The organism is Aeromonas popoffii (assembly GCF_037818705.1).
Taxonomy (GTDB): Bacteria; Pseudomonadota; Gammaproteobacteria; order Enterobacterales; family Aeromonadaceae; genus Aeromonas; species Aeromonas popoffii.
On record NZ_CP149129.1, the window covers coordinates 3,456,219 to 3,513,889 of the forward strand.

Sequence of the window (57,671 nt, forward strand, 5' to 3'; positions counted from 1 at the left end):
GTGATCAACGAAGACAAGGATCATGTGGAGGGCATCTTGCTCGCCAAGGATCTGCTGCCGTTCGGGTTTGGCGGCCATCACGCCAGCGAGCCGCTGCAGCTCGAGAAAATCTTGCGCCCTACCGTGATCGTGCCCGAGAGCAAGCGGGTCGACCGTCTGCTCAAGGAGTTTCGTGAAGAGCGCTACCACATGGCCATCGTCGTGGACGAGTTTGGTGGCGTCTCGGGTCTGGTGACCATTGAAGACATACTGGAGCTCATCGTCGGCGAGATCGACGACGAGTTTGATGACATCGAAGATGAGCCGGACGAGATCCGCCGCATCAGCAAGCGGGTCTTCTCGGTCAGCGCCCTCACCGAGATCGAGGATTTCAACGACTTCTTCGGCACCCAGTTCAGCGATGAAGAGGTGGATACGGTGGGCGGTCTGGTGATGCACGCCTTCAGCCACCTGCCGAAAAAGGGCGAGGAGATAGAGCTGGACGGCTACCTGTTCAAGGTGATGCACGCCGACAGGCGCCGCCTGCAGCAGCTGCAGGTGAAGATCCCCGACAACCATGTCGCGGCCCAGTCTGAAGCCCAGTAAATTCAGCGCGGCCCCAGCCAGCCGTGAAGCATCAGCGCCCCGATCGTCGGGGCGCTTGCCATTTGGCCACAGGACAAGGCCACCCTACCCTCTGACCCCGCACGTCATCCCTTGCCCGGCACGCCGCCCTTTATTTCCCGTTTCCCGCCCGCTGGCGCCCACCACAGCCGGGAGGCTCGCCGTTGACCGTATTTACAGGTTAAGATACCGGCCAATCAACCTGTTGCAGTCCAATCCGAGCCTCTATTGCCCGTGAAATCGAAACTCCTGACAAGCCTCTGTGCCATGGCATCCGGCGCGCTCGCCGTGCTGGCCTTCTCCCCTTTTAACTACTGGCCGCTGGTGATCCTGTCCCTGCTCGGCCTCTATGCCCTGCTGGACAAGGCCAACCCCAGGCAGGCGGCCTGGCGTGGCTTTGGCTATGCCATGGGTCTGTTTCTGCCCGGGCTCTGGTGGATCCACGTCAGCATGACCATGTTTGGTGGCATACCACTGCCGGTCGCCTTCGTGCTGCTGGTAGGGCTGTCGGCCTATCTGGCGCTCTACCCGACCCTGGCCTGCTGGGCCTTCGCCCGTTTCTTCAGTGGTCGTCACTGGAGCCGCTGGCTGCTCGCCTTCCCGGCGCTCTGGCTGGTGGCCGACTGGTTGCGCGGCTGGGTGATGACAGGCTTCCCCTGGCTCTGGTTTGGTTACAGCCAGATCGACGGGCCGCTCAAGGGCCTAGCCCCCATCCTGGGGGTGCAGGGCATCACGCTGGCTCTGCTACTGTCGGCCTCCGCTCTCTGGCTGGTGTGGCAGAGCCGCAAGCCGGTCTGGCTACTGCTGCCCGTCGCGCTGATCGGTGCCGCTCAGGGGCTGATGCAGATCAACTGGGTGACCCGGGGCGAGCCGGTCAAGGTCGCCCTGGTGCAGGGCAACATAGCGCAGTCTCTCAAATGGGATCCCGAGGCGCTGGTACCGACGGTGCGCAAGTATCAGGATCTCAGCCGCGAGCACCAGGATGCCGACATCATCATCTGGCCGGAATCGGCGATCCCGGCCATCGAGAAGGAGATGGGCAACTACCTGGATAGCCTGGACAAGGCGATGAAGGTGAACGACACCGGCCTGCTGGTGGGCATCATTCATTATGATTTCGAGCAGCAGCGTTTCTTCAATACCGTGCTGGGCATGGGGGTGCAGGATGCGGATGGCAAGGAGTCGTATCACTATGGGCACCAGAACCGCTACTACAAGCACCACCTGCTGCCCATCGGCGAGTTCGTGCCGTTTGAAGATCTGCTGCGTCCCATCGCGCCCCTCTTCAACCTGCCCATGTCCTCCTTCAGTCGCGGGAATGCGCAGCAACCGAACCTGATCGCCAAGGGGTTCAAGTTCGCCGTCGCCATCTGCTACGAGATCATCTTCCCGGACGAAGTGCGCCGCAACGTGCAGCCGGATACCGACTTCCTGCTGACCATCTCCAACGATGCCTGGTTCGGCACCAGTATCGGTCCCTGGCAGCACATGGAAATAGCCCGCATGCGCGCGCTGGAGCTGGCTCGCCCGCTGCTGCGCAACACCAACACCGGCATCACCATAGTCACCGAAATCGACGGCAGCATCATAGCCCAGCTCCCGCAGTTCGAGGCCGGGGTGCTGAGAGCCGAGGTACGTCCCGCCCACGGTTCGACCCCCTACCTGCGCTTTGGCAGCTGGCCGCTGTACGGGCTGACGGCCCTGCTGCTCGGTCTGGCACTGGCATTGCGCCCTCGTGCTCATCCCTGGGCCCGTGAGCTCTGAACCGGCAGTCCGGCTCATCGCTGAACACAAGAGGCGCCCCCTGGGCGCCTCTTTCCATCTGGTTATCTGACGGGATCAGGGCGAGAGCGGCTCGCGGTGATACTCGTAACCGCCGCACTCGGGGCAGGTATCCAGCGGCTGTGGATGCAGCACAGTATGGCGCCAGCCACACTGCTCGCACACCATGACGCCGAGGCCCACCCAGTCACCCGCCTCGTACACCCCCTTGTGCTCCAGCTCGTCGGCCAGCTCGCGCCACTCCACCTGGGCGCGGTCGGTCACGTCCGCCAGCCAGGACCAGGCGGTGTCTTTGAGAGCCAGCATAAAGGCAGACTCCTCCACCTCGGCGCGCCCCTCGTCATAGTTGCCCAGATCCCGTTTCACGTACTCGGCAATCAGCGCCAGCTCATCCTGAGTCAGGTCACCGGCCGCCTCCAGATAGGCCTGCACCTTGGCGATCATCCGGTTGAGGCGCTCCCCCTGAAACTCTTCAGTCTCTTGCCACTGTTTTTGCAGTTCGGCAATGAAGGCTTCGTACCCTTTTTGACGCTTGTCCATGGTCGTTACTCCTCTACTGAACCCTGATCATGCCCGGCATAAGGGCTGACGGATGCTGGCGGTTGTTGCCGCCGCTGGATATGGGTATTCTATTGCGATTTCCCAGCTGATTTATCTATTCATTTCACAGATCCGGATGTCACCAATGCAAGAGCAATACGTTCCCCAATCCATAGAACCAGCAGTGCAAAAGCACTGGGATGCCAAGAAAACCTTCAAGGCGGTGGAGAAAGTAGACAAGGAAAAGTTCTACTGTCTCTCCATGTTCCCCTATCCGTCTGGTCGTCTACACATGGGGCACGTTCGCAACTACACCATAGGTGATGTGATCTCCCGTTATCAACGCCTCAATGGCAAGAACGTGCTGCAACCCATAGGTTGGGACGCATTCGGTCTGCCGGCGGAGAACGCCGCAGTCAAAAACAACACGGCACCGGCCCCCTGGACCTACGAAAACATCGAATACATGAAGAACCAGCTGAAGATGCTGGGGCTGGGCTATGACTGGGATCGCGAGCTGGCGACCTGCAAGCCGGATTACTACCGCTGGGAGCAGTGGTTCTTCACCAAGCTCTACGAAAAGGGGCTGGTCTACAAGAAGACCTCCTCCGTCAACTGGTGCCCGAACGACATGACGGTACTGGCCAACGAGCAGGTGATCGACAACTGCTGCTGGCGCTGCGACACCCCGGTGGAGCAGAAAGAGATCCCCCAGTGGTTCATCAAGATCACCGACTACGCCGAAGAGCTGCTCAGCGATATCGACAATCTGGACGGCTGGCCGGAGATGGTCAAGACCATGCAGCGCAACTGGATTGGCCGCTCCGAAGGGGTCAACATCAGCTTCGCCATCGACGGTCAGGCTGAGCAGCTGGAAGTCTACACCACGCGTCCGGACACCTTCATGGGCGTCACCTATGTCGGTATCGCCGCCGGTCACCCGCTGGCGCTGCAGGCAGCTGCGACCAATCCGGAACTGGCCGCCTTTATCGACGAGTGCAAGAACACCAAGGTAGCCGAAGCGGAGCTGGCCACCATGGAGAAGAAGGGCATGGCCACCGGCCTCTATGCCATTCACCCGCTGGATGGCCGCAAGGTGCCGGTCTGGGTCGCCAACTTCGTGCTGATGAACTACGGCACCGGTGCCGTGATGGCGGTTCCGGGTCACGACCAGCGCGACTTCGAGTTCGCCACCAAATATGGCCTCGACATCAAGGCAGTGATCAAGCCAGCCGATGGCGAGGTGGACGTGAGCGAAGCCGCTTACACCGAGAAGGGCGTGCTGTTCGCCTCCGGCGAGTTCGACGGTCTCGAGTTCCAGGCGGCTTTTGATGCCATCGCCAGCAAGCTGGAAGCGCTCGGCAAGGGCAAGCGCACCGTCAACTTCCGTCTGCGTGACTGGGGCGTCTCCCGTCAGCGTTACTGGGGTGCCCCCATCCCCATGCTGACCCTGGCGGACGGCACCGTGGTCCCGACGCCGGAAGATCAACTGCCGGTACTGTTGCCGGAAGATGTGGTGATGGATGGCATCCAGAGCCCGATCAAAGCCGACGCCGAGTGGGCCAAGACCACCTACAACGGTCAGGAAGCGTTCCGCGAGACCGATACCTTCGACACCTTCATGGAGTCCTCCTGGTACTACGCCCGCTACTGCTCCCCCGACTACGACAAGGGCATGCTGGACCCGGCTGCTGCCAACCACTGGCTGCCGGTGGATCAGTACATCGGCGGCATCGAGCACGCCTGTATGCACCTGCTCTACGCCCGCTTCTTCCACAAGCTGCTGCGTGACGCAGGGCTGGTGAACAGCGACGAGCCGTTCAAGCGTCTGCTCTGCCAGGGCATGGTGCTGGCCGACGCCTTCTACTACAAAGACGAAAAAGGCGGCAACGTCTGGGTCAGCCCGACCGACGTCAAGGTCGAGCGTGACGAGAAAGGTCGCATCACCAAGGCCATCGACCTTGAGGGCCGTGAAGTGATCCACTCCGGCATGACCAAGATGTCCAAGTCCAAGAACAACGGCATAGACCCGCAGCTGATGGTGGAGCGTTACGGCGCCGATACCGTCCGTCTGTTCATGATGTTCGCCTCCCCGGCCGAGATGACCCTGGAGTGGTCCGATTCCGGCGTCGAGGGTGCCCAGCGCTTCCTGCGTCGCCTGTGGCGCACCACCTTCGAACACGTCTCTGGTGGCGCTGTTGCCGCACTGGATGTGGCGGCTCTCACCAACGAGCAGAAAGCGGTACGCCGTGAACTGCACAAGACCATCGCCAAGGTGAGCGACGACGTGGGTCGCCGTCAGACCTTCAACACCGCCATCGCCGCCATCATGGAGCTGATGAACAACCTCTCCAAGCTGGGCTGTGACGAGCAGGACCGCGCCCTGATGCAGGAAGCGCTGGAAGCCGTGGTAGTCATGCTCTCCCCCATCACCCCGCACATCGGCTTCGAGCTGTGGAAGATGCTGGGCAAGGGTGACGACGTGGATCACGCTGCATGGCCGGTGGCCGATGACGCGGCCATGGTCGAGACCGAGAAGCTGGTGGTGGTGCAGATCAACGGCAAGATGCGCGGCAAGCTGACCGTACCGGCCGAGATCAGCCAGGCTGACGTCGAGAAGCTGGCCATGGCCGATGCCTCGGTGCAGAAATTCACCGACGGTCTGACGGTTCGCAAGGTCGTCTATGTGCCGGGCAAGCTGCTCAATATTGTCGCTAACTGATGGTAGCGAGGACCTCGTCCACCCCTTGCCAGGGAGGGCGCATGTTGCGTCTCCCCGTGCAAAGGGGAGGCAGGGAAGAGGTCCGCTGATCGTTGCCAACGAGGATGACGGCGGGCCCTGCGCCCGCCGTGCTTCACTTTATGCAAAGAGGATTTCATATGGGCACCCCCCTCATTCGCTGGATGGCTATCGTGCTGATGGGCCTGCTGTTGCAGGCTTGCGGTTTTCAAATGCGAGGCACGGCAATCCCGCCCGAGTTGATGACCATGAAGGTGGTCGGTGACAACAAGAGCGACTTATACCGACTGGTCACCACCCGCCTCAAGGCGGCGGGCGTCAAACTCGCCGACAAGGAGGGCATACCTGTGCTAACCCTGTCCGGCGTCAGCAGCACCAGCCAGGTTGCCTCGGTCGACGCCATCGGCCAGGCCCGTGAATACTTGCTGGGCTACAACACCCAGTTCACCGTCTCCATGCCGGGCAAGCCGACCCAGGTCTTCCCCATCACCTTCAACCGCAGCTTCCTGAACAAGCCGGATGCGGCGCTGGCCTCTTCCCGCGAGCAGGAGCAGCTTGGCAAGGAGATGCAGGAGCAAGCCGCAAACTTGGTTATCCGCCAGCTGAGCCAGCTCAAGTTCTGATGCGAGTATCTTGATGAGAGTCTACCCCGAGCAGTTTGCGGATCACCTCAAGGCAGGGCTCAAGCCCTGCTACCTCATCTTTGGTGACGAGCTCCTGCTCAAGCTGCAAGAGCAGGCCATCGACCTTGCGACCCACCTACTCAACCAGGCCAAGTTCTGATGCGGATCTACCCCGAGCAGTTTGCGGATCATCTCAAGGCAGGGCTCAAACCCTGCTACCTCATCTTTGGTGACGAGCCCCTGCTCAAGCTGGAGGCCATCGACGCCATCCGTCAGGCCGCCCGCAAGCAAGGGTTCGATGAGCGCCATACCTTCGTGGTGGAGCAGGGGCTGGACTGGAATCAGGTTTATGATGCCTGTCAGGCCATGAGCCTCTTCTCCGCCCGCCAAATCATCGAGCTGGAGCTGCCGGCCAAGGTCGACAAAGATCTGGCCGCCCGCATCAGCGAGATTGGCAAGCAACTGCATCCGGATCTGCTGCTGGTGCTCAGCGGTGGTCGCCTCAACCAAACCCAGATGAAGGCGGCCTGGTTCGACAAGCTCAGCCAGAGCGGCACCTATGTGCCGGTCAATCACCCCGAGCCACGCTTCTTTCCGCGCTGGATGAGCACCCGCTTCCAACGTTTCGGCCTCAAGGCGCTGCCCGATGCCATCAACTTCATGTGCCACTCCTACGAGGGCAACCTGCTGGCCGCCAGCCAGGAGATAGAAAAGCTGACCCTGCTGGCGCCGCCCCAGCCCATCAGCGTCGCCTATCTGCAAGAGACCATAGTACGCCACGCCCATTTCACGCCATTCCAGCTCATCGATACCCTGCTGGAGGGCAAGGTGAACCGGGCCCAACGCATCCTGCTGGCCCTGCGTGCCGAGGGCACAGAGCCAGGCATGCTGGCCTGGGCCCTGTGCCGCGAGCTGGAGCAGCTCACCGAGCTGGCCCTGGCCGCCAGAGCCGGTCAACCGCTGGTGGAACACTTCTCCCGCCTGCGTATCTGGCAGAGCCGCCAGCAGTTGATCCAGCAGGCCCTGACCCGGCTGCCCTTCACCAAATTGCAGCAGCTGTGGCAGCTGATGGCCCAGCTTGACGACGCCCAGCGTCGCTTCGACACCGAGCAAGCCTGGCTGATGTTGCAGACCATAGCCCTGGGTTTTCGCGATGGCACCCCGTTGCCGCTGGTCATGGAGAGCAGCCCGTGCTGAAGGCTGCGATCAGCCTGCTGAGGGCTCCTATCGGCCTGCTTGGCGGCACCTTCGACCCTATCCATATCGGCCACCTGCGACCGGCTATCGAGGCGCGGGACGCTATCGGGCTGGCCGAAATCCGGCTGATCCCGAACCATATTCCCCCCCATCGCGCCAACCCCTTCTGTTCGAGCGAGCAGCGCCTCGCCATGGTCAAACTGGCGGCCGCAGAGAATGCGGGATTCGTGGTGGATGAGCGGGAGCTCAAGCGGGACAAGCCCTCCTGGACCATAGACACCCTGATTGAGCTGCGTCATGAACTGCCCGACACCCCGCTCTGCTTTCTGATGGGGATGGACTCCTTGCTCGGCCTGCCTGGCTGGCACCGCTGGCAAGAGCTGCTCGATCATGCCCACCTGGTGGTGAGTGTGCGACCGGGCTGGCAACCTGATTACCCAGGGGAAGTTGCCGAGCTGCTGGCTCGCCATCACACCACGGATGCCACCGCGCTGCACCAGCGCCTGGCCGGCCATATCTGGCTGGCGGACAACCAACCCATCGAGCTGTCGGCCACCCGGCTCAGAGCCCTGCTGGCGGCCGGGGAGGATCCCCGCTACCTGCTGCCGCCGTCGGTGGCCGATTACATTCGGCAGCAAGGCCTCTACCCGGCAAGCTGACCACAACCGGCGCCGACTATTGTCTCTGCCGGTTGCGCACTATATTGATCAACAGGGGCCTGGTTTGCCAAGCGGGCACGGCCCCCGTTCCACTCCCCTTCGCCAGACTGGGAAACGGGAGTGACCATGATATAATCCGCCGCCCTCAGGCGTCGGAACACAGGAGAAGATCATTGCAAGGCCAAGAACTGCATGCCTTTATCGTCGACAAGATCGATGACATGAAAGGCCGCGACATCATCACCCTTGATGTGCGCGGTAAATCCAGCATCACAGACACCATGATCGTCTGTTCCGGCAACTCCAGTCGCCACGTCAGCGCCATCGCCCATCATCTGGCCAGCGAAGCTCGCCATGCCGGGCTCGATCTGCTGAGCGTGGAGGGGCAGCTCACGGGGGAATGGGTACTGGTGGACCTGGGACAAGCCATAGTGCACGTGATGCAGGACGAATATCGCGACTTCTACCAACTGGAAAAACTCTGGGGCGCTACCGCTCAAGTGAATGCGCAATAACAGAGCACAAGTGTAACAAACGATGAAGATCCAGTTGATTGCAGTGGGCACCAAGATGCCTGCCTGGGTAGAGCGTGGCTTCGAAGAGTACCGTCGCCGTTTCCCCAAAGACATGCCGTTCGAGCTGGTCGAGATCGGCGCCGGAAAGCGCGGCAAAAATGCCGATATTCCCCGTATCCTGCAAAAGGAAGGGGAAGCCATGCTGGCCGCCGCTGGCCGCTCGCGTATCGTGACCCTGGATATTCCCGGCAAACCCTGGACCACGGAGCAGCTCGCCGTGCAACTGGAAGCCTGGAAGCTGGATGGTCGCGACGTGGCACTGCTGGTCGGGGGCCCGGAGGGCTTGTCGCCCGAGTGCAAGGCCGCCGCCGAGCAGAGCTGGTCGCTGTCGCCGCTGACCCTGCCCCACCCGCTGGTGCGGGTGCTGGTGGCCGAGAGCCTCTATCGCGCCTGGAGCATCACTACCAATCATCCGTACCACAGGGAATAACCCATGGGGTTTTTGTCTTCTCCCTTCGTCTGTCATAAGGTAGCGGCATGCTGAAGAATCGCATCGAAATGCGCGACCACAGCGCCGAGGGTCGCCTCTTCTTCCGACGCACCCTGGTCGCCTACATTGGCATGATAGTGCTGATGCTGGTGCTGCTGGGCAATCTCTATTACCTGCAGGTCGAATCCTTCGAGACCTATCAGACCCGCTCCAATGACAACCGGATCCGGGTCGTGCCCGTGGCGCCGCCACGGGGCCTCATCTATGACGCCAACGGTGTGCTGCTGGCGGAGAACCGCCCCGTCTACAGCCTGGAAATCGTGCCGGAAGAGACCAAAGACCTGGAAAAGACCGCCGACGAACTGATCACCCTGCTGGCGCTGCCGGAAGGCACCAAGGAGAAATTTCTGGCCGAGGTCAAACGCCAGCGCCGTTTCAAGCCGGTGGCTCTGTTCGAGAAGCTGACCGAGTATCAGGTCGCGCTCTTCTCGGTCAACCAGCACAACTATCCGGGCGCCAGCATAGAGGCCTACCTCAAGCGCTACTATCCGTTTGGTGACACTCTCACCCATGCGCTGGGCTACGTGGCCAAGATCAACACCCGCGACGTGGAGCGCCTCGACAAGGAGGACAAGCTCGCCAACTATGCCGCCACCAAGGATATCGGCAAGCAGGGGGTGGAGAAGTTCTACGAGGATCAGCTGCACGGGGTGGCCGGGTATCAGGAGGTCGAGGTCAACAACCGCGGCCGCGTGGTGCGCACCCTCAAGTTCCAGCCGCCCGAGCCCGGCAAGGACATCTACCTCAACATCGACATTCGCCTGCAGCTTAAAGCACAAGAGTTGCTGGCCGGTCGCCGGGGCGCCATCGTCATGATGGATCCCAATACCGGCGCTATCCTGGCCATGGAGTCGAGCCCGAGCTACGACCCCAACCTGTTCGTGACCGGCATCTCTAACACCAACTATTCGGCGCTGCTCAACGATCCGGCCCGCCCGCTGGTGAATCGCACCACTCAGGGCATCTATGCCCCCGCCTCCACCGTCAAGCCCATGCTGGCAGTGATGGGGCTGAACGAGGGGGCCATCACCCCCAACTACCGCTACTTCGGCGGCCCCAGCTTCTCCATCCCGGGCACCACCAAGAAGTTTCGCGACTGGCGCCGCTGGGGCCATGGCTGGCTTGATGTCTACCGCGCCATCGAGGTGTCAGCAGATACCTATTTCTACGATCTCGCCTATCGGGTCGGCATCGACAAAATGCATAACTACATGACCAAATTTGGCTTTGGTCAGTACAGTGGGGTCGATATCTATGAGGAGACCAAGGGGGTCATGCCATCAAGAAACTGGAAGATGGCTCGCTGGCGCCAGCCCTGGTATCAGGGTGACACCATCTCTGTCGGTATCGGTCAGGGCTACTGGAGCGCCACCCCGATCCAGCTGGCCAAGGCCACCAGCATACTGACCCAGAACGGCCACGATGTGACGCCACACCTGCTCAAGAGCACGGCCTCGCAGGATGGGGTTGTCAACGCCCCCGTCAACCCGAACATGGCGCTCAAGGCCAAGAATGATGCCTATTGGCAGGTGGCCAAGGACGGCATGTGGCGCGTCATCAACGGCACTGAAGGCACCGGGCGCCGCGCCTTTGCCAACACCCCCTACAAAGCGGCAGGCAAGTCAGGCACCGCCCAGGTGGTGGGCATGAAAGAGAACCAGGTCTACGACGCCAGCACCATGAAGGTGGAACACCGTGACAACGCCCTGTTCGTCGCCTTTGCTCCGTTTGACGCCCCAAAGGCCGTAGTCGCCTTGGTGCTGGAAAACGCCGGCGGCGGCAGTAGCATGGCCGCGCCAGTGGCACGCCAGATGCTGGATGCCTATCTGGTGCCACCAGAGCCCCAGTTGCCACCGGCTCCCAAGCAGCTGCCCCCATCACCCGAGGCCGTTTCCCATGAGTAATTCCGCGCAGCGACAGAGCATCTGGTACCGGCTGCATATCGACCTGCCGCTGTTTCTCGGCCTGCTGGCCCTGATGTCCCTCTCCATGGTGGTGCTCTACTCTGCCTCCGGTCAGAGCGTGGACTCCATCGTGCGCCAGCTGGTGCGCGGCGGACTGGCCTTCGGCCTGATGATCGGCATGGCCCAGCTGCCTCCTTCCCTCTACGCCCGCTGGTCTGTGCCGCTGTTCGTGGTGGTGGTGCTGCTGCTCATTGCGGTGGACGTATTCGGCCACATCGGCAAGGGGGCCCAGCGCTGGCTGGATCTCGGCTTCATGAAGTTCCAGCCCTCCGAGGTGATGAAGGTCTCCATGCCCATCATGGTGGCAGCCTGGCTCAGCCGCCATTCGCTGCCCCCCAAATTCAGCCATGTGGTCATCGCCCTGGTGATGGTGCTGCTGCCCACCCTGCTGATCGCCGCCCAGCCCGATCTCGGCACCTCCATCCTGGTGGCTGCCTCCGGCTTCTTCGTCATCTTCCTGGCGGGGATCAGCTGGTGGCTGATCGGCCTGGCGGTGCTGCTCATCTGCGCCTTCATGCCGGTGCTCTGGTTCTTCTTGATGCACGACTACCAGCGCCAGCGGGTACTGATGCTGCTCGACCCGGAAAAAGACCCGCTTGGGCGCGGCTATCACATCATACAGTCCAAGATAGCGATCGGCTCCGGCGGCGTCTTTGGCAAGGGCTGGCTGCAAGGCACCCAGTCCCAGCTTGAATTTCTGCCCGAGCGCCACACCGACTTTATCTTTGCGGTCTTCAGCGAGGAGTTCGGACTGGTGGGGGTCGCCCTGCTGCTGGTCATCTACCTCTACATCATCAGCCGCTGCCTGTTCATCTCCATGCAGGCCCAGAACAGCTTCGAGCGTCTGCTCGGGGGGGCCCTGACCCTCACTTTCTTCGTCTATGTGTTCGTCAACATGGGCATGGTGAGTGGCATACTGCCGGTGGTAGGGGTGCCCCTGCCACTGGTGAGCTACGGCGGTACCTCCATGGTGACCCTGATGGCGGGTTTCGGCATCCTGATGTCGATCCAGACCCACAGAAGGCTGCTGGCCTGATGAGAGGGGGCTGGTTGGCGCTCGCCCTGTGCTCGCTGACGGCGAGTGCCGCCCCGGAGCCCGCGCGGCTGGCCCTGCTCGCCGAACAGCAGCAGGTGCCGCTGGCCGAATTGCAGGCGGCCACGGCACAGGCCCGGTTGCGCCAGGAGGTACTCGACACCATCAGCCGACCGTGGGAGGCCAAGCCCTGGCATCGCTACCGCCCGCTGTTCGTCACTCCGGATCGCATCCGTGACGGGCAGCAGTTCTGGCAGCAGCATGCGGCGACGCTGGCCCGCGCAGAGCAGACCTATCGGGTGCCCGCCTCCCTCATCGTCGCCATCATCGGCATAGAGACCTTCTACGGCCGCCAGATGGGCCGCCACTCGGTGCTCGACAGCCTCTACACCCTGGGATTTCACTACCCCGCGCGCGAGGAGTACTTCGCCAAGGAATTTGCCCAGCTGGTGCTGCTGGCCAAAGAGGAGAAGTGGCCACTCACCCGCCTCAAGGGCTCCTATGCGGGCGCCATGGGCATGGGGCAGTTCATGCCTTCCAGTTACCGCCACTACGCTGTCGATTTTGACGGGGATGGCAAGCGGGATCTGTTTGCCAACCCGGTGGATGCCATCGGCAGCGTCGCCAACTATTTCGCCGAGCATCAATGGCGCTGGGGCGAGTCTGCCGTCGAGCCCGCCTTGATCGGCCTGGCCCCCGTCAGTGCTCTGCTCAGACCCGAGCCCGAGCTCAAGCAACAGTGGGCAGAGCTGGCCGCCGCCGGCATTGAACTCGCCACACAGTTGGCACCACAGACGCCGGTAAAATTGCTGGTATTGGAACAGGCCGATGGACCGGAATACTGGGTCGCGCGCCACAATTTTTATGTGATCACCCGCTATAACCGCAGCCCTCTCTATGCGATGGCGGCACATCAACTCAGTCAAGCAATCCAGGAAGCGTATGCATTACAGCCACAAATTTCTCCCGCTCAGCCTGAGCTTGTTGCTGGCCGCCTGTAGCAGCCAGCCGGAGCAGGCCCCCCTGCCGCAGGAACCCGTCCAGCAGGAAAAACCCCAGGTCATCGAGATCCCGCAAGCCACAGGCGCCATACCACGTCCCGAGCCCCTGAGTGCCAGCGGCAACCGTGACTACTGGATCGGCAAGCAGAAGAACGAGGTGTGGCGCGACATCAAACACTACAGCGAAGAGGGCACCGCCAGCTGGCTGTCGCCGGACTTGGATGGCCAGAAAACCGCCAACGGCGATGTGCTGGACAGCACGCTGTTCAGCGCAGCCCACCGCAACCTGCCGCTGCCAAGCTATGTGCGGGTCACCAACCTGGCCAACGGGCTGGAGACTATCGTACGAGTCAACGATCGCGGCCCGTCCGACAGCACTCGCCTCATCGATCTCTCCTACGCTGCCGCCAAGCAGCTGGAGATGATCGATAGCGGTGAAGCGCGGGTACGGCTGGAGCTGATCAACGACAAACCGGATCAGATGATCGAAATGGTGCCCATGATGCCGATGCAACCCATGCAACCGGCGCAGAGCCCAGCGATCCCGGCCGCGCCGAAGGCTGCGGCGCAGGAGGGTTTTATGGGTGAACCGACCTCGCTCGCCATGGCCACACCAGCCGCCGCCAAACCAGCGCCGGCCAAGGCGGCCGCCCCCGCCAGCAGCAGCGACGGCAAGATGATCCAGGTGCTGGCCAGCGGCTCCCAGCCCAGAGCGGAAGCCATGGGCAAGGTGATGACTCAGCGCTACGGCGTGCCGTATCAGGTGGTGGTCCACGGCGCCCTTTTCCGGGTCCTGCTGGGACCGGTCGCCGCCGATCAGCAGGCAAGCCTGCTCGAGCAGATCCGTCAAGGAGGGGTGGAGCAAGCCTTTATCGTCCCCTGAAACCATGCGGCTCATCCCGGGTGAGCCAGCGTCTGGTGCCCGTCGTCACGTCGTTTCCCGGCGTGACGACGGCTCCCGATGGAGAAAAAACCAGACCAGATAGTACGCCGGACTATGACCGACGGGCGCTTCTGGTATAGTTAAGCCCGCATTTTAACTTGGGTTACCCCCCTTCCAGGCTCCAGGAATTTCAAGATGTCCAAATTTGCCCGTTCAGTTATTCTGGCCTCCCTGATCAGCGCCACCGCCCAGGCCAATACGCCAGTCCCCACTCCGAACGCCGCCCCCATGGTCGTTCCCGCCGCGCCGGAGATCTCCGCCAAGGCCCATATTCTGATCGACTACTACTCGGGTCAGGTACTGGCAGAAGCCAATGCCGATGAACGCCTGCCGCCTGCCAGCCTGACCAAGATGATGACCTCCTACATCATTGGCCACGAGTTGCTGGAAGGAAACATCAAGAACACCGACATGGTGACCATCAGCAAAAACGCCTGGTCCAAAAACTACAGCGACTCCTCCAAGATGTTTATCGAGGTGGGCAAACAGGTCTCAGTCGATGATCTGAACAAGGGCATCATCATCCAGTCCGGCAATGACGCCTGTGTCGCCATGGCCGAATTCCTGGCGGGCAGCACGGACTCCTTTGCCAGCCTGATGAATGCCTGGTCCGCCAAGCTGGGGATGAAAGATACCCAATTCAAAAACCCCCACGGACTGGATGAAGAAGGTCACTACAGTACGGCTCGCGACATGGCTCGCCTGGGTCAGGCCCTGATCCACGATCAGCCGGAGGAGTACAAGATCTACGCCCAGAAATCCTTCGTGTTCAACGGCATCACCCAGCACAACCGTAACCGCCTGCTGTGGGATCAGTCCCTGCAAGTGGATGGCATCAAGACTGGCCACGTCAGCCAGGTCGGCTACAACCTGGTCTCCTCCGCCACCAACAACGAAGGTATGCGCCTGATCGCCGTGGTGCTGGGCGCCAACAGCGAAGGTTCCCGCGCCGCCGAGAGCAAGAAGCTGCTCACCTACGGTTTTCGCTTCTTCCAGAGCCTGACCCCGTACAAGGCCGGCACCGAGCTGGTCACCCAGAAGATCTGGATGGGCGACAAGTCTGAAGTGAAACTGGGCGTCGACAAGGATGTGTCCGTGCTGGTCACCCGTGGTCAGGGCAACAACCTGAAAGCGGACTTCCAGCTCGAGAGCGAACTGAAAGCCCCGCTGGCCAAGGGCCAACGGGTCGGTACCGTGTTCCTGAAGCAAGGCGACAAAGAGATCAAGCAGGTTCCGCTGGTCGCGCTGGAAGAAGTGCAGGAGGGCGGGCTGATGAGCCGTCTGTGGGATTACCTGGTGATGCTGGTCTCCAGCTGGTTCAAGTAAGAAAGACGCACAATCCTGACCAAACAGCGGCGCTAACAGGCGCCGCTGCTGTCTTTACCCGGTCATACCAGCGAATAACCCTGCATTCTGCAGGTTCCGCCGACTGTCGATTTGTGGTAAAAAGCAGCATCTCCATGTCTTGTCGAGCTGTCCGGGCCTTGATCTCTGCCCGGGCAATGCCCATATAGGCTTGTACATGACGGCCTGATGAGCCATAGGCCATCAGCCACGCAAGATTAAAGATGAAGTCATCCCGTGATGACGCCAAAAGGTGAGTAGATGAATACCAAGTTTGATGAACTGCTGGAGTTTCCCTGCAAGTTCCCGTTCAAGGTGCTCGGCGTTGCCGACCCGGCCCTGCCGGATCAGGTGGTGGAAGTGCTGCAACAACACGCCCCTGGTACTTACAGCCCGACCGTTCAACCCAGCACCAAGGGTAACTACCACTCGGTGCGGGTCACAGTAACGGCCCAGAGCAAGGAACATATCGAAGCAATGTATACCGCCCTCGGTAACATAGAGCTGGTTCGTTACGTCCTGTAAGCTGCCTCTCTCGCCCCGCCAGGGGCGATTGATTTTGTGCCACCCCGAGTGCTGACCCATGGTGCCGACTCAAGCGCCAGCCTGTGAGGAAAAGATGTCACCCCAGATCCCCGCCCAGCCACAGCTGCTCGTCAGACACCTGGGTCGCCGCCCCTACCAGCCGGTATGGGACGCCATGAAGGCCTTCACCGATAGCCGCACCAGCGACACCCCGGACGAGTTCTGGGTGGTGGAGCACGATGCCGTCTATACCCAGGGCCAGGCCGGCAAGGCCGAGCACCTGCTAGCACCGGGCGATATCCCCGTGGTGCAGAGCGATCGCGGCGGTCAGGTGACCTATCACGGCCCTGGCCAGCTGGTGCTCTATGTCCTGGTGGATGTGCGCCGCAGCAAGCTGTCGGTGCGCGAGCTGGTGACCTGTCTGGAAACCGCCATCATCAAGACCCTGGCAAAGAGTGGGATTGAGGCTTATGCCAAACCCGATGCCCCCGGCGTCTATGTGAAGAACGAGCTGGGCACCTCGATGCAGACAGAAGCCAAGCTGGCCTCGCTGGGCCTGCGCATCCGCAAGGGCTGCTCGTTCCACGGGCTGGCGCTCAATATCAATATGGACATGACCCCCTTCCTGCGCATCAATCCGTGCGGTTATGCGGGCATGGCCATGACCCAGACCAGCGACCTGGGCGGCCCGCAGAGCGTGGCCGAAGCACAGGCCCTGCTGGTGGCCGAACTGGCCAGCCTGATTGGCTATCACACGATCACGAATATCGACGATGCGGCCTGAGCAAGCCCTGCCGTACGGCCGCGAGGGCACAGAGATGACCCTGACGGCTATCAACCAAACAATAACAAACACCGAGAGTGAATCATGAGCAAACCCGTTCGTATGGAGCCGGGCGTCAAGCTGCGCGATGGCGATAAGATGGCCCTGATCCCGGTGAAATTCATGCCGGATCCCAACGAGGAAGTGCTGCGCAAACCGGACTGGATGCGGATCAAGCTGCCGCCGTCCAGCCAGAAGATCGAGCACATCAAGAGCACGCTGCGCAAGAACAAGCTGCACTCAGTGTGTGAAGAGGCCTCCTGCCCCAACCTGGCAGAGTGCTTCAACCATGGCACCGCCACCTTCATGATAATGGGCGCCATCTGCACCCGTCGCTGCCCCTTCTGCGACGTGGCCCACGGCCGCCCGCTGGCGCTGGATCCCGACGAGCCGAAGAAGCTGGCACTCACCATCAAGGAGATGGGGCTGAAATACGTGGTCATCACCTCGGTGGACCGCGACGATCTGCGTGACGGCGGTGCCCAGCACTTCGCCGACTGCATCAAGCAGATCCGCGAGCACAGCCCGCAGACCCGCATCGAGATCCTCACCCCGGACTTCCGTGGCCGGATGGAGCAGGCGCTGGAGGTGTTCCGCGAGACGCCGCCGGATGTGTTCAACCACAACCTGGAAACCGCCCCGCGCATGTACCGTGTCGCCCGCCCCGGGGCCGACTACAAGTGGTCCCTTGAGCTGCTGCGCCGCATCAAGGAGATGCACCCCCATGTGCCGACCAAGTCCGGTGTCATGATGGGCCTTGGCGAGACCAACGAAGAGATAGTGCAGGTGCTCACCGATCTGCGCGAGCACGGTGTCAACATGCTGACCCTGGGCCAGTATCTGCAACCGAGCCGCCACCACCTGCCGGTAAAGCGCTACGTGCCGCCCGCAGAGTTTGACGAACTGAAGGATATCGCCATGGCGCTGGGCTTCTCCCACGCGGCCTGCGGCCCCTTCGTCCGCTCCTCCTACCATGCAGACCTGCAAGCCAAGGGTGAAGAGGTGAAATAACCGCCTCCACCCCTGGTCAAAAAAGAGCGCCCAAGGGCGCTCTTTTTTATGGGCCAGCCGCGCGCCATCTGTACCGGGCAACCGCAAGCGATGCGTCAGCGCCGTTTGCGCTCACTTCACCGCCGGGTTAACGTGGGCACCCATTCGTCCGTTGAGTGATGTGCAGTATGCCAACCCCCCTCGTTCGCCTGATCCCCATGAGCCAGGCCCACTACCCCGCCTACTGCGCCTGCTTCATCGAGGACTATGCGCAGGATCTCGCCAGCAATCATGGCCATGATCTCGCCACCGCCCGTCGCAAGGCCGAGGCCTCCCTGCTGCACTCTCTGCCGCAAGGGGTCGACACCGCTGGCCACTGTTTGCTCTGCATCCTGCCCGCCGGTGAAACGGAGGGGGCTGGCCCAGCGACAGCCGCAGAAATGCTGCCACTGGGCTATCTCTGGCACGCCATCGACCCCGATGCCAGCGCCACCTTTATCTATGACTTCTATGTCGCGCCGGCTCACCGCAGCCAGGGCATTGGCAAGGCCGCCATGGCGGTGCTGGAAACCGCGCTCAGGGCCAATGGCATCAGCCAGATCAAGCTGCGGGTCGCGTACGACAACCCGCGCGCCCTGGCGCTCTACCAGGAGGCGGGCTTCGCCATCACCGGCTACAACATGGCCAAACGGCTGGGCTGAGCGGTTTGACCCGCCCCTGTACCACCCAGACAGGGGCGTGTCCCCACCCGGCAAGCGCTGCTATGATGTAGCCGCCCGGCCAGTTGCCGCAGCGGCACGGTTTTTCATTCCCTGTTGTCCCGTTTCAGGATCATGCTCATGTCACACACCCGCGTTTTCATCGTGCACGGCTACACTGCCTCCCCCCAGTCCCACTGGTTCCCCTGGCTCAAGCAGCAGCTCGAAAACCGCGATATTCATGTCGAGGTGCTGGCCATGCCAGACCCGCACCAGCCGACACCGGCTGCCTGGGATGCCGCCATGGACAACCTGGTCCGGGATCACGATGAGCGCACCTTCCTGCTGGGCCACAGCCTCGGCTGCATCGCCATACTGCGTCAGCTCAGCCGCCTGCCCGTCTCCCGCCGGGTGGGCGGGATCCTGCTGGTGTCCGGTTTCGACCAGCCGCTGCACACCCTGCCGGAGCTGGATCCTTTCATGCTGCCGGGCTACGACCCGGCGCACATCATGACCCTGGCCCCCCAGCGCGTCGTGGTCGCCTCCCGCGACGATGCCATAGTGCCCTATCGCTACTGCCAGCATCTGAGCGAGCAGCTGGCTGCGCCGCTCTACAGCCTGGAGCATGGTGGCCACTTCCTCGATCGGGACGGCTTCCTGACACTGCCGCTGGTCCATGACCGGCTGCTGGGGATGATAGCCCCCGCCTAATAGCAAAACGGCCACGCAAGTGGCCGTTTTCACAGGTGGCGCACCTAGAGTGACATGCCGGAGAAGGACATGAAACCAAAGGGCATCAGCCCCACCACAGCAAAGGCAGCGAGCCACAGGATGCAGGTAATGACCAAGGTCATCGCACCGTGCTGTATGAGGTTTGGGGGGAAGCGACCAGAAACAGGCAAAGATCGGGCTCCTTCAGATATGACAGGAATGTGCGGATAAAAACATCACAAACCGTAAACTTATTGGATTTTTATATTTTAAAAAAATAAGTGCAAAACACTCGTTTATCACTGATCTCGGCATTCAAAAACCCAAACAACAAGCGGGGAAGCCTCTGCTCCCCCGTCTGGTGACTGGCTTCCTCCCAAAGGGCGGCAACCACCCTCTTCACACCGCCTGCAAACAGCAGATCACATAGCCGTAACTACCCAGATATTGGCGGTGGATGGCCACTTCCCGGGTCAAGTCCTGCCAGGCGGGGCTCTCCCCCAGCTCGTCACGATAGCGCACCAGATTGACCTCGATGGGATCCAGATAGTTGTTCCAGGCGCTCATCGGCAATGGGGTGTGTGACAGGCAGCGGTAGCCTGCCGCTTGTACCGTATCAAGCAGGCCCGCCAGCGTCTGCATGGCGGGGTAATCCTGCTGCCAGAATGCCAATGCCTCCTCGGGCGGGTTATCGGTCAGCCAGACCGCATCACTCAGCACGATGCAAGCCTGCGGGCTCGCGAGCAGCGGACGCCACGCCTTCAGCGCATTGGCAACCCCCATCACGTAGGCGCTCCCCTCCGCCCAGATTAGATCGGGCGGAGCAAGATCGTCCGGCAGTGCCGCCATGTTGGCGCAGAGGGTGGATACATGCTCAAAGCCCGCCGCACGGGCGGAGTGCTCCACGGCGGCCAGTGCCTCCTCTTCCAGATCGATGGCCACAATGGCGGCATCGGTCACCTGAGCCAGCGCCATGGTCGAGGCCCCGCGCCCGCAGCCCATGTCGAGGATCCGGCGCGGCCGGATGGGCAAGGCGGCAAACTGCTGCTGGGTGAAGGCGCGATCCCCCGGCCCCCAGTAACTCATGCCCTCCAGCAGCTGGATAAAGTCCTTGATGTAACGCTCGTGTTCATTCATGTCTTTGCTCAACCATTGCAAGTGGTAGCGATCTTTCTCGCTAAAACCCTGTTTCATCACCCACGCGAAGTAGGCCTCCGGCGCCTCGCGCTGCAGTTGCAGCTGCCAGACCTTGAATTCGTCACCGGAGCGCGGGCGCAGCCCCGCCAGATCTGCCAGCAGATCCCGGGCACGCTGCATCCGCACCAGCTCCTCATCCAGCTCCTTGACCCGGGCCTGCAGCGCCACCTGCTCTATCTCGCCAGCCAGGCAGGCGAGGCACAGCCGGAGGCTGAGACCACCCGCCTGCAGGGCCTGCACCATCTGCAGTCGCTGCAGATCCCCCTCGTCATAGTGGCGATAGCCGTTGGCGGCCCGGGTACCGGAAATCACCCCCAGCTTCTCGTAATAGAGCAGGGTGGAGCGGGCGAGGCCGCAGCGGCGGGCCAGTTCGGATATTTTCATGGCAATCACTCACGGTGCGGGCCCTCAGGTGACCCGATAGAGACGAGCTTAAACTGTGAAGCTGTAGACGGGTCAACACTATTTTCCAGACATCAGTTAACAAAAACGGCCACCCGAGGGCGGCCGTCGTCAGCGATGTCAACGATAAATTAGCGATGCTACCGGTTCAGAGACCGGTCGCTTCCAGATGCTCCACCAGCAGCTGCACACTGCGGTTGCCGCGCCACTCGTTGACATCGAGCCGATAGACCAGCCGCACCCGCTTCACCGAGGCATCGGGCCAACGCTTGAGATCGACGCCAAAAGCGATGGCATCCACCGCATGGCCCGAATCCGTGGTCAGCATCATCTTGAGGTGTTTCTCCCCCACCAGCCGCTGCTGTACCAGCACGAATTCGCCGTCAAACAGCGGCTCAGGGAAGGCCTGACCCCAGGGGCCGGAGGCGCGAATGAGCTCCGCCAGCTCAAGGCTGAGCTCATCCGGCAGTAATTCGCCATCGGTGAGCAGCACCCCGGTCAAGAGCTCCGGCGTCACCAGCTCGCGGATGACCCCCTCGAAGGCGCGGCCGAAGGCCTCGATGTTGGCCTTGGGCAGGGTCAGCCCCGCCGCCATGGCGTGGCCGCCAAACTTGCCCATCAGGCCCGGATGGCGGGTATCGAGCAATTCGAGGGCATCGCGCAGATGCACCCCGGGAATGGAACGACCTGAGCCCTTGAGCTCGGTGTCGCTGCTCTCGGCAAAGGCGATGACCGGCCTGTAGTACTGCTCCTTCACCTTGGAGGCCACCAGCCCCACCACCCCCTGATGCCACTCGTCTCTGTGCAGCACTATGCCGGATGGGACTTCGCCATCGCGAAAACGGATCTGCTCCAGGGTCGCGAGCGCCTCCTGTTGCATCCCCTGCTCTATCTCCTTGCGCTCCTGGTTGAGGCTGTCCATCTCGGAGGCGAGCTGGCGCGCCAGATTGAGGTCATCGCTGAGCAGACAGGCGACCCCGAGGGACATGTCATCGAGGCGGCCCACTGCGTTGAGGCGCGGCCCCAGCGCAAAGCCAAGATCGGCGGCGGTGAGACGGCGGCCATCGCGGCCCGATACGTCCACCAGCGCCTGGATGCCGGGACGGCAACGACCAGCCCGGATCCGCTGCAGCCCCTGATGCACCAGGATGCGGTTGTTACCATCCAGTGCTACCACGTCGGCGACCGTGCCGAGCGCCACCAGATCCAGATAATCCGCCACATTGGGGGCACGAATACCCTGCCGCTCGTACCAGCCCAGCTGGCGCAGGTGGGTGTTGAGGGCCGCCATCAGATAGAAGGCCACCCCCACCCCGGCCAGTGACTTGGAGGGAAAGTCGCAGCCACGCTGGTTAGGGTTCACTATCGCGTCGGCAGCAGGCAACTCCTGGCCCGGCAGGTGATGATCGGTGACCAGCACCTGCATGCCGGCCATCTTGGCCGCCGCCACCCCGGCGATGCTGGAGATACCGTTGTCTACCGTGATGAGAAACTCGGCGCCACGCGCCACCGCCAGCTCGACTATCTCCGGCGTGAGGCCGTAGCCGAACTCGAAGCGATTGGGCACCAGAAAATCGATGTGGTGACCGCCCATGGCCCGCAGCGCCAGCACGCACAGGGCCGAGCTGGTGGCGCCGTCGCAGTCGAAGTCACCGACGATCAGGATACGCTGCTGAGCAGTGAGCGCCGCCGCCAGCAGCGGCACCGCCTGCTCCATGCCAAACAGACGCTGGGGCGGCAGCAGCGAGCTGGCACTGCGCTCCAGCAGGACGGGATCCTCTACGCCACGGCTGGCGAAGACTTGGCGAAGCAGTGGATGCAGGGTGGCGGGCAGATGGGAATCATCAACTCGCGGACGACGACGGATTTGCAGGGGCATTGATGTGATCCAGTATCTTGAGCAGTTGTTCAGGGCTCTGATAACCCCGCACCAGATCCCCGTTTGGCAGGACCCAGCTCGGCAGCGCCTTGATCCCGAGCCACTGGCTCAGGCCGATATGATGGGCAAGGATCTCATTACAACCGGCCGCAGGCAAACGATCACTGAGACTGAGTTCACTGAACAGACCGGGATCGCACCAGCGCGCCTGCGCCTCGGCCAGATCGGCGAAGGTTCCCAGCGCTGGCAACAGCTGCACGCTCACCCCCAGCGCCTGCAGTATGGGCAGCTCATCGAGCGCGGCACGGCAGCGGCTGCAGGTCAGGTCGGTAAACAAGGTGACACTGTGACGCTCGGGCACTGCCTTGAGCTGCATACGCCGTTCGCCGATCTGGGTCAGGGCCCGCTGCCGTTGCTGACGCTGGCCCTGCATGGTGAGGTTTTTCATGTCGTGGCCCAGATCCAGCATGATGCCCTGGAGCACATAGTCTCCCTTGGCATCGGTATAGAGCGGCCCCTGAGCCGTGCCCAGCATAAAGAGGCCAGGCATGGGGGTTTCATCCACCAGATACACCTGTACCCCGAGCCGCTGCTCTATACGCTGTTTCAATAATTGGGGATCCATCCCCGCGCTGGCAGCAAACGTGCACAGCAGCATCATTCCCAGTAGTAAATGCTTCACTCTTTTACTCACTTGGCATGAACGAATGGACTCACAAGGTAACTCAGGCTATATCCAGGTCTCAACCTGTTAATTACTTACTGATTAATAGTGGAGGTCACAAAAAATCCTTCTCTGACAGGTTGCCAATTGGGCAGAGGCCCAGCAAGCTAGCCGTGACGACAGGAAACAAGACGGTCATCCCTCTGTTTTCCTGATATTTTATTATTCAAACGTGGGTGCGACAGCGGTCGCACTCTGCCCAATTGGGGAGGGAAACATGAGTCTGATCCAAGAGTTCAAGGCCTTTGCAGCAAGAGGCAACGTCATCGACATGGCGGTGGGCATCATCATTGGTGCCGCCTTCGGCAAGATCGTCTCCTCCTTCGTGGGTGACGTGATCATGCCGCCAATTGGTCTGGTCCTGGGGGGAGTGGACTTCAGCGATCTCGTCGTGACCCTGAAGGACGCCGAAGGTGCCACCCCGGCCGTGGTCATCGCCTACGGCAGGTTCATCCAGACCATCATCGATTTCCTGATCATCGCCTTCGCCATCTTCATGGGGCTCAAAGCCATCAACACCCTCAAGAAGAAGCAGGAAGATACCGCTACTCCCGCTGGCCCCACCAAGGATCAGGAGCTGCTGAGCGAAATCCGCGATCTGCTCAAATCCCAGCAGGGAAAATAAGCGCCAACTCCTGTCGTGTGTTTAAAAAAACCGCCCCTGTGGCGGTTTTTTGTTGCGCATCAGGCGCGGGGGTGGTGCTCCCCGTGCAGCGCCTTGAGTCGTTCATTCGCCACATGGGTGTAGATCTGGGTGGTGGAGAGATCCGCATGGCCCAGCAGCATCTGTACCACCCGCAGATCGGCGCCATGGTTGAGCAGATGGGTGGCAAAGGCGTGGCGCAAGGTATGGGGGGAGAGCTCGCCATGGATCCCGGCGCGCAGGGCATAGAGCTTGATGCGATGCCAGAAGGTCTGCCGGGTCATCATGCGGGCCAGCCTGGAGGGAAACACCACATCCGAGCTGGTGCCCCCCAGCAGCAGGGTGCGGGCCTCACGGTAGTAACGCTCGAGCCAGTGGATCGCCTCCTCCCCCATGGGCACCAGCCGCTCCTTGTTGCCCTTGCCCACCACCCGCACCAGCCCCTGACGCAGGCTGACATGCTCGGCGGTGAGCCCCACCAGCTCGGAGACCCGTAATCCGGTGGCGTAGAGCAGCTCCAGCATCGCCTTGTCACGCAGCTCCAGCGGATCCTCCACCTGCGGCGCTTGCAGCAGCGCCTCCACCTCCCCTTCACTGAGATCGGAGGGAAGCTTCTTGGGCTGCTTGGGGCCCTCCAGCAGCACGGTCGGGTCATCACTGCGCAGCTTTTCGCGGTTCAGATACTGGTAAAAACGACGCAGGGCAGACAGAAAGCGGGCCGTGCTGCTGGCGGCAAACTGGTGATCCACCCGCCAGGCGAGGTAGTGCTGGATCTCATCCATCCCGGCCAGCAGAAGGGAGCTGCCCTGCTCATCGAGCCAGAGGGCAAATTTTTCCAGATCGCTGCGATAGGAGCTGACAGTGTTGTCAGACAGCCCCCGCTCCAGCCAGAGAGCGTCGAGGAAGGGTTCGATCAGGGGATGATTGTGCACGGCAGGCGCAGGCTTGGTCATGGTACTGGGTCTTGGGCAAACGGTGGCCCATTGTAGCGCGCCCGGCGCCGGGTGACAGCGGGATCTGATGAGGCCTGCACCGCGCTTGCCCCGTGAAGGGTGCCGGGCAATCTGTTAAACTGGCCCCCCTCCCTGCAGCCTCTGCGCGCGCCAGCCCCACGCGCCGCCAGGATAAAGAGCTATCTGTTTTACGGTAAGGACAGTGCGATGAAGATAGGTTTGTTTTACGGTTCCACCACCTGTTACACCGAGATGGCCGCCGAGAAGATCCGCGCCCTCATAGGCCCGGAGCTGGTCGATCTCCACAACATCAAGGATGTGCCCCTTGTCCGCATGCAGGAGTACGACATCCTGATCCTCGGCATCTCCACCTGGGACTTTGGCGAACTGCAGGAAGATTGGGAATCCCGCTGGGAGGACATCAAGGATGTCCATCTGGAGGGGCGCATCATAGCCCTGTTCGGCCTGGGTGATCAGCTGGGCTATGGCGAATGGTATCAGGATGCCCTGGGCCTCCTGCACGATCAGCTGGTGCCCAAGGGGGTCAAGCTGGTGGGTTACTGGCCTAGCGAAGGGTACGAGTTCGACGCCTCCAAAGCGCTGATCGACGATGGCCGTCACTTCGTCGGGCTGGCCCTTGACGACGCCAACCAGTACGACCAGACCGAATCCCGCATCGAACAGTGGGTCGACCAGATCCTCGGCGAGATCCACGAGCTGCTCTGATCTCGCCCGGATGTGACGCCAACCGATGCGATCGGAGCAAGCTGCACCTGGCACCCTGGGGCGACCAGCGATTAAACAAGGTCCACTGCTGCGTTCATCTTCCCTGCCGGCGGCCAGGATCTGGGCTGCCGGGCGCAGTTATCGCACCGATTTTTTCAATCGGTATCATCGCATGACGCTGTAGCGACTTTTTTGTGCTGGTCTGCAACAATGAAATCGACACCCCATAACACCATCAGACGGGTGTCGGAAGCAAACAGGAAACAGACCAGAAAAGGATATTCTATGACCTCATTTTCCCTGTTGGCCCCCGCCATCGCCCGCGACGTGCTCGATCACGCGCTGGCGCTGGGTGCCGACTTCGCCGAGCTGTTTGTGGAGCGCAAACGCCGCAGCCAGCTCAGCCTGCTCTCCAGCCAGATAGAAAATATCAGCGGCGGCCTCGATTTCGGCATAGGTGTGCGCCTGTGCTACGGCCACAAAGTGCTCTACGGCTACACCAACCTGGCCGAACGCAACGAGCTGCTGCGCATCGTCACCCTGCTGGCGGCCAAAGACAGACGCGACCCAGTGGTGACCGCCACCGCCTTCGACTTCACCCGTTTCACCGACCGCAATCCGGTTACCCTGCCACTCGGTGCTGACAAACTACTGGAGCAGAAGATTGCCTATCTGCATGCCATGGATGCTGCCGCCCGCGCCGAGAGCGCCAAGGTAAGCCAGTTTTCGGGCAATACCCTGGGCTGGGAGCAGGAGGTGGAGATCTTCAACAGCGAAGGGCTGCAAGTGGCCGATCGTCGCCACTACAACCGCATCATGGCCCAGACCATCGCCATGGAAGGGAGCGAGCAGAGCGTGGGCTATGAGGCCCCCGGTGCCATGATGGGCTGGGAACATGCCGCCCTCATAGACCCGCGCGAACTGGCCCTCACCGCCACCCGTCAGGCGCTGGTAAAACTCGGCGCAGCCCCCTGCCCGAGCGGCACCCTGCCGGTCATCATGGAGAGCGGCTTTGGCGGCGTCATCTTCCACGAGGCGTGCGGCCACCTGCTGGAGACCACCTCGGTCGCCAAAAAGGCCTCGGTGTTCCACGACAAGATGGGCCAGCTTATCGCCAACCCCGTGGTCAACGCGGTGGACGAAGGCTTGCAGGGCAATGCCTGGGGCTCCATCAACGTCGATGACGAGGGGATGGCGGCCCAGCACACCCAGCTCATCAAGGATGGCGTGCTGACCGGCTTTCTGGTCGACCGCATGGGGGCACTCAAGACTGGCTATGCCCGCACCGGCTCGGGACGGCGCGAATCCTATCGCTTCGCCCCGGCCTCGCGTATGCGCAACACCTATATCGAAGCGGGCAACCACAGCCTGGAGGAGATGCTGGCCACGGTGGATTACGGCATCTATGCCAAGCGGATGGGCGGCGGCTCGGTGCAGCCGGGCACAGGCGAGTTCAACTTCAACGTGCAGGAGGCCTACCTCATAGAGCGCGGCAAGGTAACTCGCCCGCTCAAGTCGGCGACCCTGATCGGTACGGGCCCACAAGTGCTCAAAGAGATCTCCATGGTGGGCCGCGATCTCGCCCTCTCTGCCGGCATGTGCGGCTCGGTCTCCGGCTCGATCCCGGCGTCCGTCGGCCAGCCACCACTCAAGGTCGACAATATCCTGGTCGGAGGGAACGCCTGATGAGCCAACTCGACATGAACCTACTGCTCACCCGCCTGCTGGACAAGGTCGCCAATCTCAATGCCGAGGCGGACATCATCGCCAATCGGGACAAGGCTTTCTCCCTGAAAGCCGACAAGGGCGAGTTGGGTGAATACAAGGTCACCAGCAGCCAGCAGCTCGGCATCCGCCTCATCAAGGATGGCCGGGTCGGCATCGCCTACTCGGAATCCCTGGATGAGCCGGCACTGGATGCCATGTTGCAGGATGCGCTGGATGCCAGCCGCTTCGCCAAGGTGGATGCGGATCAGGCCATCCGGGTCAGCGGCAGCCAGCTCAGCACGCAGTGCGCCGAGATCAACCAGCCCGATACCACGGCAGCGGAAGAGAAGATCGCCCTGGCCCTGCGCCTCGAGGCGGACATGCTGGCCCTGCCGGATGTCACAGGCGCGCCTTATAACAGCGTCTTCGAGGGGGAGAGTCAGCTCTGGCTCGCCAACAGTCTGGGCAGTCTCTGCCAGCACAGTGAATTCAGCGTCGGCTGCTACACCTCGGCGCTGATCGAGCGCTCTGGCCGCCAGTCCATGCACTCACAGGGGCAATATGGCCGCCGCTTTGACGAGCTCGACAGCCAGGCCCTCATAGCGCAGATCCATGCCGTGGCCGACGGCCTGCTGCTGGGGGAAGCCGTGCCGAGCGGTCACTACAGCGCCCTCTTCAGCACCAACTGCTTCGCCAGCCTGTTTGGCTGCTTCCAGGCGGCGCTGTCGGGCAAGTGGGCCCAGCAGGGGATCAACCCCTGGCGCAGCAAGCTGGGCCAAAGCGTGGCCTCCCGCTGGCTCACTCTGGAGAGCCGGGCCTATATGCCAGGCGGCATGAACATCAAGGCATTTGACGGTGAAGGGGCCCCCACCTCGGATCTGTTGCTCATTGGCGAGGGGGAGCTCAAGACGCTGCTCCACAACAGCGCTACCGCTCACCACTTCGGCCTGACCAGCAACGGCTCGGCCGCACGCAGTGCCCGCGGCGCGCTGGATGTGACGGCGCGCCATCTGATATTTGGCACAGGCCCCCACAGCGAAGCCGAGGTCAAAACCGGCGAGTATCTGGAACTGGTCAAGCTGGATGGCCTGCATTCGGGCGCCGATGCGGTGAGTGGCGACTTCTCGTTCGGGGCGTCAGGGTTCCTGTGTCGGGATGGCGTTCGCATCCAGCCTGTGCGCGGCATCACGGTCGCAGGCAACTTCTACCGCCTGCTCGGCGAGCTCGAAGCGGTCGGCGACCTGCTGCACCACGACGATGGCAAGGGCTTCTATGCCCCGCTCATTCGTTTCGGCGGTTTGAACATTGCGGGTAGGTAACCCCCGCATATAAAGAGAAAACCGCGCTTTCCTCGTGATGAATAGCAAGAGGGCAACCCCTGGGGTTGCCCTCTTTTTTATTCTGACCTTTGGCACCGAACTTGACGACTCATAGCCAAATAATGCTCATGCACCGCCTGGCACCGCCGATACTGATCAGTGAAAACACGGTTTCCTACCAAAGTGCAAGACAATCTGGAGGTCTGCATGAAGACAATCGCAGTGGCGCTCACCCTCGCCACACTGGGCATATCGATGACACAAGCCACCCAGGCAAGCAGCACTGGACGCATCACCTTTAGCGGCGCCATCGTGGAGGATGCCTGTCGTATCAACCAGCAGGATAAACAGATGCAGGTCACCTGCCTCTCGGGCGCCAAGCAAGCCACAGAGGCTCTCAATCTGCAGCAGTTGGCGACGCAGTCGCCACAGCGTCTCGCCACCAGCCAGGTTTCCTATCGATGGATTGACCAGCGCCATACCAAGGCGGTGATCACCATCAACCAGGATTAATCCTCATCAATGCCAGAAATAACAACGGCGACCATCAGGTCGCCGTTGTTATTATCGAGTCTCGGACTCCAGCCATCAGGCTCAGGGATTGAGACGCGTCGGCATACCGGAACGCTGCTCCAGCACCTGCTTGACCACATTGGAGTCGCTTTCCATGTGGGCGATGAAGCGGGTAATAGCCGGAGTCATGGGCAACGGTACGGAGGCGGTGGAATTGAACTCCTCCTCATTGCGCGACAGCGGCTCATGGACTTCTATGTAGCGACCGCCATCCGGCTCGACCGTGAACTTGACTGGCTGGTTGACGAACTGGACACGGGTACCGACCGGCACATGGTCGAACAGGTACTTGATGTCGTCGGCGCGCAGACGCACACAGCCGCTGCTCACTCGCAGACCTATGCCGAAAGTAGCATTGGTACCGTGGATGGCATACAGGTTGCCGATATAGAGGGCGTGCAGACCCATGGGGTTGTCCGGGCCAGCCGGCCAGACCGCAGGCAGTGTTTTGCCCTGGGCGGCATAGCGGCGACGGATGTTCTCGGTCGGGGTCCAGGTCGGGTTGGCACGCTTGCGCTCAACCTTGGTGATCCAGTTTTCCGGCGTATTCACACCCAGCTGGCCGATGCCGATGGGCAGCACTTCCACCACGTTCTTGCCCTTGGGGTAGTAGTAGAGGCGCATCTCGGCCACGTTGATGACGATCCCTTCACGGGGCGCATTCGGCAGGATCAGCTGATGGGGGATGATCAGCTTGCTGCCCGGTGTCGGCAGATAGGGGTCTACGCCCGGGTTGGCTTCCATGATGTTGGTCAGGCCCAACTGGAAGTCGGCGGCGATCTGCTCCAGCGGACGGTTGTCCGCAGGCACCACATATTCCAGGTTCTCACCGATCAGGCGGCTGTTGGCCGCGGGCAGTGTGTATTCAACAGCGGCGGCCTGATGGCTGACCAGCGTCAGAGTACATAAAAGGGCCAAAGCGGCAGTGCGAAGGGGAGTCATAAAATTCCTGTGTGGTTTCCTGTACCAAGTTGGCCGGGGGCCGTGTCATCCTCGGTCCGGCCTGTGACGAGTCACTCTGCGCCCGAGGTCGATAACCGAACGCGCATTCTTTCCTGAGTCGGCCAAGAATTCAACGTCGGGATGGCTCTTTTTACATGAAAAAGTGTATCCATCGCCGCTGGCACCTGCTCTTTGCATGACAAGCCGGCTAACAACCGCAAACTTAGCAGAAGCAGAACAAAAAGGGAGACCCGCTCCCCCCCTCTACTATCGAGTGCTGGCGAGCAGGATAGTCACTGCCTCGGCGATGGCGGCCCTGGCATCCAGCCTCCCCATCTCGTCGGCCAGCAGGCACGCCCGTGACCGATAGCGCGGTTCGTGTACCACCTTGCGCACCGCTGTGGCCACGGCCTCTGCCGTCGGCTCGTTGCAGTGCAGATTGATGCCCACGCCACTCCACGCCACCCGGGTAGCCACCTCTGCCTTGTCCTCACCTGTACCCGCCACCACCAGCGGCACCCCGTGGGCCAGCGCAGCCTGCACCGAGCCGTAGCCGCCGTTGGTCACCAGCACGGCGGCCCGGGGCAGCGCCAGCTCGAACGGCACATGCTCGGTGACGATGGCATTGGCGGGGATGGATCGACCCAGCAACGCCGGATCCCTGCCGCCCGTGGTCAGCAGCAGTTGCAACGCATCACCGGCCAGCCCCTGCATGGCCGGCAGCAGCAGTTGCCCCAGATCCACATTGGCCAGCGTGCCCTGGCTGACGATGACCAGCGGCCGTTCATCCAGTTGCCCCCACCAGGGCGGCGGGACCGACTCAAGCCGAGGGGGTAGCAGGGGACCGATATAACGGATCACCCCCTCAAGCTCCGGCCGATCATATTCAAAGCCAGCGCAGGAGAGCTGCAGGAACGCATCCGGCGCCGTCACCATCACATCGGTGAAGGGAGCCCCCAGCGCCGGTGCCCCCGCCTCGGCCAAGGCGGTATCGAAGCTCTGCTGCACGTCGGCCTGCAGTCGCCGGGTCTGTTCATCCAGCCACGGCAGCTCGCCAAGGGAGCGGCGCAGCTCGGGGGCGATGCGCGGGCCGTAGAAAATGGCATCCGGGCTCGAGAAAGAGACGGGGTTCACCCCCAGCATCAGGATGGGAAGGCGCTGGCTGCGCGCCTGCTGCAACAGCGGCAAAACGCCGTAGAAGCCGTTCTCCACCAGTAGCAGATCCACCTCCTCTTCAGCGATCAGCGCCCGCAACCGGCTGTCGTGCTGCGGGATAGGCGCGGCGAAGAAGCGCTTTAGCGCCAGCGCCATCTGGGCAGTACCGCTCAACTCGGCTCGCTCGGGGAAGTGCTGCTCCAGCGCCCGGTAGTCAAAATCCACCTCGGGAGCGAAGGGCACAAATTCAGCGCCGCTCTGCCGGATCCCTTTTTCGAACAGGGCCCCACACAGCATCAGCACCCTGTGCCCCTCCCCCACCAGCAGGCGGGCCACCGCCAGCATAGGATTGACGTGGCCCGGAGTGGCGGTGGCCGCCAGTAAAATGGTCGCCATCACGCCGCCCCTTGCGGCGCCAGCGCCGGGTTGAGGCAGCACGGACTGACCTGGATATGGACCCGCTGGATGTGGCGGGCCGAGCGAGCGGTGAAACCTTCCCGCCCATGCAGCAGGCCAAAGTTGTCGGCGATCACCACGTCCCCCAGCTGCCACTGGTGGGCATAGAAGTAGCGGGGATCGTAGAGCCGTTCATGCAAATCCTGCAGGAAGGCGGCTTGCTCCTCGGGCGGGATCCCCTCGATCTGCAGTGCATGCGGGTTGAGGAAGCGAACCCCCTCTCGCGGCGGCTCGTTGTAGCGCATGACGGTTTCACCGCTCACCGGATGAGGCACCAGCAGGGGTGAGCTCACCTCGCCACCGTAGTGCACCACTTGCTTGATGCGATAGGTGATCCGCACCCGCTCCCAGCGGGCCAGCCGCTCGCCATCGAGATCCACCAACAGCTGGCGGGTATTGATGAAGGTGGTGCGCCCCCCCTCGTCAGCAGCCGGAGCATGCACGCAGTGAAACAGCTGGAACTCCGGCACGGTCGGCTTGTACATGCCATCCCAGTGCAGCGGCACATAGCTGGAATCGAAGATATGGTCGGTGGCGTTCTGGTCCGCTTTCACGTCCAGCACGGCGCCAAAGGACCACATCATGATCTCGCCCCAGCGCTCGGCATAGCGGGTCAGCCGATCGGGATCGGTGAAGCCAGACACAAACCCGCGCAGGATCAACACGCCGTGGCGACGGGCCCGTTCACGCAGCGACTCGACCGGCAAGTCCTGCACCGCTTGCCCCTCCCGGACCGGTTCGATCAGCAGGCCGAAGGGGGTATGGGGGTGAATGCGACAGGGCTCGCTGCCGAGGGGAATAAGGGATGCTGTCATCGTGAACTCCTCAGGCGGCGGCCTGCTTGCTGTGGATCAGGTAGTGACTGGGACGGCCATGGATATGGACCAGTTCGTGCTCCAGAGCCAGTACATCGCACCGCTTCATCAGCACGAACTGGCCATCCAGATTGGCCGCCACCCCGTGCCAGGGGGTGAGCCAGTCATCCCGGGTCGGCAACATGTGAATGCCCATCTTAAGGCTGTGGCTGGCCTGGGGATGGATGGAGAGACGAATGGCCTCGGGGAAGCGCTCCGCCAGCAGGTTGCCCCAAGCGCGGCTGCGCTGGATCACGGCATGGGTGCGCGACTTGGCATCCCGCTGCAGCGCCGTGTTGGAGAGTGGCGTGTCCGGCAGCTGGCTGTCTTCATAGAGGAAACGGGTCATGGCACGATAGAGACGAACTCCCTCCTCGGTGGTTTTCACCTCTTCACTGATCTGCGCCAACGGCTCGGCATAGCGGGCTACCAGCTGTTCACGCAGGGTATCGAAGTCGCGGCTGGCGCAAAATTCGGCCATGCCCGCCACCATCCCCAAGTGGAAGACCCCGAGGTGGGTCGCCCCCAGCTCCAGGATCAGCTGCTCTATGTGGGCCTGATAGGCATCGATGGCCGGATCCGGCACCCGGATCAGATCGCCGAACACGTGGCCATCCGAGCAGATTAGGATCCGCATGCCGGGCCGGTAGTGCAGCTGGATGCGCTGGCAGAGGTGATTGAGAAAACTGAGGGAGAGGCGCTCCGCCATGTCCGGCAGGGTGCCCAGCACCTTGTTCGGGTTGGGTGACTTGGTGGGAAAGGCGGGCAAGACGCAGGTGATGGTCTCACCCCGCGCGATGAACGCTTGCAGACGGGGGATCTGGATGGCCGCCACCTCCTGCTCTTCGCTGTGCCGCTCCAGGATGGGATCGGGAAAGCGGCGACGATAAGGCAACAACTCGGCAAATATCTCATGGGCAATTTGATGGGAAGATAAACCACTCATTATTCCGGCTCCTTTAGGCAAGATAACATCAATAAAGATGACTCTTTATCAATACGTCCAATCTCTGTCGTTATTATTGGCATATCCGTTTGCTACCCAAACGAATCGAGAGGGGACAATAGCCGAGATGAAGTCAGGCTATCAATTCGCCATTAATGTAAAGTGATTCAACCAAGCGCTAACAATCTATTCAACATAAGATAATTCACCTTATGCACATGAATAAAAAGAGATTTAATTAAAATTGGAACGTGTTTTAAAACACCAAAAAGGAAAATTACCCACCGGCTTTATTATTCAGTAAAAATTATAATAGAGGATTATTTAGCTCAACGTAACAGTGATGTTTTTCATGCCATAAATACTGACCATCTCGCTTTAAATATTGCAAAAAATTATCCCACCCCATATTACGAAAACGAGCAGGATGCTGGCCATCAATAGGGGGAGTGGCAGGCGAGATAATTCGTCGTTGATGCGCAGCGGTATCGCGATGGTTTTTCATGGTGGCGGCACCGCCAAGAGGGCTCAAGGCTGAGCCGGGCCAGCCGCCAGATAATCCAGAGCCGCCTGCCAGCCCATACGGTAACCCAGTTCCAGCCGCCCCTTGTCTGTGGTCATGCGGCCGACCCGAAAGCCCGCCGGTGGATAGATGAGCCGGATGCGGCAATCCGCCGGTGGCTGGCGGATGAAATCGATGGCGTCGTTGTAACTGTGATGACGCGCCAGACTGGCGCGCGCCAGGGCCGGCGTCTGGCGCAGCAGATAACGGTGCAGCGCGGGCAGGCGCGGTGCCCGCTTGCGATAGCCGAGGGGACGGGAGAGCACCACGGTTATCTCCCGCGCCCCCTGCTCGTAGGCGTAACGCACCGGAATGGAGTCGGCCACCCCGCCATCCGTCATGGCTGCCCCGCCGATGCGCACGAAGTCGCGATAGACCAGTGGCACAGAGCAGGAGGCCTTGATCTGCTGCTCCAGTTCGGCCGCATTCCCCTTGAGGTACACCGCTTGACCATCCGAGACCCGGGTGGCCACCACAGTCAGCGGCACCGGATTGGCCGCAAAACGAGCCAGATCGAGTCGGCACTCACGGATGGTGATCTCCCACAGCCAGTCGAGATCGAGCCAGTGACCACCGCGCACAAACCTGGCCAGACTGATGAACTCGGGGCGGCAGGAGTAGTCCGTGATGACGCTGTGGTTGCGCCCCCGCTGGCCCGCCAGAAAGGCCGCCAGATTGACCGCCCCCGCCGAGACCCCGATGCAGTGATCGAACGCCGTTCGTCCCTGTGCCAAAAAGGCATCCAGCACACCGGCGGCAAAAATGCCGCGCATGGCGCCCCCCTCGACCACCAGGGCCGTTTGTCGCCGACTCATCTCGCCTCCCCTCATTGCTCTGTGAATGGACTCACACTTTGGCTCATCCGGCGCCCGGCCCGGGGGCGGGCTCCCTATAATGGGCGCGCCTCAACGCTCGTAAAAACCAGATATAACTTATTGATGCTACGGAATATTACAATGAAAAATATCAGCAAATCCCTACTCGCCGCTGCCATTTCCCTCGGATTGATGGCAGGCTGTAACAGCCAGACCCCGACCACCATGGTTCGCTTCGCAACTTTCAACCTCTCCTTTGATCGCACCGCTCCAGGCATGCTGAGCGGGGAACTGGCACTGACCCGCGCCGAGCAGGACGCCCTGCTGACCCGCTACCAGCAAGGGGACGGCAGCCTAGGCAAGGAGGAGATCACCCGCGCCAAGGATGTGCAGCAGATCCGCAATATCGCCGAGATTATCCAGCGCACCCGGCCGGATGTCTTCCTGCTCAACGAGTTCGACAACGACGGCAAGGGCGCCGGCACCGCCGATCTGACGGCGTTCAACGACAACTACCTGGCCCACGCCCAGCACAACGAGGTGACCGCCATCCGCTACCCTGTGCTGCAAAACTTCGCCACCAACACCGGCCTGATGAGCGGCCATGACCTCAACCTGGATGGCAAGGTGGGCAGCGGCCCGGACGATGGCTGGGGCTTTGGCAACTACCACGGCCAGTACGCATTCGCCGTCATGTCCCAGTACCCTATCGACACCAAGCAGATCCGCACCTTCCAGCACTTCAAGTGGAAGGACATGCCTGGCGAGCAGAACCCCGTCATCGACGACTGCAACAACCCCAATGCCAAGATCCCGTCGGGCCGCCAGTGTGGCGATGCCTGGTATGACGACGCCGCCTGGCAGGCGTTCCCGCTCTCGTCCAAGAATCACGCCGATGTGCCAGTGCGCATCAAACGCGGCAACCAGGAGGAGGTGATCCACTTCCTCGTCTCCCACCCGACTCCGCCCATCTTCGGCAATGCGGCGCGCCACAACGTCAAACACAACCGCGCCGAAGTCGCCTTCTGGCAGGACTACGTGGAAACGGCCAGCTACATGGTGGATGACGCAGGCAAGGCCGGCGGCCTGCCCCAAGGTGCCAAATTCGTCATCGCCGGGGATCTCAACGCCGATCCCCAGATTGGCGATGGGGATCTCACCGCCATTCAGGATCTGCACAACCATGTGCTGGTCAATCAGGCGGTCACCAACGGCGCCATCATACCGGTCAGCCAGGGCGGCCCCGAGTGCCTCGCCAGCCAGCCGGATCAGTGCAAGCGCAACAACAACCGCCCCACCCCGGAGCGCATCACCAGCAGCAGCGGCCTGCAGCTCGATCACCTGCTGCCCTCCGCCAACCTGAACGCGGTCGCCTCCGGCGTGTTCTGGCCCGCCAGCTTCGAGCCCGGCTACCACCTGGTGTACGACGCCAAGCTGGGCATCGCCAAGGGCGTGAGCTCGGATCACCGGCTGGTGTGGGTCGACTTCAAGCTCGACTAACCTGATTGTTTCCATCTTTCGTGAATGGGCGGACCAGAGGCAGGCTCATCGGGATGGATGAACCGATCACAGAACCCGGCCGCCAATCGGGTTAGAATCGGGGCTCCTGTCGCCATGCCACGCCCTGGTGACGCCTCCTCCGCTTTCACTCATGAGGACACTGTTCATGGAACTGCTTCTTCTTAGCAACGGTAAAGCCACCGAATGCCAGGGTCTGCTCGGCTGGGCCCGGGAGCGGGTGCAGACCCTGCTCGCCCGCAAACAGGTCAAGCGCATCCTGCTCATACCCTACGCGGTGATCCGCAGCGATTGGGATGCCAGGGCCAATGAACTTGGCGAGAGCCTGGGGGGGGAAGCTATCAGCATCCATCAGTTCGACGACCCTGTGGACGCAATCCAGCAGGCGGAGGCCATCTTTATCAGCGGTGGCAACACCTGGCGCCTCAACCAGTTGCTGCACGAAAATGGCCTGGTTGTGCCAATCCAGCGCGCCGTGCGCGAGCGGGGCGTGCCCTATGTGGGCTGGAGCGCAGGTTGCAACGTGGCAACCCCGAGCATTCGCACCACCAACGACATGCCGGTGTGCAACGCCGCCGTGTTGCCTGCGCTGGGCCTGTTCCCGCTGCAGATCAACCCCCACTATCTGGATGCCAGCATCAGCGGCCACATGGGGGAGACCCGCGATGAACGTCTGGCGGAGTTCTGCGCCATCAACCCGAGCGAACATGTGGTGGCCCTGCGCGAAGCCAGCCTGCTCCAAATAAGTGGCGAGAGCAGCGGCGACACCCTCGAATACTGGAGCGCCCGCGGCGAAGGCTTCAAGATCTTCAAGCACGGCGAGGCGACTCAGGAGTGCAGGGATGCCAGCCCGCTGGCGGCGTTGACGGCGTTTCGCCCCCACGGCTGAACCATGATGCAAGAGGGCACGCCTGCGTGAGGCGCCATTCTGAGCGGCCGAGCCTGTGGTTTGCCATGCTGTGAGGGGCAAGGGATATTCCCTCGCCCCTTTTCTTTTCGGCGGGAGGATGCAATGACGACACGGATAGAACACGACAGTTTCGGGGAGATAGCCGTTCCGGCCGAGCGGCTATGGGGGGCCCAGACCCAGCGTTCCCTCCACCACTTCGATATCTCGGGGGAGCGTCAGCCCATGGAGCTTATTCACGCTCTGGCGCGCATCAAATCTGCCTGTGCCAGGGTCAACCACGCCAAAGGGCTGCTGCCCGCTCGCACGGCCCAAGCCATCATGAGCGCCGCCGATGAGGTCCTCTGCGGCCAGCACGAGGAAGAGTTTCCGCTCAGGGTCTGGCAGACAGGCTCGGGCACCCAGACCAACATGAACGTCAACGAGGTGCTGGCCAACCGGGCCAGCGAACTGCTCGGTGGCCCGCGCGGCGAAGGGCGTCTGGTGCACCCCAACGACGAGGTGAACAAGAGCCAGTCAAGCAACGATGTCTTCCCGAGCGCCATGAACCTGGCAGCCGTCAGTGCTATCACGCTGCAACTGCTGCCCGCCCTGCTCACCCTGAGCGCCACCCTGGCCCGCAAGGCTCACACCTTCGATGGCATAGTCAAAATTGGCCGCACCCACTTGCAAGACGCCACCCCGCTCACCCTGGGACAGGAGTTCTCCGGCTGGGTCGCCCAACTGGAACAGGCGGAGCGCCACATTCGGGCCGCCCTGCCCCATCTGTGCGAACTTGCGCTGGGAGGCACGGCCGTCGGCACCGGCCTGAACACGCCACCCGGCTTTGCCGACGAAGTGGCGGCCACCCTGGCACAGCAGACGGGCCTGCCCCTGGTGAGCGCCCCCAACAAGTTCGAGGCGCTGGCGGCAAGCGATGCCATGGTGCATGCCCACGGGGCCCTCAAGGCACTGGCCGCGTCGCTCATGAAGATCGCCAATGACGTGCGCTGGCTGGCCAGCGGCCCCCGCAGCGGACTGGGGGAGCTGCTGATCCCGGAAAATGAGCCCGGCTCCTCCATCATGCCCGGCAAGGTCAACCCGACCCAGTGCGAGGCGCTGACCATGCTGTGTGCCCAGGTGATGGGCAACGACGTGGCCATCACCATAGGCGGTGCCAGCGGCAACTTCGAGCTGAACGTGTTTCGCCCCCTGATTGCCCACAACTTTTTGCAGAGCGTACGCCTGCTTGCCGATGGCATGCAGAGCTTCTGTGATCACTGCGCCATCGGTATCACGCCGAACCGGGCACGCATTGATGAGCTGCTGGCCCGCTCCCTGATGCTGGTCACGGCGCTCAACCCCCACATCGGCTACGACAACGCGGCCGAGATAGCCAAGCGTGCCCACCACGAGGGAATCAGCCTGCGGGAGGCCGCCATCGCCTCCGGCCATCTCACGGCGCAGGAGTTCGATGCCTGGGTGGTGCCGGCCAACATGGTCGGTCGACGGAGAACATGAAATGAGGGACAACTGAACAGCAAAAAGTCGGGCATGCCCGACTTTTTCATTCTGCAAGACGGCAGTCAGGGAGTGAGCAGCTTGCTCAATGCCTCTCGCTCGTTCTGGGCTGCCAGCAAACGGATCCGGGCTTCTTCCCGCTTGGTCTGCTTGTTGGCGATCTTGTCAGGTTTGCCCACACCCGCACCGTTTCCAGCTCGAGCAGCCGCTCGTTCACCCCCTCTTTCCGCTCGGCCACCCGTTGCTACTGCTCCTTGAACAGGTCCGCCTCGGTGCAGTGAGCCTCGATGTTGCGCACCGCCCGTTTGAGCTCGGCAACCTGATCCCCGTTGTTGTGCGCCTTGGCGAAGACCCGCTGATCCGCCACGGCCTGTTGCTGTGCCTTGCAGCCAGCATCCAGGCGGGCCAAGCCGTGTGCCAACCGGTTACGACAGAATTTGTGCAACATCACGCCAGCGCGGCTTCGGCGAGTCTACAATAGCGGCTTTCAGGATGGAGTCTTTCATGAATCAACGTATTGTCATCATTGCCAACGGCGCCCCCTACGGCAGCGAATCCCTGTTTAACGCCCTGCGGCTGGCCATCGCCCTCAATGAGCAGGGAGGTGTGAGCCTGCAACTGTTTCTGATGTCCGATGCGGTCGGCGCCGCACTGGCAGGACAAGTACCAGCCGAGGGGTACAACCTGCGCCAGATGCTAGAGATCCTGCTGGCACAGGGTGCCATCATCCGCCTTTGCAAGACCTGTACCGATGCCCGCGGCATCACAGCCCTGCCGCTCATTGAGGGGATCGAGATCGGCACCCTGCCGCTGCTGGCCCAGTGGACCCTGGCAGCCGACAAGGTACTGACCTTCTAGTGCATAAATAAATGGGCGCAGCCGTTGATCTGCAACAAACCTGCGCCATTTGAAAACCTGCCCCCTGCTGTTAATGTCTACACTGTCAATTAGATAAACGTGCGCGCCTTCATTTTCGTTCAGGGAACTGCCATGAATCCAACCGAACAAACTCTGCTGGAACAGATGCGGATCACAGAGTTCGACATTGCTCACCGCAAGGAGCTGTTGCTGCTGAATGAGGATGACTTCTCCCGGCTCGCCAGTTATCGCCCCAATATAGAGCCTCACATAGATGCACTGGTCGACAAGTTCTATGAAATGCAGACCGGGATCACCGAAATCGCGCTACTGATCGGTGATGCCGATACACTCACCAGACTTAGAACGGCTCAGCGTCGCTATATCCTTGATCTGTTTAGTGGCCTGTATGACCTGGAGTACGTCAACAACCGGCTGCGGATCGGATTGGTGCACAAACGGATCGGGGTTGAGCCCAAACTCTATCTGGCCGCCATCAACACCCTCAAGGGGCTACTTATCGAGGATATTTTCACCCAGATTGAGCATGAGCAGGATCGCATCGCCATGTTGACCGCCCTCGACAAGCTGTTCCTGTTCGACATTACTCTGGTGTTCGAGACCTATATCCGCAGCCTGGTCTCGGAGATAGAGTCATCCAAGGAGAAGTCGGAGATCTACGCCAGGACGCTGGAGGAGAAGGTGCGGGAGCGTACCCAGCAGCTGGAGGAGATGAGCCGGACCGACTCCCTCACCGGCCTGCTCAGCGTGCGCCACCTGCAGGAGAACCTGACCCGCACCCTGCGTTCCTGCCAGCGCCGCGCCGAGCCCGTGGTCATCGCCTACCTCGACATCAACGACTTCAAACAGATCAACGACACCCAGGGACACCAGCGGGGCGATGAGATACTGCGCATCGTCGGCGACTGCATTCGCAAGGTGTCACGGGCGGAGGATTACTGTTTTCGCTACGGCGGGGATGAGTTCTGCCTGATCCTGCCCAACTGCAATGAAGACCAAGCCAGAAACGTCTACCTCCAGCGCCTGACCAATGCCCTGAAGGAACAGGTCGACGATGTGACCCTCAGTATCGGCATGGTGCAGACCGGCCCCATGCAGTTCGACGAGGGCCACAGCCTGATCCGGCTGGCCGACGAGCGCATGTATGCCGCCAAGAGGGCGATGAAGCAAGTCAACCAGAAGGAGACCCATTAACCCTCGCGGGAACAGGCTTTCGCCACCTCGGGGCGCGGGAGCCTCGCGCCCCACTCGTACAACAGAAAGGTCAGCATGCAGAACAGCGCCATCAGTATGTAGAGTGACTGCCCGCTCCATCGTTCCAGGATCCAGCCTCCCAGCATGGCCCCGATGGCCCCGCCCAACCCGGCCAGCGCACCGGCGCCGAAATAGCTCCCCTTCAGATGAGGGGGCGACATCTGATCGATCAGCACGTTGAGCAGCGGGAACAGAATCGTCTCCCCCACGCTCAGCAGCAGCACGGCCCCGATCCAGTGCGACCACTGCGCGGGATCCCCCAGCGCAAACAGCACCTGAGCCCCCAGAAACAACATGATGCCAAGCTGCAGTCGCACCTTGCCCGGCCAGCGGGCGAGCAGATGCAGCAGCGGGAATTGCAGCACGACCACAGTCAGCGCATTGATCGTCACCAGAATAGCGACCAGCCGTGCCACCTCTGGGGTCTCGGCCCGAGTCAGGTACTGCACCAGGGGAGAGTGAAACTGGGAGTAGACCAGCACCATCAGCAGGTTCGCCATCACCAGCAGCAAAAATCCCCGATCCAGCCACAGCACCTTGATGGCGGCCCGCAGGCCCAGGCCGCCTGCGCGCCGCGCTTCCTCGTTCAGCGCGCGAAAGCCCCAGACGAAAGCAGCCCCCAGCAGCAGGTAGCTGCCGGAGAGCAGCAGGAAGGTCTGCTGCTGGGCGCTGATGCCCAGAGTCACCCCAAGCAGAGGCCCTATCGCCGCCCCCAGATTGAGCAGGAAGTAACGCATATGCAGCGCCAGCTCGCGCGCCTTGGCCGAGGCGAGGCTATCGGCCATCAGCGCCTTGCCCGGAGCATCTATGAGACCGGAGGAGAGACCGCTGCCTATCACCCCGACTCCGAGCCAGAGCACTGAGTGGGAGACGCCGAGCAGACCATAGCAAAGCAGCGCGACCAGGCAGCCGGCCAGCAATATATTGCGCCGCCCCAGCCGGTCCGACAGCCAGCCGCCGTAGAAGCTGATCAGGGTGGAGATCGCCGCACTCGCTCCCAGCATGGCCCCTATGCTGGTGGCCGAGAGGGCATACTCCCGATAGAGCAAGATCGAGAGAAAGGGCCAGACCATGTAATAGCTGGTGCGCACCATGAAGGTGCCCAGGATCACGGTCCAGACCAGTGGGGGAAACTGCCTGAGGAGGGCCCACGACATCATACTGATCCTTGTTACCCGTCGTGCGGGGAGCCCATTGTTGTAACAGAGGGCTTCATAAGAAACAACTTTTCTGCCGAGCAGGCACAAAAAAGCCGACCCTGAGGTCGGCTCTTGAACAGCACGGCAGCCCTTATTCGGCAGTTGGCTCTTCGGCAACAGCCACGTCAGCAACCGGTGCGGCGGCTTCAGTCGGTGCATTCGCTTCCTTGATGGAGAGACGCACACGGCCTTGACGGTCCACTTCCAGTACCTTCACCTTCACCACATCACCGATCTTCAGGAAGTCGGCCACGTTTTGCACACGGGCATCGGTGATTTGGGAGATGTGTACCAGACCGTCTTTACCCGGCAGGATGTTGACGAAGGCACCGAAGTCGGCCAGACGCACAACCTTGCCTTCATAGATGCGGTTCACTTCAATCTCGGCTGTGATGGCCTCGATGCGACGAATGGCTTCCATGGCGGCTTCGTTGGCAACAGCGGAGATACGGACGGTACCGTCATCATCCAGCTCGATGTTGGTGCCAGTCTCTTCGGTCAGCGCACGGATCACGGAACCACCCTTGCCGATCACGTCCTTGATCTTCTCAGGATTGATCTTGATGGTGTGGATACGCGGGGCAAAGTCAGAGATTTCGCTGCGCGGCGCCTGGATGGCTTCGTCCATCACTTTCAGGATGTGCAGGCGAGCACCACGGGCTTGCTTGAGGGCAATCTCCATGATCTCTTTGGTGATGCCTTCGATCTTGATGTCCATCTGCAGCGCAGTGATACCCTGGGTAGTACCGGCCACCTTGAAGTCCATGTCGCCCAGGTGATCTTCGTCACCCAGGATGTCGGACAGCACGACGAAACCTTCTTCTTCCTTCACCAGACCCATGGCGATACCGGCAACGGAGGCCTTGATCGGCACACCCGCGTCCATCAGCGCCAGGGAGGAACCACAGACGGAGGCCATGGAGGAGGAGCCGTTGGATTCGGTGATTTCAGACACCACACGCACCACGTACGGGAACTCGGCGGCGCTCGGCATCACGGCAGCAACGCCGCGCTTGGCCAGACGACCGTGACCGATTTCACGACGCTTGGGGCTACCCATCATGCCGGTTTCACCGACGCAGTACGGCGGGAAGTTGTAGTGCAGCATGAAGCGGTCGGCACGGTGGCCAGCCAGCTCGTCGATGTTCTGGGCGTCACGCTCGGTACCCAGGGTCGCAACCACGATGGCCTGAGTCTCACCACGGGTGAACAGGGCGGAGCCGTGAGCGCGGGGCAGAATACCGGTGCCAACAGACAGGGCACGGATCATTTCCGGATCACGACCGTCGATGCGCGGCTCGCCACGTACTACGCGACCACGAACGATGCGGCTTTCCAGGCTGTGGAACTCTTCGCCAATCTTCTTGGCATCGTCTTCCACGCCGGCGGCAATCACTTGCTCAACCACGCGCTGCTTGATGGCACCGATGGCAGCGTAACGCACAGCCTTCTCGGTGATGCGGTAGGCTTCACCCAGTTCAGCTGTAGCCAGCTCGGCAATCTTGGCCTTGAGCGCTTCGTTGGTCGCAGGCGGGGTCCAATCCCACGGCTGGGTACCCACGTCGGCGGCGAATTCGTTGATGGCGTTGATCACGACTTGCATCTGCTCGTGGCCATAAACGACGGCGCCCAGCATGGTCTCTTCAGACAGGATGGCCGCTTCGGATTCCACCATCAGTACCGCGTTGGCGGTACCGGCAACCACCAGGTCCAGATCGCTCTGCGGCAGTTCGGCGGTGGTCGGGTTCAGCACATACTGACCGTTCATGTAACCCACGCGAGCAGCCGCAATCGGGCCGCCGAACGGGATGCCGGAGATGGCCAGTGCAGCAGAGGCACCGATCATGGCAACGATGTCCGGGGAAACCAGCGGGTTCACGGACATGACGGTGGCAACCACCTGAACCTCATTGAGGAAGCCTTCCGGGAACAGCGGACGAATAGGACGGTCGATCAGGCGGGAGGTAAGGGTCTCGCCTTCGCTCGGACGGCCTTCACGACGGAAGAAACCACCCGGGATACGACCAGCAGCATAGGTACGCTCCTGGTAGTTGACGGTCAACGGGAAGAAATCACGGCCGTGATCGGCCTCTTTCTTACCGACTACGGTCACAAATACACAGGTATCGTCCATGCTGACCATAACGGCCGCAGTGGCTTGACGGGCCATCACACCGGTTTCCAGAGTGACGGTGTGTTGACCGTACTGGAATGACTTTACAATAGGATTCACATGAATTTCCTTTTTACAATTTGGCTCTTTAAATTCGCGTGCAAGTATACTTGATTCGAATCAAAAGGTAAGCAATCACACAAATTCTGTGACGCCGGCGACAACCCGACGCGCAATAAAAAAGGGGAACCCGGAGGTTCCCCTTTTTCGCGAAATCTGATGGTCGATTAACGACGCAGACCCAGCTTGGCGATCAGAGCAGCATAACGCTGAACATCTTTACGCTTCAGGTAGTCCAGCAGCTTGCGACGCTGGGAAACCATGCGCAGCAGACCACGACGACCGTGGTGATCTTTAGCGTGCTCTTTGAAGTGACCTTGCAGATGGTTGATCTGGGCAGTCAGCAGGGCAACCTGCACTTCGGGGGAGCCAGTGTCGTTGGCGCAACGAGCGTTGTCAGCAACGATGGAAGCTTTGATCTCAGCATTTAGAGACATGAGTTTACTCCAGTAGAGTGTTTAAAGGTTCACAGCCAATCTCTAATTCAGCCGTGAAATGAGGGCGGTATCATAATCGTCCCCGCCACATTTCGCAACGGGAAAGACGCCCTGATACCGCCCGAGGATCACTCCTCGTCGCGGTCGTCGTGGTAGCGCACCAGACGCTTGGGGGCTACCCGCCCTTCGTCGTCTATCTCGCCCACACCGATGAACTCACGCTCAGGACCGACCGTCATGCGCACCTGGCCACCTTGCGGCGCCCCGGCAACCTGCACTGCCTGCCCCTGGTTCACATAAGCGGCCACCGCCGCCAGCATGTTCACTTCGGGCAGCGCGGCCACGGCGGTATCCATCGGCAGCAACAAGGGATCGAGCTGCTCCCGTGGCGGGATACTCTCAGCCTTGGCCTGTTCGAAGATGCACTCGAGCTGTTCCAGGGTCAGCATCCGCTCATAGGGATAGCTGGCCACCTGGGTGCGGCGCAGCTGGGTGACGTGAGCGCCACAGCCCAGCACTTCCCCCAGATCGTCCACCAGGGAGCGAATATAGGTGCCCTTGCTGCAGTGCACCTCCAGCTTGACCTCATCCCCTTCAAAGCTGATGAGCTTGAGCTCAAATACCGTGATGGGGCGGGCTTCCCGCTCGATCTCTATGCCTTCACGGGCATATTCGTAGAGCGGGCGACCGTTGTGCTTGAGGGCTGAGTACATGGACGGCACTTGCATGATGGGACCACGGAACTGGTCCAGCGACTCGATCAGGGTACCCACGGCCACGTTCACCGGACGGGTGGAAACCACCTCGCCGTCGGAATCGCTGGTGTTGGTGCGCTCACCCAGCTTGGCGGTCACCTCATAGCGCTTGTCCGCTTCCAGCAGATACTGGGAGAACTTGGTGGCTTCACCGAGGCAAATCGGCAGCATGCCGGTCGCCAGTGGATCCAGGGCGCCGGTGTGGCCGGCCTTGGCGGCATTGTAGATCCGCTTGACCTTCTGCAACACATCGTTGGAGGTCAGACCGGTCGGCTTGTCCAGCAGCAAGATACCGTGTACGTCACGGCCCTTGAAACGACGTCTTCGAGACATCTCAGGCTTTATCCTCAGTAGTATCATCCGGTGCGGCTTCGTCTTCTTCACGGCCAGCTTCGGCCATACGACGTTTGTCTTCACGCACAGTGTTGGTCACCAGGTTAGAGAGACGCATCCCCTCGACCAGGGTCTGGTCGTAGTAGAAGCGCAACTCGGGCACCACGCGCAAGCGCATGGCACTGCCAAGCAGGCTGCGGATGTAGCCAGCCGCTTCGGTCAGGCCCTTGAGCCCTTCCTTGATGCGGTCGGCGTCGTTCTCCAGCTGCAAGAAGGTGACATAAACCTTGGCATAGTTGAGGTCCTTGGACACTTCCACGTCCGAGACGGTTACCATGCCGATACGCGGGTCCTTGACCTCACGCTGCAAGATCAACGCGATTTCGCGCTGGATCTGCTGGCCGACCCTGTTGGTCCGGCTAAATTCTCTGGCCATATTCTATCCTGCGATAAAAGGGGGCCGCGGCCCCCTATTTTGTCTAACTCTCGGCTTACAGAGTCCGTTGAATTTCAATGGTCTCGTAAACTTCGATCTGGTCGCCTTCGCGTACGTCATTGTAGTTCTTGACTGCGATACCACACTCGTAACCGTTACGGACCTCGTTGACGTCATCCTTGAAGCGACGCAGGGATTCCAGCTCGCCTTCATAGATAACCACGTTGTCGCGCAGAACACGGATACGGTTAGAACGCTTGACCACACCTTCGGTAACCATACAGCCGGCAACCGCGCCGAACTTGGGTGACTTGAAGACGCTACGCACTTCAGCCAGACCGATGATCTCCTGACGATACTCAGGAGCCAGCTTGCCGCTCATGGCCTGCTTCACTTCGTCGATCAAATCATAGATGACGGAGTAGTAACGCAGATCCAGGCTCTCGGACTCGATGACCTTGCGCGCAGATGCGTCGGCACGGACGTTGAAGCCTACCAGGATGGCGCTGGAAGCAGCGGCCAGAGTAGCGTCGGTTTCAGTGATACCACCAACACCCGAGCCCACGATCTTGACCTTGACTTCGTCGGTAGAGAGCTGAACCAGCGCATCGCAAATCGCTTGCACCGAACCCTGTACGTCGGCCTTGATCACCACGTTCACTTCGGACACTTCGCCCTCGGTCATGTTGGCGAACATGTTTTCCAGCTTGGACTTCTGCTGGCGAGCCAGCTTGACGTCGCGGAATTTGCCCTGACGATAGAGCGCCACTTCACGGGCCTTCTTCTCGTCACGTACAACGGTGGCCTCATCACCGGCAGACGGCACCCCGGACAGACCCAGGATTTCCACCGGCAGGGATGGACCCGCTTCCTTGATTTCACGACCCAGTTCGTCGCGCATGGCACGGATACGACCGTATTCCAGACCACACAGTACGATGTCGCCCTGGCGCAGAGTACCTTCTTGTACCAGCACGGTGGCAACCGGACCACGACCCTTGTCCAGGAAGGATTCGATCACGACGCCGCTGGCCATGCCATCGACAACCGCTTTCAATTCCAGCACTTCGGACTGGATCAGGATGGCTTCCAGCAGGTCGTCGATGCCTTCGCCAGACTTGGCGGAGACGTGAACGAACTGGCTCTCGCCACCCCAGTCTTCGGACATGACGTTGTAACGGGCCAGCTCGGTCTTGACGCGATCCGGATCCGCTTCAGGCTTGTCGATCTTGTTGACCGCAACCACGATGGGCACTTCAGCCGCCTTGGCGTGCTGGATGGCTTCGATGGTCTGCGGCATGACGCCGTCATCGGCAGCAACAACCAGAACGACGATATCGGTCGACTTGGCACCACGAGCACGCATGGAGGTAAACGCAGCGTGACCCGGAGTATCCAGGAAGGTGATCATGCCACTGTCAGTTTCGACGTGGTAAGCACCAATATGCTGGGTAATACCACCGGCTTCGCCAGCAGCTACCTTGGCTTTACGGATGTAGTCGAGCAGCGAGGTCTTGCCGTGGTCAACGTGACCCATGATGGTCACGACAGGGGCACGCGGCTTGGCTTCGGAGGTCTCGTCACGATCGGACAGTACCGCCTCTTCCAGCTCGTTCTCACGACGCAGCACAACCTTGTGACCCATCTCTTCGGCGACCAGCTGAGCGGTCTCCTGATCGATCACCTGGTTGATGGTCGCCATGGCGCCCATCTTCATCATCGCCTTGATGACTTCCACGCCTTTGACGGCCATCTTGTTGGCCAGTTCGGCCACAGTGATGGTTTCGCCGATGACGACGTCACGGTTAACCACGGCAGCCGGCTTGTTGAAGCCGTGCTTCATGGCATTGGGCATGGCCACCTTGCCGCGCTTGCCTTTACGGGCACGCGGGTTGCGGGAATCGCGATCATCTTCACGACGACCGGCCTTTTTCGGCGCCTTAACGGCGGCGGCGGCGGTGCGACGGCTGGTCTCTTCCTTCCGGTCCAACTCGTCTTCTGCGGCTTGCGCATGCTTGTTGGTGGTCAGATGATAGTCACTGCTCTCTTTGGCGCGAGCAGCTTCTTCTTCAGCCCAGCGAGGGCCGTTCTGTTCCGCCATGACACGAGCCTCTTCGGCTTTCTTGGCGGCGAGTTCTTCTGCTTTTTGCAAAGCTGTTTGTTCCTGTTGGCGCTTCAGTTCTTCTGCTTCGCGCTTGGCCATCTTTTCTGCCTCTTGCTGAGCTGTGCTACTGGCTGCTTTGGCGGGCTGTGGAGCCTGTCGAGCCTTTGATTGTGCCTCGATCCGCGCCTTTTCCTCAGCTTCACGACGAGCCTGCTCAGCCTCACGGCGAGCCTTCTCTTCAGCATCGAGACGAACCTTGTTCTCGGCCTCGCTACGAGCTTTTTCTTCTGCTTCCAAACGCGCTGTTTCCTCGGCTTCCGCCTGGCGCTGTTCATCTTCCAGCGCCGAGCGTTTTACATAGGTGCGAGTCTTGCGCACTTCAACCTGCACTTCCTTGTTCTTGCCGCCAGTCCCCTGAACACTGATGGTGCTCTTGGTCTTGCGCTGCAAAGTCATGCGGGCTGGTGCGGTAATCTCGTCACCTCCATGCTGTTTTTTCAAGTGAGCCAGCAGAGTCTGTTTTTCAGACTCGCTGACGAGGTCGTCGGCCTTGCTCTTGCTGATACCGGCATCGACAAACTGCTGGAGAAGACGATCAACCGGTGTGTCGATGTCAGTGGCAAGTTGTTTGACTGATACTTCTGCCATTCATTTTCCTCCGTTTGATCTTATTCAGACTGCTCTTCTCCGAACCAACAGATATTGCGAGCAGCCATAATCAGCTCACCGGCTTTCTCAGCGGTCAGCTCTTCAATGTCGGCAAGGTCGTCGATACCTTGCTCTGCCAAATCTTCCAGGGTGCCGACACCACGCGCGGCCAGGGCATATGCCATGTCGCGACCGAGGCCAGCCAGATTGAGCAGGTCTTCGGAAGGTTCTACGCCGTCGAAGGATTCTTCTTTGGCCAGGGCCTTGGTGGTCAGGACATCCTTGGCACGCTTGCGCAGCTCTTCCACCATGTCCTCGTCCAGACCGTCGATGGCCAGCAGCTCATTGACGGGTACGAAGGCAATCTCTTCCAGAGTCGAGAAGCCTTCTTCCATCAGCAGACCGGCGAAATCGTCGTCGATGTCCAGGGCGCTGGTGAACAGGGTCAGGATACGATCGTTCTCGGCCTGGTGCTTGGAACGCATGTCCTCGACGGTCATGACGTTCAGCTCCCAACCGGTCAGCTGGGAAGCAAGACGCACGTTCTGACCGTTGCGGCCGATGGCCTGGGCCAGGTTGGCGGCTTCCACGGCGATATCCATGGTGTGGTTGTCTTCATCCACTATGATGGAGGCCACATCGGCGGGCGCCATGGCATTGATCACGTACTGGGCGGGGTTGTCATCGTACAAAACGATGTCGGCACGCTCACCACTCAGCTCGGCGGAGACAGCTTGCACACGGGCACCGCGCATGCCGATACAGGCACCGATCGGGTCGATACGACGATCGTTGGTCTTCACCGCGATCTTGGCGCGGGAGCCCGGGTCACGGGCGGCGCCCATGATTTCGATCATCTCTTCACCGATCTCCGGTACTTCGATGCGGAACAGCTCTTTCAGGAAGTCCGGGCTGGAACGGCTGACGAACAGCTGGGAACCACGGGCTTCGGGACGCACGGCGTAGAGCAGGCCACGGATGCGATCGCCCGGACGGAACGTCTCGCGCGGCAGCATATCGTCACGGAAGATCACGGCCTCGGCATTGCTGCCCAGATCCAGGATCACGTTGTCACGGTTACTCTTCTTGACCACACCGCTGATGATGGTGCCTTCCTTGTCCTTGAACTGGTCAACGACTTGGGAACGCTCGGCTTCGCGCACTTTCTGCACGATAACCTGTTTAGCGGTCTGGGTGGTGATACGGTCGAAGGTCACAGAGTCGATCTGGTCTTCTACATAGTCACCAAGCTGGATCTCGGGCTGCTCGATCTGAGCGGCTTCGAGGGTGATTTCACCGTACGGGTTTTCCATTGCAGCCTGATCGGCCACAACAACCCAGCGACGATAGGTATCGTAGTCACCGGTCTTGCGATCGATTTCGACCCGAACTTCAATCTCGCCTTCATATTTCTTCTTGGTCGCAGTCGCCAGCGCGGTCTCCAGAGCCTGGAAAATTTTCTCGCGGGGCACAGCTTTCTCGTTGGATACTGCGTCAACGACCAGCAAAATCTCTTTATTCATATCCGATAGCCTCGTTAACCAAAGTTCGGCACTATGTTCGCTTTTTGGATATTGGTGAAAGCCAACACGTCGTCCTTACCATCTACTGTCAGGGTGATCATGTCGCCTTGCACAGCTTTGATTACGCCTTTGAACTTGCGGCGGTTATTTGTTGCCATCCGCAGCTGCACCGCCGCCTCTTGGCCAACGTATTTTTCGAACTGGGCAACCTTGAACAGCGGACGATCCAGACCAGGGGAGGATACTTCCAGGAAGTATTCTTCTGTGATGGGATCCTCGACATCCATGATGGCGCCAACCTGATGGCTGACTTCAGCACAGTTCTCGACAGTCACACCATTCTCGCTGTCGATAAAGACACGCAAAGTGGAGTGGTTACCCGCGCGGATAAACTCAATACCCCAAAGTTCAAAACCCAAGGCAACGACCGGAGCCTCGAGCAGATCGGTCAAACGTTGTTCCAACGTAGCCAAAGTCACCCTCCGAAAAACAAAAAAAGGGCATAAAGCCCAGATAGAGATCGATTCAGAGTAAATCGCACATAACAAAAAGCCCCGATGTCAAATCGGGGCTTGGCGCTTTACCCTGATTGTCGCCTCGCAGCGACCGCCTTCCTGAGCGTAGGAAATGCGTGAAATTTGGTTGCGGGGGCCGGATTTGAACCGACGACCTTCGGGTTATGAGCCCGACGAGCTACCATGCTGCTCCACCCCGCGTCCGAAATCGTGCGAGATTATAGCCAGTTCATTCTCTTCACACAAGACTGACTGGCTATAATACACCCGGTTACCCGAGCTCACTACTTAATTGGTGCCGTGGGCGGGACTCGAACCCGCACACCCTAGAGCACTACCCCCTCAAGATAGCGTGTCTACCAATTCCACCACCACGGCAAAAACTCACTTATTCGGGAACGTCAGTGTCTTTCTTTACTGGCGCTTTTGTCTGCTCAACCTGCTGGGTTTGTTGCAGATTTTCCCATTCACTACCCTGTTTGACCTTGTTGCTGGACATAGATCCGAGCACCAGGCTAATCAAAAAGAACAGAGTAGCCAAAACAGCTGTTGTACGGGTCAGGAAACTGCCTGAACCACCGGAGCCGAATACGGTATTCGATGCCCCTGCGCCGAAGGAGGCGCCCATGTCAGCCCCTTTACCTTGCTGAATCATCACCAGACCAATCAGAGCCAGTGAAACCAGCAGATAAACGACTAAAAGAATTTCGTACATTTAACTTGCACCCTTTGCCGCTTCAACAATTCCTAAAAACGTCTTGTCATCGAGACTCGCTCCACCTATCAGGCCGCCATCAATGTCGGGCTGGGCAAACAAATCTCTCGCATTGGTCGGTGTCACGCTCCCACCATAGATGATTCTAACTTTCTCACCTATAACCGGAGTATCCTCCGCCAAGCGACCACGTATAAAGGAATGAACCTCTTGTGCCTGCTCGGGTGTGGCGCATTTACCTGTACCTACAGCCCAAATTGGCTCGTAGGCGATGATAGCATTATCGAAAGCCATCGCGCCATTTTTCTCTATGACAATATCCAGCTCTTCCGCGATCACCTCAAAGGTTCTTCTCGCCTGCCTCGCTGCACCCGACTCACCCAAACAGAGGATGGGGATCAAGCCTGCCGCTCTGGCTGCCGCAAACTTCTCTGCGACGATAAAGCTGGTCTCACCAAAGAGACGCCTGCGCTCGGAGTGCCCTACCAGTACGTAACGACACCCTGCCTCAACCAGCATCTCACACGAGACTTCACCCGTATAAGCGCCTTGTCGGTGCTGACTCACATTCTGAGCCCCCAACTTCATTACCTTTTGCTCGTTGAGCAGTACGGCCGTGAAGTCGAGATGCACATGGGATGGACACAAGACCACATCTACTTGCTCATCCATGCCTTTAAGGCATTGGCGAGTAAACTGCTCTAACTGCGACCTACTACCGTGTAACTTCCAGTTGGCTGCTACAAACGGCTTGCGATGTCCCATCGGCAACTCCCTTGCGAAAGCGGGGCTGATAATATCCAGAGGATTGTCAGCTGACAAGCGCTATTTTTGAATTTTCGAATCGTTTGAACAAGATACAACCAGGGCGGCTAAAAAGCCGCCCACTTTGTTCATTAAAACGCCGATTCGACCTGTTGAGCGATGCGTTGTGCCATGTCACGCACCTGCTGCTCATGCTCACCTTCCACCATGACCCGGATCAGGGGTTCGGTGCCGGATTTACGCAGCAGGACGCGGCCACGGCCAGCCAGCTCTTGTTCCACCTTGGCCACTTCCTGGTTGACGGCATCAGCCGCCAGCGGATCCTTGCCCTCGGCAAAACGGACGTTCACCAGTACCTGAGGGAACTTGCTCATGCCGGAACGCAACTTGGCCAGCGGCATCTCGGCGGTGCAGATGGCCATCAGCACCTGCAGGGCGGCGACGATACCATCACCGGTGGTGGTCTGATCCAGGCAGATGATATGACCGGAGTTTTCACCTCCGATACGCCAGCCTTTCTCGTTCATCATCTCCAGTACGTAGCGGTCACCCACTTTGGCACGGGCGAACGGGATCCCCAGGGTCTGCAGCGCCAGCTCCAGGCCCATGTTGGCCATCAGGGTACCGACGACCCCCCCCTTGAGGCGACCGTTGCGCAGCGCATCGCGGGCGATGATGTAGAGGATCTCGTCACCGTCGATGATGTAACCCGTGTGGTCCACCATCACCAGGCGATCGCCGTCACCGTCGAAGGCCACGCCTAGATCCGCTTTGCACTCCAGCACCTTGGCTGCCAGCGCCTCGGGAGCGGTAGAACCTACACCGTCGTTGATGTTAAGGCCATCAGGGCTGCAGCCGATAGCGATCACCTCGGCTCCCAACTCGCGGAAAACGGAAGGAGCGATGTGATAAGTAGCGCCATGGCCGCAGTCAACCACCATTTTCAACCCTTCCAGACTCAGATTGGAGGGGAAGGTGCTCTTGCAGAACTCGATATAGCGGCCAGCAGCATCCTCAATGCGCACTGCTTTGCCCAGCTCGGCAGACTCAACACACTGGATCTCGTGATCCAGCTCAGCCTCAATGGCCATTTCCACATCATCCGGCAACTTGGTGCCATCGGCGGAGAAGAACTTGATGCCGTTATCATAGAAGGGATTGTGAGAGGCACTGATCACGATACCCGCCTCTGCACGGAAGGTGCGGGTCAGATAGGCAACGGCCGGGGTAGGCATGGGGCCCATCAGTATGGCCTTGAGACCTGCAGCGGATAGACCCGCTTCCAATGCCGACTCCAGCATGTAACCGGAGATCCGGGTATCCTTGCCGATCAGCACCTTACGGGTGCCCTTCTTGGAGAGCACCTTGCCTGCGGCCCAACCCAGCTTCATCACGAAATCAGGGGTGATCGGGAATTCGCCAACCTTGCCGCGGACACCATCGGTACCAAAGTACTTTCTTGCCATTGTCTGTTCTCATTTTTTATTTGGATATGAAATCTTGTCCCGTCATTACCACCCAGGCGGCGCGCAGGGCATCCATGGTCTCTCGCACATCGTGCACCCGGATGATCCGGGCACCATGCTGCATCCCGATGAGCGCGCAGGCCAGACTGCCGGCCAGCCGTTCATCAACCGAGCGGCCAAGCAGGTTGCCTATCATAGACTTTCGTGACATACCGACCAAGAGCGGAAGCTGGTAATCGAGCAACTTCTCCTGCCAGGCCAGCAGTTGATAGTTGTGTGCCAGCGTCTTGCCAAAGCCGTAGCCCGGATCCAGCAACAGCTGCTGACGCCCTATACCAGCGGCCAGACAGGCGGCGATACGTTCATCGAAGAAGGCCCTCACCTCCCCCAGCAGGTCGTCATAGTGGGGTTCGGCCTGCATGGTTCTCGGCTGGCCTTGCATGTGCATCAGGCACACGGGTACGTCAGCTTCTGCGGCGGCGGCCAGGGCACCGGGTTCGAGCAAGGCCCGCACGTCGTTGATGAGATGGGCCCCAGCCTTGCAGCCTTCCCGTATCACGGCAGCCTTGGAGGTATCGAGAGAGATCATCACATCCAGCTCGGCGACCATCCGCTCGACCACGGGGATCACCCTGTCCAGCTCATCTTGCTCGCTCACGTCGGGGGCCCCCGGACGCGTCGACTCCCCCCCTATGTCGATAAGCGTTGCGCCGTCGGAGATCATCTGGCGAGCATGGTCCATGGCCCGGTCAATCTGATTGAAATTGCCACCATCGGAGAAGGAGTCAGGTGTCACATTGAGGATCCCCATCACATGGGGACGATCGAGGGAGAGGCTGAGCCCCTTGCTGGTTAGCTGCATCTTCGCTTCCATTTACATAAAGAAAAACCCCGGGACCAGCCCGGGGTTTGCATCATCACGATTTATTTGGTCGGCAGATCGTTGGCCTTGTCGATGTCGACATCCGCCACCGGCTCCACCTCGGTCACTGCCGGTTTGGCATCCGCCGCGACAGTGGCACCACCTTGCGGAGTATCGCCGCTGTGCTCGTCATGCCAGTTGCTAGGAGCACGCACCTCACGACGGGCCATCAGATCGTCTATCTGTTTGGCGTCGATGGTTTCGTACTTCATCAGCGCATCTTTCATGGTGTGCAACACATCCATGTTGTCCAGCAGGATCTGCTTGGAGCGGGCGTAGTTGCGATCAATGACCTGCTTGACCTCAGCGTCAATGACGCGCGCCGTGTCGTCGGACATGTGCTTGACCTTGGCCATGCTGCGACCGAGGAACACTTCACCATCTTCTTCCGCATAAAGCATGGGACCGAGACGCTCGGACATGCCCCACTGGGTGACCATCTTGCGGGCGATGTCAGTCGCACGCTCGATATCGTTGGACGCACCAGTCGATACCTTCTCGGCACCGTAGATCAGCTCTTCCGCCAGACGACCACCGTACAGGCTGGAGATCATGGACTCCAGGTGCTGCTTGGAGTGGCTCCAGCGATCCTGCTCGGGCAGGTACATGGTCACACCCAACGCACGACCGCGCGGTATGATGGACACCTTGTAGACAGGGTCATGATCCGGTACCAGACGACCAATAATGGCGTGACCCGCCTCATGGTAAGCCGTCATCTCCTTCTCGGAGTCTCTCATCACCATAGAGCGACGTTCCGCACCCATCATGATCTTGTCCTTGGCCTTCTCGAATTCAGCCATGGAAACCACACGACGACTCTCACGGGCGGAGAAGAGGGCGGCTTCGTTGACCAGATTGGCGAGATCAGCACCGGAGAAACCTGGGGTACCACGTGCAATCAGGGCCGCATTGACATCATCTGCCAACGGCACCTTGCGCATGTGCACCTTCAGGATCTGCTCGCGACCACGCACATCCGGCAGACCGACCACGACCTGACGGTCGAAACGGCCCGGACGCAGCAAGGCAGGGTCCAGTACATCGGGACGGTTGGTGGCGGCGATGACGATGATGCCTTCATGGCCTTCAAAACCATCCATCTCGACCAGCATCTGGTTAAGGGTCTGCTCACGCTCATCGTGGCCACCGCCGAGACCGGCGCCACGCTGGCGACCGACCGCATCGATTTCATCGATGAAGATGATGCAAGGGGAAGACTTCTTAGCCTGCTCGAACATGTCACGCACCCGGGAGGCACCGACACCCACGAACATTTCGACGAAGTCGGAACCCGAGATGGTGAAGAAAGGCACCTTGGCCTCACCCGCAATGGCCTTGGCCAGCAGGGTCTTACCGGTACCCGGAGGGCCAACCAGCAGTACACCGGTGGGGATCTTGCCACCCAGTTTCTGGAACTTGCTCGGATCGCGCAGATAATCGACCAGCTCTTTCACCTCTTCCTTGGCCTCATCGCAGCCTGCGACGTCGGCAAAGGTGGTCTTTATCTGCTCTTCGCTCATCAGACGAGCCTTGCTCTTGCCGAACGACATGGCACCCTTGCCGCCGCCGCCCTGCATCTGACGCATGAAGAAGACCCAGACACCGATCAGCAGTAGCATCGGGAACCAGGAGATAAAGATAGAGGTCAGCAAAGACGGCTCTTCCGGCTTCTCACCAATCACTTTGACATTGTGATTGAGCATGTCGTTGAGCAGCTGGGGATCCGGCGCCGGTATGATGGTGGTGAAGCGTTCACCGGTGCGCTTGACGCCATTAATGACCTTGCCATCCATCCGCACTTCACGGATCTGCTCTTGGGTCACTTCTCTAACGAAGCTGGAATAGTCCAGCTGGCGACTGGTGGTATCGCTGGGGCTGAAGCTATTGAACACCGACATCAACACGACGGCGATGACCAGCCACAGGATTAGGTTTTTCGCCATGTCACTCAAATCAATGACCTCGCAGACTGACAGTTAACGATGAAGGTTAGGGTACTACAGTTTAAAACCGGTAGCCACAATGTAGACTTCTCGTGAACGGGCACGAGACGAGTCTGGTTTACGAATCTTGACAGCAGAGAAAAGCTTACGAATTTCATTGAGATAGGCATCAAACCCCTCTCCCTGGAATACCTTCACCACGAAGCTGCCATTACTGCGCAATACTTGGTTACACATGTCGAGCGCCAGCTCGACCAGGTACATGGCGCGAGCCTGATCTACCTGCTGGGTGCCACTCATGTTGGGCGCCATATCAGACATGACTAAGTCTACCTTGTCCGGACCAACACGGGCCAGCAAAGCGCCGAGTACAGTTTCCTCCCGAAAGTCCCCTTGCAGGAAATCGACACCTGCAATGGGATCCATCGGCAAAATGTCACACGCGATGACCCGTCCATCGTCACCCACCTGCTCAACGGCAAACTGGGACCAGCCACCCGGGGCCGCCCCCAGATCCACCAC

Annotated in this window: 52 protein-coding genes, 2 tRNA genes and 2 pseudogenes (2 of these 56 cut by a window edge); 29 read left to right on the forward strand and 27 right to left on the reverse strand. The window is 60.5% G+C overall.

Annotated elements, in window-relative coordinates; translation table 11 throughout:
• Both corC and lnt read left to right on the forward strand, forming a co-directional pair.
• Positions 1 to 585: the 3' portion of a CNNM family magnesium/cobalt transport protein CorC gene (gene corC, locus WJM78_RS15735; RefSeq protein WP_042034712.1), read on the forward strand. The gene continues 300 nt to the left of window position 1, outside the view; the window shows 585 of its 885 coding nt (coding positions 301-885); its start codon lies beyond the left edge, outside the window; the stop codon is at positions 583 to 585.
• Between the two features lie 285 nt (positions 586 to 870).
• Entirely contained in the window at positions 871 to 2,367 is a 1,497-nt protein-coding gene (gene lnt / locus WJM78_RS15740) for an apolipoprotein N-acyltransferase (protein WP_042034714.1), read from the forward strand.
• 75 nt (positions 2,368 to 2,442) lie between these two features.
• Here lnt and WJM78_RS15745 read toward each other — a convergent pair whose 3' ends face one another.
• Positions 2,443 to 2,925, reverse strand: coding sequence for a zinc ribbon-containing protein (locus WJM78_RS15745; RefSeq protein WP_042034715.1), 483 nt, complete (start codon positions 2,923 to 2,925; stop codon positions 2,443 to 2,445).
• A gap of 145 nt (positions 2,926 to 3,070) precedes the next feature.
• Between WJM78_RS15745 and leuS the strand changes: the two genes are divergently transcribed.
• The 17 genes and pseudogenes from leuS (at position 3,071) to WJM78_RS15830 (ending at position 19,241) form a co-directional block, all read left to right on the forward strand.
• Positions 3,071 to 5,647, forward strand: a complete 2,577-nt coding sequence (gene leuS / locus WJM78_RS15750) for a leucine--tRNA ligase (protein WP_339010391.1) — start codon at positions 3,071 to 3,073, stop codon at positions 5,645 to 5,647.
• A gap of 158 nt (positions 5,648 to 5,805) precedes the next feature.
• Entirely contained in the window at positions 5,806 to 6,288 is a 483-nt protein-coding gene (lptE, locus tag WJM78_RS15755; protein WP_042034717.1) for an LPS assembly lipoprotein LptE, read from the forward strand.
• Positions 6,289 to 6,301: 13 nt separating this feature from the next.
• Positions 6,302 to 6,382 (forward strand): annotated as a pseudogene (locus WJM78_RS15760) (DNA polymerase III subunit delta); the annotation flags it as partial.
• Positions 6,383 to 6,447: 65 nt separating this feature from the next.
• Positions 6,448 to 7,485 carry a DNA polymerase III subunit delta gene (holA, locus tag WJM78_RS15765; protein ID WP_339010395.1) on the forward strand — a complete coding sequence of 346 codons (1,038 nt, stop codon included), beginning with the start codon at positions 6,448 to 6,450 and terminating at the stop codon, positions 7,483 to 7,485.
• Between the two features lie 14 nt (positions 7,486 to 7,499).
• Positions 7,500 to 8,144: a nicotinate-nucleotide adenylyltransferase gene (gene nadD, locus WJM78_RS15770; RefSeq protein WP_275930009.1), complete on the forward strand. Its 645-nt coding sequence runs from the start codon at positions 7,500 to 7,502 to the stop codon at positions 8,142 to 8,144.
• Between the two features lie 173 nt (positions 8,145 to 8,317).
• Complete coding sequence (gene rsfS, locus WJM78_RS15775) at positions 8,318 to 8,659, forward strand: ribosome silencing factor (protein WP_042034721.1); 342 nt, start codon at positions 8,318 to 8,320, stop codon at positions 8,657 to 8,659.
• A 22-nt stretch (positions 8,660 to 8,681) separates the two neighbouring features.
• On the forward strand, positions 8,682 to 9,149 hold the full coding sequence (gene rlmH, locus WJM78_RS15780) for a 23S rRNA (pseudouridine(1915)-N(3))-methyltransferase RlmH (RefSeq protein ID WP_042034723.1): 468 nt from the start codon (positions 8,682 to 8,684) through the stop codon (positions 9,147 to 9,149).
• A gap of 47 nt (positions 9,150 to 9,196) precedes the next feature.
• Entirely contained in the window at positions 9,197 to 11,113 is a 1,917-nt protein-coding gene (mrdA, locus tag WJM78_RS15785) for a penicillin-binding protein 2 (protein ID WP_339010398.1), read from the forward strand.
• Positions 11,106 to 12,209, forward strand: a complete 1,104-nt coding sequence (gene rodA / locus WJM78_RS15790) for a rod shape-determining protein RodA (protein ID WP_042034725.1) — start codon at positions 11,106 to 11,108, stop codon at positions 12,207 to 12,209. The genes mrdA and rodA overlap by 8 nt, the downstream gene beginning before the upstream one ends.
• Entirely contained in the window at positions 12,209 to 13,207 is a 999-nt protein-coding gene (gene mltB, locus WJM78_RS15795) for a lytic murein transglycosylase B (protein WP_275929992.1), read from the forward strand. Before rodA ends, mltB begins: the two co-directional genes overlap by 1 nt.
• Positions 13,149 to 14,090, forward strand: a complete 942-nt coding sequence (locus WJM78_RS15800; protein ID WP_339010400.1) for a septal ring lytic transglycosylase RlpA family protein — start codon at positions 13,149 to 13,151, stop codon at positions 14,088 to 14,090. Before mltB ends, WJM78_RS15800 begins: the two co-directional genes overlap by 59 nt.
• A 195-nt stretch (positions 14,091 to 14,285) precedes the next feature.
• Entirely contained in the window at positions 14,286 to 15,476 is a 1,191-nt protein-coding gene (locus tag WJM78_RS15805; RefSeq protein ID WP_042034728.1) for a serine hydrolase, read from the forward strand.
• Between the two features lie 279 nt (positions 15,477 to 15,755).
• Complete coding sequence (ybeD, locus tag WJM78_RS15810) at positions 15,756 to 16,019, forward strand: DUF493 family protein YbeD (protein ID WP_042034729.1); 264 nt, start codon at positions 15,756 to 15,758, stop codon at positions 16,017 to 16,019.
• Between the two features lie 94 nt (positions 16,020 to 16,113).
• On the forward strand, positions 16,114 to 16,803 hold the full coding sequence (gene lipB / locus WJM78_RS15815) for a lipoyl(octanoyl) transferase LipB (RefSeq protein ID WP_287147001.1): 690 nt from the start codon (positions 16,114 to 16,116) through the stop codon (positions 16,801 to 16,803).
• A gap of 84 nt (positions 16,804 to 16,887) precedes the next feature.
• On the forward strand, positions 16,888 to 17,853 hold the full coding sequence (lipA, locus tag WJM78_RS15820; RefSeq protein ID WP_108536704.1) for a lipoyl synthase: 966 nt from the start codon (positions 16,888 to 16,890) through the stop codon (positions 17,851 to 17,853).
• Between the two features lie 167 nt (positions 17,854 to 18,020).
• The gene (locus WJM78_RS15825; protein WP_339010409.1) at positions 18,021 to 18,533 is read left to right on the forward strand and encodes a GNAT family N-acetyltransferase; all 513 of its coding nucleotides are present in this window, start codon (positions 18,021 to 18,023) and stop codon (positions 18,531 to 18,533) included.
• A 138-nt stretch (positions 18,534 to 18,671) separates the two neighbouring features.
• Entirely contained in the window at positions 18,672 to 19,241 is a 570-nt protein-coding gene (locus WJM78_RS15830; RefSeq protein ID WP_339010412.1) for an RBBP9/YdeN family alpha/beta hydrolase, read from the forward strand.
• 399 nt (positions 19,242 to 19,640) lie between these two features.
• Here WJM78_RS15830 and WJM78_RS15835 read toward each other — a convergent pair whose 3' ends face one another.
• The 3 genes from WJM78_RS15835 to WJM78_RS15845 form a co-directional block, all read right to left on the reverse strand.
• Positions 19,641 to 20,822, reverse strand: coding sequence for a MerR family transcriptional regulator (locus tag WJM78_RS15835; RefSeq protein WP_339010414.1), 1,182 nt, complete (start codon positions 20,820 to 20,822; stop codon positions 19,641 to 19,643).
• 166 nt (positions 20,823 to 20,988) lie between these two features.
• Positions 20,989 to 22,719, reverse strand: coding sequence for a single-stranded-DNA-specific exonuclease RecJ (recJ, locus tag WJM78_RS15840; protein WP_339010416.1), 1,731 nt, complete (start codon positions 22,717 to 22,719; stop codon positions 20,989 to 20,991).
• Positions 22,685 to 23,401, reverse strand: coding sequence for a disulfide isomerase DsbC N-terminal domain-containing protein (locus tag WJM78_RS15845; RefSeq protein WP_042034737.1), 717 nt, complete (start codon positions 23,399 to 23,401; stop codon positions 22,685 to 22,687). The genes recJ and WJM78_RS15845 overlap by 35 nt, the downstream gene beginning before the upstream one ends.
• Before the next feature lie 259 nt (positions 23,402 to 23,660).
• Here WJM78_RS15845 and mscL point away from each other — a divergent pair, with 259 nt between their 5' ends.
• Positions 23,661 to 24,068, forward strand: coding sequence for a large-conductance mechanosensitive channel protein MscL (mscL, locus tag WJM78_RS15850; RefSeq protein WP_339010419.1), 408 nt, complete (start codon positions 23,661 to 23,663; stop codon positions 24,066 to 24,068).
• A 59-nt stretch (positions 24,069 to 24,127) separates the two neighbouring features.
• Here the strand turns inward: mscL and xerD are convergent, their stop codons facing one another.
• Complete coding sequence (gene xerD, locus WJM78_RS15855; RefSeq protein ID WP_339010421.1) at positions 24,128 to 25,039, reverse strand: site-specific tyrosine recombinase XerD; 912 nt, start codon at positions 25,037 to 25,039, stop codon at positions 24,128 to 24,130.
• 207 nt (positions 25,040 to 25,246) lie between these two features.
• On the opposite strand from xerD, the gene fldB reads away from it, so the two are divergent.
• The 4 genes from fldB (at position 25,247) to WJM78_RS15875 (ending at position 29,304) form a co-directional block, all read left to right on the forward strand.
• Positions 25,247 to 25,765: a flavodoxin FldB gene (gene fldB, locus WJM78_RS15860; RefSeq protein WP_108537913.1), complete on the forward strand. Its 519-nt coding sequence runs from the start codon at positions 25,247 to 25,249 to the stop codon at positions 25,763 to 25,765.
• 285 nt (positions 25,766 to 26,050) lie between these two features.
• Positions 26,051 to 27,451 (forward strand): TldD/PmbA family protein, encoded by a 1,401-nt coding sequence (locus tag WJM78_RS15865; protein WP_339010424.1) that lies wholly within the window; start codon positions 26,051 to 26,053, stop codon positions 27,449 to 27,451.
• Positions 27,451 to 28,791, forward strand: a complete 1,341-nt coding sequence (locus WJM78_RS15870) for a TldD/PmbA family protein (RefSeq protein WP_339010427.1) — start codon at positions 27,451 to 27,453, stop codon at positions 28,789 to 28,791. The genes WJM78_RS15865 and WJM78_RS15870 overlap by 1 nt, the downstream gene beginning before the upstream one ends.
• 207 nt (positions 28,792 to 28,998) lie before the next feature.
• Entirely contained in the window at positions 28,999 to 29,304 is a 306-nt protein-coding gene (locus tag WJM78_RS15875) for a type 1 fimbrial protein (protein ID WP_287147351.1), read from the forward strand.
• Between the two features lie 81 nt (positions 29,305 to 29,385).
• Here the strand turns inward: WJM78_RS15875 and WJM78_RS15880 are convergent, their stop codons facing one another.
• The 5 genes from WJM78_RS15880 to WJM78_RS15900 form a co-directional block, all read right to left on the reverse strand.
• Positions 29,386 to 30,306 carry a L,D-transpeptidase family protein gene (locus WJM78_RS15880; protein ID WP_108537910.1) on the reverse strand — a complete coding sequence of 307 codons (921 nt, stop codon included), beginning with the start codon at positions 30,304 to 30,306 and terminating at the stop codon, positions 29,386 to 29,388.
• 267 nt (positions 30,307 to 30,573) lie between these two features.
• Positions 30,574 to 31,857: a glycosyltransferase gene (locus WJM78_RS15885; protein ID WP_339010435.1), complete on the reverse strand. Its 1,284-nt coding sequence runs from the start codon at positions 31,855 to 31,857 to the stop codon at positions 30,574 to 30,576.
• Positions 31,857 to 32,732 (reverse strand): TauD/TfdA family dioxygenase, encoded by an 876-nt coding sequence (locus WJM78_RS15890; protein WP_339010438.1) that lies wholly within the window; start codon positions 32,730 to 32,732, stop codon positions 31,857 to 31,859. Before WJM78_RS15890 ends, WJM78_RS15885 begins: the two co-directional genes overlap by 1 nt.
• A gap of 10 nt (positions 32,733 to 32,742) precedes the next feature.
• Complete coding sequence (locus WJM78_RS15895; RefSeq protein ID WP_339010441.1) at positions 32,743 to 33,717, reverse strand: isocyanide synthase family protein; 975 nt, start codon at positions 33,715 to 33,717, stop codon at positions 32,743 to 32,745.
• A gap of 528 nt (positions 33,718 to 34,245) precedes the next feature.
• Positions 34,246 to 35,094 carry a patatin family protein gene (locus WJM78_RS15900; RefSeq protein WP_339010444.1) on the reverse strand — a complete coding sequence of 283 codons (849 nt, stop codon included), beginning with the start codon at positions 35,092 to 35,094 and terminating at the stop codon, positions 34,246 to 34,248.
• A gap of 141 nt (positions 35,095 to 35,235) precedes the next feature.
• Here WJM78_RS15900 and WJM78_RS15905 point away from each other — a divergent pair, with 141 nt between their 5' ends.
• From WJM78_RS15905 to fumC, 3 genes are all read left to right on the forward strand, one after another.
• Positions 35,236 to 36,594: an endonuclease/exonuclease/phosphatase family protein gene (locus tag WJM78_RS15905; RefSeq protein WP_339010447.1), complete on the forward strand. Its 1,359-nt coding sequence runs from the start codon at positions 35,236 to 35,238 to the stop codon at positions 36,592 to 36,594.
• A gap of 166 nt (positions 36,595 to 36,760) precedes the next feature.
• Positions 36,761 to 37,501, forward strand: a complete 741-nt coding sequence (gene pepE / locus WJM78_RS15910; RefSeq protein ID WP_339010450.1) for a dipeptidase PepE — start codon at positions 36,761 to 36,763, stop codon at positions 37,499 to 37,501.
• A gap of 123 nt (positions 37,502 to 37,624) precedes the next feature.
• Positions 37,625 to 39,019: a class II fumarate hydratase gene (fumC, locus tag WJM78_RS15915; RefSeq protein WP_212513028.1), complete on the forward strand. Its 1,395-nt coding sequence runs from the start codon at positions 37,625 to 37,627 to the stop codon at positions 39,017 to 39,019.
• Positions 39,020 to 39,084: 65 nt separating this feature from the next.
• Here fumC and WJM78_RS15920 read toward each other — a convergent pair.
• Positions 39,085 to 39,467: pseudogene (locus WJM78_RS15920) on the reverse strand (DUF1090 domain-containing protein).
• A 56-nt stretch (positions 39,468 to 39,523) separates the two neighbouring features.
• On the opposite strand from WJM78_RS15920, the gene WJM78_RS15925 reads away from it, so the two are divergent.
• A complete protein-coding gene (locus WJM78_RS15925; protein ID WP_108536865.1) occupies positions 39,524 to 39,877 on the forward strand; it encodes a DsrE/DsrF/TusD sulfur relay family protein in 354 nt (117 codons plus the stop codon).
• 132 nt (positions 39,878 to 40,009) lie between these two features.
• Entirely contained in the window at positions 40,010 to 41,092 is a 1,083-nt protein-coding gene (locus tag WJM78_RS15930) for a protoglobin domain-containing protein (RefSeq protein ID WP_339010455.1), read from the forward strand.
• On the opposite strand, the gene WJM78_RS15935 is transcribed toward WJM78_RS15930, so the two are convergent.
• From WJM78_RS15935 to rlmE, 16 genes are all read right to left on the reverse strand, one after another.
• The gene (locus WJM78_RS15935; RefSeq protein WP_339010457.1) at positions 41,089 to 42,510 is read right to left on the reverse strand and encodes an MFS transporter; all 1,422 of its coding nucleotides are present in this window, start codon (positions 42,508 to 42,510) and stop codon (positions 41,089 to 41,091) included. The two genes, WJM78_RS15930 and WJM78_RS15935, sit on opposite strands and share 4 nt — an antisense overlap.
• Positions 42,443 to 44,584, reverse strand: a complete 2,142-nt coding sequence (pnp, locus tag WJM78_RS15940) for a polyribonucleotide nucleotidyltransferase (protein ID WP_108536868.1) — start codon at positions 44,582 to 44,584, stop codon at positions 42,443 to 42,445. The genes WJM78_RS15935 and pnp overlap by 68 nt, the downstream gene beginning before the upstream one ends.
• Positions 44,585 to 44,751: 167 nt before the next feature.
• Entirely contained in the window at positions 44,752 to 45,021 is a 270-nt protein-coding gene (rpsO, locus tag WJM78_RS15945) for a 30S ribosomal protein S15 (RefSeq protein WP_005317514.1), read from the reverse strand.
• Positions 45,022 to 45,149: 128 nt separating this feature from the next.
• Positions 45,150 to 46,109, reverse strand: a complete 960-nt coding sequence (truB, locus tag WJM78_RS15950) for a tRNA pseudouridine(55) synthase TruB (RefSeq protein ID WP_042035800.1) — start codon at positions 46,107 to 46,109, stop codon at positions 45,150 to 45,152.
• A gap of 1 nt (position 46,110) precedes the next feature.
• The gene (gene rbfA, locus WJM78_RS15955) at positions 46,111 to 46,545 is read right to left on the reverse strand and encodes a 30S ribosome-binding factor RbfA (protein WP_042035801.1); all 435 of its coding nucleotides are present in this window, start codon (positions 46,543 to 46,545) and stop codon (positions 46,111 to 46,113) included.
• A 55-nt stretch (positions 46,546 to 46,600) separates the two neighbouring features.
• On the reverse strand, positions 46,601 to 49,297 hold the full coding sequence (infB, locus tag WJM78_RS15960; RefSeq protein WP_042035802.1) for a translation initiation factor IF-2: 2,697 nt from the start codon (positions 49,295 to 49,297) through the stop codon (positions 46,601 to 46,603).
• A 20-nt stretch (positions 49,298 to 49,317) separates the two neighbouring features.
• On the reverse strand, positions 49,318 to 50,820 hold the full coding sequence (gene nusA / locus WJM78_RS15965; protein WP_042035803.1) for a transcription termination factor NusA: 1,503 nt from the start codon (positions 50,818 to 50,820) through the stop codon (positions 49,318 to 49,320).
• Positions 50,821 to 50,834: 14 nt separating this feature from the next.
• A complete protein-coding gene (rimP, locus tag WJM78_RS15970) occupies positions 50,835 to 51,293 on the reverse strand; it encodes a ribosome maturation factor RimP (RefSeq protein WP_042035804.1) in 459 nt (152 codons plus the stop codon).
• Positions 51,294 to 51,459: 166 nt separating this feature from the next.
• Positions 51,460 to 51,536, reverse strand: a tRNA-Met gene (locus WJM78_RS15975).
• A gap of 92 nt (positions 51,537 to 51,628) precedes the next feature.
• Positions 51,629 to 51,713, reverse strand: a tRNA-Leu gene (locus tag WJM78_RS15980).
• Between the two features lie 10 nt (positions 51,714 to 51,723).
• Positions 51,724 to 52,050 (reverse strand): preprotein translocase subunit SecG, encoded by a 327-nt coding sequence (gene secG / locus WJM78_RS15985; RefSeq protein ID WP_042035805.1) that lies wholly within the window; start codon positions 52,048 to 52,050, stop codon positions 51,724 to 51,726.
• A complete protein-coding gene (gene tpiA, locus WJM78_RS15990; protein WP_212513031.1) occupies positions 52,051 to 52,815 on the reverse strand; it encodes a triose-phosphate isomerase in 765 nt (254 codons plus the stop codon).
• A gap of 131 nt (positions 52,816 to 52,946) precedes the next feature.
• Positions 52,947 to 54,281, reverse strand: coding sequence for a phosphoglucosamine mutase (gene glmM, locus WJM78_RS15995; protein WP_042035807.1), 1,335 nt, complete (start codon positions 54,279 to 54,281; stop codon positions 52,947 to 52,949).
• A 16-nt stretch (positions 54,282 to 54,297) separates the two neighbouring features.
• Positions 54,298 to 55,143, reverse strand: a complete 846-nt coding sequence (gene folP / locus WJM78_RS16000; protein ID WP_339010471.1) for a dihydropteroate synthase — start codon at positions 55,141 to 55,143, stop codon at positions 54,298 to 54,300.
• 62 nt (positions 55,144 to 55,205) lie between these two features.
• A complete protein-coding gene (gene ftsH / locus WJM78_RS16005; protein WP_042035809.1) occupies positions 55,206 to 57,158 on the reverse strand; it encodes an ATP-dependent zinc metalloprotease FtsH in 1,953 nt (650 codons plus the stop codon).
• A gap of 45 nt (positions 57,159 to 57,203) precedes the next feature.
• Positions 57,204 to 57,671, reverse strand: partial view of a 23S rRNA (uridine(2552)-2'-O)-methyltransferase RlmE gene (gene rlmE / locus WJM78_RS16010; RefSeq protein ID WP_108536871.1) — the 3' portion only. Its footprint extends 162 nt past the window's final position; the window shows 468 of its 630 coding nt (coding positions 163-630); the start codon falls outside the window, past its right edge — the gene reads right to left on this strand; its stop codon occupies positions 57,204 to 57,206.

Coding starts and splice junctions, on each gene's coding strand:
- WJM78_RS15800 (WP_339010400.1), top strand. CDS start 13,149: ATGCATTACAGCCACAAATTTCTCCCGCTCAGCCTGAGCTTGTTGCTG.
- secG (WP_042035805.1), bottom strand. CDS start 52,050: ATGTACGAAATTCTTTTAGTCGTTTATCTGCTGGTTTCACTGGCTCTG.
- WJM78_RS15925 (WP_108536865.1), top strand. CDS start 39,524: ATGAATCAACGTATTGTCATCATTGCCAACGGCGCCCCCTACGGCAGC.
- holA (WP_339010395.1), top strand. CDS start 6,448: ATGCGGATCTACCCCGAGCAGTTTGCGGATCATCTCAAGGCAGGGCTC.
- mrdA (WP_339010398.1), top strand. CDS start 9,197: ATGCTGAAGAATCGCATCGAAATGCGCGACCACAGCGCCGAGGGTCGC.
- WJM78_RS15825 (WP_339010409.1), top strand. CDS start 18,021: ATGCCAACCCCCCTCGTTCGCCTGATCCCCATGAGCCAGGCCCACTAC.
- rlmH (WP_042034723.1), top strand. CDS start 8,682: ATGAAGATCCAGTTGATTGCAGTGGGCACCAAGATGCCTGCCTGGGTA.
- WJM78_RS15745 (WP_042034715.1), bottom strand. CDS start 2,925: ATGGACAAGCGTCAAAAAGGGTACGAAGCCTTCATTGCCGAACTGCAA.
- WJM78_RS15880 (WP_108537910.1), bottom strand. CDS start 30,306: ATGACTCCCCTTCGCACTGCCGCTTTGGCCCTTTTATGTACTCTGACG.
- WJM78_RS15935 (WP_339010457.1), bottom strand. CDS start 42,510: ATGCACCGACTGAAGCCGCCGCACCGGTTGCTGACGTGGCTGTTGCCG.
- rodA (WP_042034725.1), top strand. CDS start 11,106: ATGAGTAATTCCGCGCAGCGACAGAGCATCTGGTACCGGCTGCATATC.
- rpsO (WP_005317514.1), bottom strand. CDS start 45,021: ATGTCTCTAAATGCTGAGATCAAAGCTTCCATCGTTGCTGACAACGCT.
- leuS (WP_339010391.1), top strand. CDS start 3,071: ATGCAAGAGCAATACGTTCCCCAATCCATAGAACCAGCAGTGCAAAAG.
- WJM78_RS15895 (WP_339010441.1), bottom strand. CDS start 33,717: ATGAGTGGTTTATCTTCCCATCAAATTGCCCATGAGATATTTGCCGAG.
- lipB (WP_287147001.1), top strand. CDS start 16,114: ATGTCACCCCAGATCCCCGCCCAGCCACAGCTGCTCGTCAGACACCTG.
- WJM78_RS15865 (WP_339010424.1), top strand. CDS start 26,051: ATGACCTCATTTTCCCTGTTGGCCCCCGCCATCGCCCGCGACGTGCTC.
- lnt (WP_042034714.1), top strand. CDS start 871: ATGGCATCCGGCGCGCTCGCCGTGCTGGCCTTCTCCCCTTTTAACTAC.
- WJM78_RS15875 (WP_287147351.1), top strand. CDS start 28,999: ATGAAGACAATCGCAGTGGCGCTCACCCTCGCCACACTGGGCATATCG.
- WJM78_RS15890 (WP_339010438.1), bottom strand. CDS start 32,732: ATGACAGCATCCCTTATTCCCCTCGGCAGCGAGCCCTGTCGCATTCAC.
- infB (WP_042035802.1), bottom strand. CDS start 49,297: ATGGCAGAAGTATCAGTCAAACAACTTGCCACTGACATCGACACACCG.
- WJM78_RS15835 (WP_339010414.1), bottom strand. CDS start 20,822: ATGAAAATATCCGAACTGGCCCGCCGCTGCGGCCTCGCCCGCTCCACC.
- WJM78_RS15905 (WP_339010447.1), top strand. CDS start 35,236: ATGAAAAATATCAGCAAATCCCTACTCGCCGCTGCCATTTCCCTCGGA.
- fumC (WP_212513028.1), top strand. CDS start 37,625: ATGACGACACGGATAGAACACGACAGTTTCGGGGAGATAGCCGTTCCG.
- lptE (WP_042034717.1), top strand. CDS start 5,806: ATGGGCACCCCCCTCATTCGCTGGATGGCTATCGTGCTGATGGGCCTG.
- xerD (WP_339010421.1), bottom strand. CDS start 25,039: ATGACCAAGCCTGCGCCTGCCGTGCACAATCATCCCCTGATCGAACCC.
- truB (WP_042035800.1), bottom strand. CDS start 46,109: ATGTCTCGAAGACGTCGTTTCAAGGGCCGTGACGTACACGGTATCTTG.
- tpiA (WP_212513031.1), bottom strand. CDS start 52,815: ATGGGACATCGCAAGCCGTTTGTAGCAGCCAACTGGAAGTTACACGGT.
- glmM (WP_042035807.1), bottom strand. CDS start 54,281: ATGGCAAGAAAGTACTTTGGTACCGATGGTGTCCGCGGCAAGGTTGGC.
- WJM78_RS15885 (WP_339010435.1), bottom strand. CDS start 31,857: ATGGCGACCATTTTACTGGCGGCCACCGCCACTCCGGGCCACGTCAAT.
- WJM78_RS15870 (WP_339010427.1), top strand. CDS start 27,451: ATGAGCCAACTCGACATGAACCTACTGCTCACCCGCCTGCTGGACAAG.
- recJ (WP_339010416.1), bottom strand. CDS start 22,719: ATGCCCCTGCAAATCCGTCGTCGTCCGCGAGTTGATGATTCCCATCTG.
- pepE (WP_339010450.1), top strand. CDS start 36,761: ATGGAACTGCTTCTTCTTAGCAACGGTAAAGCCACCGAATGCCAGGGT.
- WJM78_RS15830 (WP_339010412.1), top strand. CDS start 18,672: ATGTCACACACCCGCGTTTTCATCGTGCACGGCTACACTGCCTCCCCC.
- WJM78_RS15930 (WP_339010455.1), top strand. CDS start 40,010: ATGAATCCAACCGAACAAACTCTGCTGGAACAGATGCGGATCACAGAG.
- lipA (WP_108536704.1), top strand. CDS start 16,888: ATGAGCAAACCCGTTCGTATGGAGCCGGGCGTCAAGCTGCGCGATGGC.
- WJM78_RS15900 (WP_339010444.1), bottom strand. CDS start 35,094: ATGAGTCGGCGACAAACGGCCCTGGTGGTCGAGGGGGGCGCCATGCGC.
- rbfA (WP_042035801.1), bottom strand. CDS start 46,545: ATGGCCAGAGAATTTAGCCGGACCAACAGGGTCGGCCAGCAGATCCAG.
- WJM78_RS15805 (WP_042034728.1), top strand. CDS start 14,286: ATGTCCAAATTTGCCCGTTCAGTTATTCTGGCCTCCCTGATCAGCGCC.
- mltB (WP_275929992.1), top strand. CDS start 12,209: ATGAGAGGGGGCTGGTTGGCGCTCGCCCTGTGCTCGCTGACGGCGAGT.
- folP (WP_339010471.1), bottom strand. CDS start 55,143: ATGCAGCTAACCAGCAAGGGGCTCAGCCTCTCCCTCGATCGTCCCCAT.
- fldB (WP_108537913.1), top strand. CDS start 25,247: ATGAAGATAGGTTTGTTTTACGGTTCCACCACCTGTTACACCGAGATG.
- nusA (WP_042035803.1), bottom strand. CDS start 50,820: ATGAATAAAGAGATTTTGCTGGTCGTTGACGCAGTATCCAACGAGAAA.
- mscL (WP_339010419.1), top strand. CDS start 23,661: ATGAGTCTGATCCAAGAGTTCAAGGCCTTTGCAGCAAGAGGCAACGTC.
- ybeD (WP_042034729.1), top strand. CDS start 15,756: ATGAATACCAAGTTTGATGAACTGCTGGAGTTTCCCTGCAAGTTCCCG.